The following is a 57671-nucleotide window of genomic DNA, read 5'->3' on the forward strand; positions in this document are numbered from 1 at the left end:
GATCGCCCTGTCCCCCGCAACAGTCGAAAGCGGTTGCATGGATTTTGTGAAAGCCAGCCACAAGAATCCGATCCTGCCGCATAATGATACGTTTTCCGACAACAACCTGCTGTCGCGTGGGCAGGAAGTTGCAGTGGACGTTGCAGATGAGGACAAGACGCATATCGAGCTACAGCCCGGTCAGATGTCACTGCATCACGGGCTGACGATCCACGGATCAGGTCCAAACGCGTCGGATGATCGTCGGATCGGTCTGGCCATCCGCTATCTCAACCCCAACGCGCAGCAAAAGGTCGCCGACCGTGACTACGCCATTCTGGCGCGCGGCGAAGACCGGGTGGGGAATTTCATTCACATCCCGGCGCCGAAGGAATTGTTTGCACAAGACGCTCTGGACCTTCACGCGCGCATTCGCGCCGATCAGGCCAAAGCGATGGCCCAGGGGGCCAGCGAGAAACTGCAGCTTTACGATCAGGCCCCATCGAATCCGGGCTGAGACGGGCCCGACTGCCGCGCAGGGCCTTCCCCTTCCCGCGTCCATTCGCTATTGCAGGCGCTGACCCGAATTTGTTGACGCAGGACGCATCCCATGGCGATGGAAAAGACATTCAACGCGGCCGAGGCCGAGGCCCGCATCTATCAGGCCTGGGAACAGGCCGGAGCCTTCAAGGCAGGCGCGAACAAATCGCGCGACGAGAGCTTTACCATCATGATCCCGCCGCCCAACGTGACGGGGGCCTTGCATGTGGGCCATGCGTTCAACAACACGTTGCAGGATATTCTGACCCGTTGGCACCGGATGCGCGGCTTCGACACTCTGTGGCAGCCCGGTCAGGACCACGCTGGTATCGCCACGCAGATGCAGGTCGAAAAGATGCTGGCGGCCACTCAGCAACCTGGTCGGCGCGAACTAGGGCGTGAGGCATTTCTGGACAAGGTCTGGGAATGGAAAGGCGAATACGGCGGCACGATCATCGAACAGTTGAAACGACTGGGGTCGTCCTGTGATTGGTCGCGCAATGCTTTCACCATGGCTGGCGCGCCGCGCGATCCGCGTACCGGACACGAAAATTCTGCGAATTTTCACGACGCGGTCATCAAGGTCTTCGTCGAGATGTACGAAAAAGGCCTGATCTATCGCGGTAAGCGGCTGGTCAACTGGGATCCGCATTTCGAAACTGCCATTTCGGACTTGGAAGTCGAGAATATCGAAGTCGCCGGCCACATGTGGCACTTCAAATACCCGCTGGCCGGGGGCGAGACATACACTTACGTCGAGAAGGACGAGGACGGGAACGTAGTGCTTGAGGAAGAGCGCGATTACATCTCGATCGCCACAACGCGCCCCGAAACCATGCTGGGTGATGGCGCGGTTGCGGTTCATCCCTCGGACGAACGGTACGCCCCCATCGTCGGCAAGCTTTGCGAAATCCCGGTTGGTCCGAAAGAACACCGCCGTCAGATTCCGATCATCACCGATGAATACCCCGACCCCGAATTTGGCTCGGGCGCGGTAAAGATCACTGGCGCGCATGATTTCAACGACTATCAGGTCGCCAAACGTGGTGGCATACCGCTGTATCGCCTGATGGATACAAGCGGGCACATGCGGGCCGATGGCGCACCTTACGCGAACGAGGCGTACAAAGCCGGTCAATACGCACGCGGTCAGTCCTTTACCGAAGGTGAGATCGACGCGATCAACCTTGTTCCCGACCACCTGCGCGGATTGGACCGGTTCGAGGCGCGCGCCAAAGTGATCGACGAGATCACCAGCGAAGGTCTGGCTGTCATGACCCGTGCTGATGACCCGCGTCTGGGATCGACCGCGCTGAAGCCGGACCACGAAGGCGCGGACAAAACCGTTCCGCTGGTCGAATCCAAACCAATCATGCAGCCATTCGGCGACCGCTCAAAAGTCGTGATCGAGCCGATGCTGACCGATCAGTGGTTCGTCGATGCTGAAAAGGTCGTTGGCCCTGCACTGGATGCGGTCAAGGACGGCACCGTCAAGATCATCCCCGAGTCCGGTGAAAAGACGTATTACCATTGGTTGGAAAATATCGAACCGTGGTGCATCTCTCGCCAGCTATGGTGGGGACATCAGATTCCGGTTTGGTATGGCCTTGATCTATCGGCTGAGAACTTCAAGGACGACGAAAACGACGGCGACCTTGATCTAGTCGAATTGGGACGTCTGCTAAACGAAGGCGGCATGCTCCACCGTGGCAACGTCATGGAATGTGCGCCCAACTTTGATGCTGTTGTCGATAAATTCCTGGACGACAATGCCAATATCCCCAGCCCGCTGAGCCATGCGACCGTTATTGAGGTCGCCGACAAGCATGCGGCCATCCATCAATTCGCTGAAAGCCTTGCTCAGTACGCAGTCGAACAGGACCCGACCAAGCTGGTGTATCCGGTCTGGCGCGATCCCGATGTCCTCGACACCTGGTTCTCCTCCGGCCTCTGGCCCATCGGCACTCTGGGCTGGCCCGAGAAGACCGAAGAGCTGGAGCGTTACTTCCCTACGGACGTTCTGATCACCGGCTTCGACATCCTGTTCTTCTGGGTCGCCCGAATGATGATGATGCAACTGGCCGTGGTCGATCAAATCCCATTCCACACCGTTTACCTGCACCAACTCGTCCGCGACGAGAAGGGCAAGAAGATGTCGAAAACCACCGGCAACGTCATCGACCCGCTGGAGATCGTGGACGAATTCGGTGCAGACGCGCTGCGCTTTACCAACGCCTCGATGGCGGCAATCGGCGGCGTGTTGAAACTGTCGCGCGAGCGCATCACCGGTTATCGCAATTTCGGCACCAAACTGTGGAACGCCGTCCGCTTTGCCGAGATGAACGAGGTCTTCACCGACGCCGCGCCGCAACTGGACGTGGCCGACCTGAAACCCAAAGCCGCCGTAAACCGCTGGATCATTGGCGAAACCGCACGCGTACGGGAAGAGGTCGACGCGGCGCTGGAAAGCTATCGCTTCAACGACGCGGCGAACGGGCTTTATGCCTTTGTCTGGGGCAAGGTCTGCGACTGGTATGTGGAACTGTCGAAACCTCTGCTGCAAGGCGACGACGCCGAAGCACAGGCCGAGACCCGCGCCACCATGCGCTGGGTTCTGGATCAGTGCATGGTCCTGCTGCACCCGATCATGCCCTTCATCACCGAAGAGCTCTGGGGGCTGACCGGCAGCCGCGCCAAGATGGTCGTCCACGCCGACTGGCCAACTTACGGCACCGAACTGGTCGACGCGGAAGCGGATCGTGAGATGAACTGGGTAATCTCGGTGATCGAAAACACCCGTTCAGCCCGCGCGCAGATGCGGGTTCCAGCCGGCCTCTACGTGCCGATGCTGGTGACCGAAATCGACGCCCACGGGCAGGCTGCATGGGACCGCAATGAGGCGCTGATCAAGCGTCTTGCGCGGATCGACAGCCTGACCAAGGCCGATGAATTGCCCAAGGGGACCATCTCGATTGCCGCCCCAGGTGCGAGTTTTGGCCTGCCGCTCGCGGACATCATTGATATCGGCGCGGAAAAGGAACGGCTGGAGAAAGCCATGGGCAAGCTCGCAAAAGAGCTTGGTGGTCTGCGCGGGCGACTGAACAACCCCAAATTCGTGGCTTCGGCCCCGGAAGAGGTTGTTGCTGAAGCCAAAGCGAATCTTGCAGCTCGTGAGGAAGAAGAAGCCAAGCTGAACGAGGCGCTTGCACGTTTGGCCGAGATCGCCTGATCCTCTACTTTTCATAAGCACTCAAAGTTCAAAAGCCCGCCGTTCTCCCGGCGGGTTTTTACTGTGCAATGACGTATTTCACCTTGTTCGCGGCAGCTTGAGATTGTTAGCAAGTGCGAGTGGTTAAAGCCGAGGACAGGATGACACGCGCATTTCCCCCAATGCAGACCGTTTCGACCGGGCTGGTCGTGGCCATCGTCGGGTTCTTCAGCTCATTCCCAATTGTGTTGCAGGGGCTGAACGCGATGGGAGCCTCATCGCAGGAAGCCGCCTCGGGCCTGATGAGTGCAGCCATCGCTATGGGGCTGGCCGCCATAGTGTTGAGCCTGTTTCACAAGCTACCAATCAGCGTTGCCTGGTCCACGCCAGGTGTCGCGCTGCTGGCTGTGTCTGCTACACCGGCCGAAGGGTTTTCAGGCGCAATCGGCGCATTCCTTTGCGCCGGAGTCCTGACCGTTTTGGCAGGACTGTGGAAACCGCTTGGTCGGTTGGCTGCAGCAATCCCAATTACTCTCGCGCAAGCGATGCTGGCAGGCGTGCTCTTGCCGCTTTGCCTTGTACCATTCAAAGCGGCGATCGAGATCCCATGGCAGGCGTTGCCGGTGATCCTAACATGGTTTATTGCGGGCCGCTTCAATCGGTTGATCGCGGTTCCGGCAGCTGTGGTCGCAGCGGCTATCATTGTGTCGCTGAACGCCGGAGATGCACAATTGATGCCAGATCGTCTGATCGCTGCTCCGGTCTGGACCATGCCATCCTTCTCGGTCGCGTCTGCCATCGGAATCGGCGTACCGCTGTTTATCGTCACGATGGCGACACAGAACATTCCCGGCGTCGCTGTGATGCGCAGCTTTGGCTTCGATCCAGTTCCCGGCCGGTTGTTTTCATCCGTCGGTGGCGCAAGCATGCTCTCGGCCCCCTTTGGAGCGCCCGCAACCTGTCTGGCTGCGATCACCGCGGCGATGTGTTCCAATGAGGACAGCCATCCTGACCCGGCGCAGCGCTATTGGTCCGCCGTAATGGGGGGTGTGTTTTACTGCCTGTTCGGCGTCTTTGCGGTGGCAATCACAAGCTTTGCTGCCCATGCCAACCCATTGCTGATGGGTGCTCTGGCAGGGGTTGCTCTGATCGGGGTCATGGCCAACGCCATGCATGCCGCGTTGGATATCCCTGCCGAGCGCGAGGCGGCCATTCTGACCTTGGTCATCACCGCCTCTGGTATCACGGTCTTTGGATTGGGTGCGGCGGTCTGGGGGCTTTTGGCCGGCGGAATAGCGTATTTCGTGACAAACAGAGTGCGGTAATCCCTTTCGCCCGACTGTCACAGGCAGTAGAATACAAACATGTTCGGATCGCTTGGAAAACTGGTGGAACGCCAGATTAAGAAGGCACAGGCCGAGGGCCAGTTACAGGGGCTTGAAGGCGAAGGTGCGCCGCTTCCTGACCGTTCAAGTGAGGCGCAAGGTGATCCTGCCATTGCCGCTGGTCACCGGATCATGGCGCAGGCCGGGGTTCTGCCAGAAGAGTTCAACATCAAGAAACAGCTCGACGCGGCACGCAAGGATTACGCTGTTCTGACGGATCCCGAAGAGCGCAAGTCGGCGATGTCCCGCGTCGCCGATCTGGAGATGCGATATAATATGGCCCGCGATGCGCGGCGCAGTTTTATGCGGTGACTACTTGAACTCGGGCTTGCGGCCCTGCATCTGCGCCATGACAACCTCCATCTGATCTGGCTTTCCAATCAGGTCGACCTGCTCAGAGGATTCGGCCATCAACACATCTGCGCGGTCTCGGGTTTCGGCTACATCGATCAGACGCTTGGCGGCGCGGATCGCCGAGGGGCTTTTGCCCGCGATGTCCTCGGCCAGCGCAAGTGCCTCGATCAGCGGGTCATCCGAGAGTTTCGTCACCAGCCCCCAATCTGCGGCCTGCGGTGCACCAATCGGACGGGCTGTATAGGTCAGAAGGCGCAGAACGTCCGAGCGAACAAGTTCAGGCAGCAGCACCATCCCGCCCATGTCGGGAATGAGACCCCATTTCATCTCCATCACCGACAGCTTGGCTTCGGGGTGCGCGATGCGGATATCCGCACCCAGCGCGATCTGCAGGCCGCCGCCATAGGCCACGCCCTGAATGGCACAGATTACCGGGACCGGGACACGCCGCCAGATCAGGGCAATCTCCTGCAACTCATTGGCATCTTCGTGGCTGCGGGTCATCAGCCATTCGGTCGGGTCTGTTTGGGCCATGCTGGCAAAGCTGGCCATATCGAGCCCAGCGCAGAAACTTTTGCCCTCTCCCGACAGCACCACCGCCCGGATGTCGGCCGCGGCGACCTCTTGCCCCGCCGAGAGGATCGCCTTGATCATCGCATCGTCCAGCGCGTTCATCTTGTCGCCGCGTGTCAGCGTGACATGGGCGATGTGATCTTTGTATTCGACGGATACGCGAGACATGGGACCTCCGGTGCGTTCTTTGTTGCGTCAAGCATGACAGTAAGAGGCAAACAGCGCTACAACGACGTCAGGGCAAATCGGCGATCGGCATCCGACCAAACCAAGGAGAGTCCAGTGTCATTACATAGAACTGGTCGCCAGCCGCCTGGCCCGCAGTGGTGATGCCCAGCCGCCCTTGGGGGTCTTGCAGCGTACGCAGGATGGTTCCGTCACCATCAAACTGCACCAGCATACCGCGGTGGAGCGGCGCGGGGCGCACCTTGGGTCCCAACCGCCAGATTACCTTGCGTAGGAAGGGATAGGGCATCAGCTTTTCTGCAGGAACGCGCGGGCTGGCGAATGCCATCCAATAGGTGCCGTCACCTTGCGCTTTGATGTTGTCCGGATAACCCGGCAGGTTATCCAAAAGAACCACTTGTGCTCCGGCTTTGGGTCCGGCCAGCCACAGCTTGTGCACCCTTGCCCGACCCGTCTCGGCAATCAGCAGGAAATCTTCATCCGGTGAAAGAGCAATGCCGTTGGCGTAGACGAACCCTTCGGCGATCTTTTCGACACTGCCGTCAGACGAATAACGTGCCACATAGCCGGTTGGCGATTGCTCCCAGATCGTCATGACCGAGGTGGGTTTGGTGCCGCCCATGGTTTCAGGGTCGAACCGGTCTGAGGAGTTCGAGAAATAGACCGTGCCGTCCTGTGCCACGTCGAGGTTGTTGGCATAGACGACAGGCGCGCCATCGATCTCGGAAACCAGTGTTTCCAGCGTTCCGGGCCCGGCCCAGCGCATCAGCCCTCGAAAGCTGTCGGCGATATAAAGCGCGCCATCTGGTCCCGCCCGCAAGCCGAGGGGGCGGCCGCCAAGTTGATCGACCTCGGCCGGCTGGTCACCGTCGATGCGATAGAGGGTGCCGGATTGGCCGGTGGAATAAACCGCGCCGTCTGGCATCACTGCGATGTCTTCTGGGCCAATCTCCCCCGCCGGTAGCGAGAACAACTGCGCAGTGTCGAGATAGTTGTTTTCGGCGAAATCGCCCGTGAATCCGGGCGGTTCGGGTGGCTCGTAGGCCACTGGGTCAACCGGGACCGGCCAGAACACGAGATAGGCAAGACCGATAAGGACAAGTGCCAGTATATAACGCATAACGCCTCCGAACTGCGGTTGCGAGCACACTGACCGTGATTGCATCTGCGTGCAAGGCTTGCCCCGCTGCGGAGGTTGCGCTTATCTGCCGCCATGATCGGTCCTCGTTACACCCCGCTTGCCCAATCCCTGCCCGCAACCGTGCCATTTGTCGGCCCCGAAACGCAGGAGCGTCAGCGTGGCGCGCCCTTTATCGCCCGGATCGGTGCAAATGAGAGCGTATTTGGCCCCTCGCCGCGCGCCATAGAGGCGATGCAGCGGGCGGCGGGTGAGATATGGATGTATGGCGATCCTGAGAATTACAAATTGCGCCACGCGCTGGCCGCGTATCATGGGGTAGCGCCCGAGAATATCGTTGTCGGCGAAGGCATTGATGGCTTGCTGGGCTATCTGGTTCGGCTGTTGGTCGGGCATGGAGATCCGGTTGTGACGTCGGACGGGGCGTATCCCACCTTTAACTACCATGTGGCGGGGTTCGGAGGGGATTTGCACAAGATTCCCTATCGCGACGATCACGAGGACCCGGAGGCGTTGTTTGCCAAAGCGGCAGAAGTGAATGCAAAGCTGGTCTATCTTGCCAACCCTGACAACCCGATGGGCACTTGGCATTCCGGCGCGGATATCGTGGCCGTGATGGATGCTTTGCCAGAAGGCTGCGTGCTGGTTCTGGACGAGGCGTATGTGGAATGCGCCCCAGAGGGCACCGCCGCGCCTGTTACGACTGATGATCCTCGGGTCATCCGAATGCGGACGTTTTCCAAAGTCTATGGGATGGCCGGGGCTCGGGTTGGTTATGCCATCGGTGCGCCCGGGTTGATTTCCGCCTTCAACAAAGTGCGCAACCATTTCGGTATGAACCGGGCTGCCCAAGCCGGGGCTTTGGCCGCGCTTGAGGACAGCGATTGGCTGGCGCAGGTTCAAGATCAAATTGCCGAGGCTCGAGACAGGATCGCGCAGATTGCACGGTCCAATGGGTTGGAACCTTTGCCCTCAGCCACAAATTTCGTGGCGATTGACTGCGGGCACGATGGGGTGTTTGCCAAAGCCGTTCTGGACTCGCTGGTCGAACAGGGGGTATTTGTGCGCATGCCATTCGCTGCGCCTCAGAACCGGTGTATTCGCGTGAGTTGTGGGGGAGAGGCAGAGATGGTCGCTTTCGAGGCTGCTTTGCCCAAGGCCTTGGCAAATACCCGAGCCGTTTAGGGGGGCTGTCTGCCCCCCATCGCGCTGAAGCGCGATCCCCCCAGGATATTTTTGGCCAGATGAAGACGCGGATCGTGTATTAGGTTGCCAATGCGGCAGCGGCGGCTTCAAGCGCGCCTTTGCCGCGGGGAATGTCGAGCGCGGCCATCGCCGTTTCGACGCCACCTAGCATGGCCATGACCATTTGGGCGTTTACGTGTCCCATGTGGCCAAGGCGGAAACAGCCGTCCCAGTCTTCCATTCCCAGACCGATGCCCAGCGTCAGACCCAGTTGGGTTTCGGTATAGCTGCGCAGCGGCGTGCCACGCCCTTTAGTCAGGCGGAGGGCAGTGACGGCGTGGCTTCGATGGGCCGGATCGGCGACATTGAATTGCAACGCGCCACCTTGCGCCCAGATTTCACAGGCGGCCCAGATGGCCTTTGCCAGGTGTTCGTGGCGGGCCCAGACCTGTTTGATCCCTTCGCTGTGGATCAGGTCGAGCGCGGCGCGCAGGCCGTAGAGGTGGTGTGTTGGCGCGGTGCCGTTGAAATACTGGTAGAACAGATCGGGATGCGCGCGCGGCTGCCAGTCCCAATATTGCGAGACGCGGGGCATTGAAGCGCGTTTGGCTTGCGCTTTGTCGTTGAAGAAGACGAAGCCGGTGCCTGCCGGGGTCATCAGCCCCTTTTGGCAGGCAGTCACCGTGACGTCGACACCCCAGGCATCCATCTCGAACCGATCGCAGCCCATGGATGCAATGCAGTCGGCCATCAGCAAAGCGGGGTGGTCGAGGTCGTCGAGCAAGGCGCGCAGCACCGGGATATCGTTGCGGATCGATGTGGAGGTATCGACGTGAACCGCAAGCACGGCCTTGATTTTGTGGCTGGAGTCGGCGCGCAATGCTTCGGCGATGCGCTCCAGATCCCAGGGAGAGGACATGCCGAAATCAATCAATTCGACCTTGGCGCCGATCCCCTCGGCCATCTCGGCCCAACCGTGGGTGAAGCGGCCCGAGGCCGGGGCCAGCACGGTTTCGCCGGGGGCGATCACGTTTGAGAGCGCGGCCTCCCACGTGCCGTGGCCGTTGGCGATATAGATGGCGACGTTGTGCTGGGTTCCGGCAACGCGTTTAAGGTCATGCGTCAGCGCGGGCATCATCTCAATCAATTCGCCGTCATAGATATTGGGCGACGGACGGTGCATCGCCTGTAGCACCGCGTCTGGCATGACCGATGGGCCAGGGATGGCCAGATACTCGCGCCCTTGCGCGAGGGAGATTTGGTTTGTCATGAGGGCAACCTGTTTGAATTGAGGCTTACCCTAGCGTTTCGCCCTGCGACGTCAATCCACCAGACTGGCGGCCTCGCGCGCAAGTGTTTCGATTCCAGCCCAGTCGCCAGTTTGTACCATTTGTTTGGGCGCGACCCAGCTGCCGCCTGCGCAGGCAACATTCGACAGAGACAGGTAATCGAGAGCGTTTGAGGGCGACACACCGCCCGTGGGGCAGAAGGTGATTTGTGGAAGTGGCGCTCCGATTGCTTTCAAAGCGGGCGCTCCGCCTGAGGCCTCGGCAGGGAAGAATTTCAGCATATCATAGCCCTTTTCCAGCAGTGCCATAGCTTCGCTTGCGGTGGCCGCGCCGGGCAAAAGGGGCAGGTCTTCGGCTTCGCAGGCGGCGATCAACGCATCGGTTGCGCCCGGTGAGACACCGAACTGCGCCCCCGCATCTTTGGCGGCGCGGACGTCTTCGGGGGTGACGAGTGTACCCGCACCTACAACACCGCCGGGGACGTCTGCCATTGCGCGGATCGCATCCAGCGCAGCTGGAGTTCGCAGGGTGACTTCGAGCGCCGGGAGGCCACCAGCGACCAAAGCTTCTGCCAGAGGGCGCGCATGGGCCGCGTCGTCGACGACCAGGACTGGGACAATCGGGGCCAGCGCGCAGATCTCGCGGGTGCGTTGAGTTTTAGACATCTGGTTACACTCCGAAAATGCTGGCGCCGGTGTCGGCTGAGCCGACATTCTGGCGGAAGGCGCCGAAGAGGTCACGGCCAACGCCGTGTTGGTTTGCAGTGAGGTCTGCAGTAGCAGGTGCACGGTCGAGAACGCAGGGGGTCAGGATTTCCAACTCGCCCTTGATCGCATCGACGCGCAAAAGATCACCGTCCTGCAGATAGGCGATGGCTCCGCCGTCCAGCGCCTCGGGGCAAACATGGATGGCAGCGGGAACCTTGCCAGAGGCACCGGACATCCGGCCATCAGTGACCAGAGCCACTTTCTGCCCCCTGCCCTGCAGGATTGACAAGATAGGCGTCAGAGAGTGGAGCTCGGGCATGCCATTGGCCTTGGGGCCTTGGAAGCGGACGACGACGATAACGTCATCGGTGAATTCTCCGGCCTTGAACGCGGCTTTCACGGCGTTCTGGTCGTGGAACACACGCACGGGTGCTTCGACCACTTGGTGTTCGGGCGCAACGGCCGAGACCTTCATGACGCCCGTGCCCAGATTGCCGGTCAGGCGCGACAGACCACCGGTGGGCTGGAATGGATCGTTGGCGGGGCGAACGATTTTTTCGTTCAGGCTGTGGCCCGCGCCGTCTTCCCAGATCAATTCGCCGTCCCTCAGTTTCGGTTCCTTAGTGTAGTTGTGCAGGCCCTGACCGGCGACGGTGAGCGTGTCGGGGTGTAGAAGGCCGTCTTCCAACAGAGTGCCGATGGCAAAGCCCAACCCGCCAGCGGCGTGGAAATGGTTCACATCAGCCAAACCGTTGGGATAGACCCGCGCGACCAGAGGCACGACGGCGGAGATGTCAGAAAAATCCTCCCAGTCCAGCACGATACCACCGGCACGCGCCATGGCGATCAGGTGGATCAGTAGGTTGGTGGAACCGCCGGTGGCCATCAGGCCAACGATGCCATTGACGAAAGCACGCTCATCAAGGATCTGGCAGACGGGCGTGTAGTGATTGCCCAACGCACTGAGGGAAAGGGCGCGGCGCGCACCTTCTTCGGTCAGCGCATCGCGCAGGGGCGTGTTGGGGTTGATAAAGCTGGAGCCCGGCAGGTGCAGGCCCATGAACTCCATCAGCATCTGGTTGGTGTTCGCGGTGCCGTAAAACGTACAGGTTCCAGGGCCGTGATAGGCGGCCATTTCGGCCTTCATAAGTTCCTCGCGGCCCACTTCTCCGGCAGCGAATTTCTGGCGGATCTTGGCCTTTTCGTCATTTGGCAGGCCGCTGGTCATGGGACCGGCGGGCAGGAAGACGGCTGGCAAATGGCCAAACGCCTGCGCGCCGATGATCAGGCCGGGTACGATCTTGTCGCAGACACCGAGAAAAACGGCGGCGTCATAAGTATTGTGGCTCAGCGACACGCCCGTCGCCAACGCGATCACGTCACGCGAGAACAGGGACAGTTCCATCCCCGCTTCACCTTGTGTCACGCCATCGCACATTGCCGGAACCCCGCCCGCAACCTGCGCGGTGCCGCCTGCTGCGCGGATCGCATCACGGATCAGGCCGGGGTAGCGTTCGAAGGGCTGGTGAGCTGAAAGCATATCGTTATAGGCGGTGACGATGCCGAGGTTTCCCGCAGTGCCGGTTGCCATGGAATCCTGGTCCTCACCAGCACCCGCATAGGCATGGGCTTGGCCACTGCAGGACAGATGCGCGCGGGCTGGGCCTTTTGACCGGGCCTGTTCCATCCTCTCAAGATGCGGGCCGCGCAGGTCAGCGCTGCGGTCGATGATGCGTTTGGTGACGTCGGATATAACTGTGTTGACCATGATTATCCTCCGATCTGACGCCAGCGGCGCCCATCGCGATGCATCAGCATCAATGCTTCTTCTGGCCCCGAGCTGCCCTGATCGTATTTCGCGGGCTTGTCGCCACGCTCTTCCCAGCCGTGAATGATGGGATCAACCCAAGCCCAGGCGGCCTCGGCCTCGTCACCACGCATGAACAGGGTCTGGTCGCCGCGGATCACATCCATGATCAGGCGTTCGTACGCGTCGGGCGATTGTCCATCATCGCCCAGCGCGTCGGCAAAGCTCATGTCCAGCGCCACATCGGACAGGCGGAACCCACCCTGACCCGGTTCTTTGATCGTGGTGCGCAGAGTTATGCCCTCGTCCGGTTGCAGGCGGATTACCAGCACGTTGCCGTGCAAAGGTCCAACATTCGGGAAGATCGTGTGCGGTGGGTCGCGGAAAAACACCGCGATCTCGGATTCGCGCGCCCGCAGGCGCTTGCCCGTGCGCAGATAGAATGGCACTCCGGCCCAACGCCAATTGCCAATATGGGCCTTGAGCGCAATAAAGCTTTCGGTACGGCTGGCAGGATTACCAACGTGATCAAGGTACCCATCGCCCCCTTTTTCGGTGCGGTATTGGCCACGAGCGATATCCTTGGGTTCCACCGGCTCCAGCGCTTCGATCACTTTGACCTTCTCATCGCGCACAGCGTTGGGTGAGAATTTCGAAGGCGGCTCCATCGCCGTCAGGCACAGCAATTGAACCAGATGGTTCTGGATCATGTCCCGCATTGCTCCGGACTGATCGTAATAAGCACCGCGCCCTTCGACGCCTACGGTTTCGGCCACGGTGATCTGGACGTGATCGACATGGGTGGCGTTCCAGAGCGGTTCGAATAGAGAGTTGGCAAAGCGCAGGGCCATCAGGTTCTGCACGGTTTCCTTACCCAGATAATGGTCGATACGGTATATCTGATGCTCTTCGAAACAGGCGCGCAGGCCCTCATTCAATGCTTTGGCTGATGCAAGATCGTGACCAAAAGGTTTCTCGACTACGATACGACTGTCCAGCGTGGCCAGTCCGTTATCGTTCAGACGTTGTGCGATACCTGAGAAGAGACTTGGGCCGACGGACAAATAAAATGCGCGCACCACATCCGGACGCAGTGCCTTAGCCAAATCGGGCCAACCCGCATCACCCAGTGCATCAACCGGAACATAATCGACGCGAGAGAGAAAGCGATCAAGCGTGTCTTTTTTGAATCCTGGCGCAAACTCTTGCATCGAAGTAAGCAACTGTTCGCGGAACCCATCACTGTCCATGTCGGATCGGGCGGTTCCGATGATGCGCGCATCCTCCGGCATCTGGCCGACCTCGAACCGGTGATACAGGCCCGGCAGGATCTTGCGTTGCGCCAGATCGCCCGTCGCGCCGAACAAAACAAGGTCGAACGGATCAACCGGAATTACGCGTGAGACCATTGCAAGGCTCCTTTCGACTTCCCCGCCAGATTAGGCAAGGATTCAGTCCGGGACTTAACGCATGTGCGTCAAAATTCATGTTATCGCTAACATTCATCGGCTGAATAAGAAACCCGAACGCAAAAATCAAGCTCGGATTTACAATCAACATCGCAGAAGGCCGGTCAGGACTGTGTCCGCAGCCAATCCATCACCGCAGGTCGCACGGATTGTTCGCCGCGATGGCGGGCATCAGCGATAATCTTGCGCACTTCCTGAAGGTTCGATCGCAGCATCAGGCTTTTGACCGGCCCGATTGAAGCGGGGCGCATCGACAGCGTCCGAATACCCATCGCAGCGAGGCACAGCGCCTCGACCGGGCGACCGGCATCTTCACCACAGAAGCTGAGCGGAGTTTCGGAAATCGCGCATCGTTCCACAATACGTTCGATAAAACTCAGAAAGCTGACGTTCAACGTATCATAACGACGACGCACCAGCTCATTCTCGCGGTCGGCGGCGAAGAAGAATTGTTTCAAGTCGTTGCCACCGATCGAGATAAAGCCCACCTCGTCAAAGAACTTCTGTGGCGCAAAGGCGAGCGAGGGCGTTTCCAGCATCGCCCCAACCTCGAGTGTTTCGGGCAAGACGTGACCCAGCCGACGTTCACGTTCGATGGTTTTCTTGACCTCCCAGCGCGCTTCCCTGAATTCATCTGCCTGCGCGACAAACGGGAACATGACCGTCAGGGGTCGCCCATCGGCGGCACGGATCAGCGCCTGTAGCTGCATCCGCATCACGCCGCGTTTATCCAGTCCGACGCGAATCGCACGCCAGCCCAGCGCCGGATTCGGTTCTTCCACATGCTTCATGTAGGGCAGAACCTTGTCTGACCCGATATCCAGTGTCCGGAACACCACGCGTTTATCACCCGCCGCATCCAGAACCCGCTTGTATTGCGTTACAAGCTCGGATCGTTTCGGCATCTGATTGCGGATCAGGAATTGCAGCTCGGTGCGGAACAGACCCACGCCTTCGGCACCCGAGTTATTCAGTGATGGCAAATCGGCCATCAAACCCGCGTTCATCACCATGTTGATACGCGCACCATCCTGCGTCACTGTCGGCGTTTCGCGGATCGACGCGTAGCGTTCTTGCGCCTTAGCCTCCATAGCGATCTTGTCGCGGAAGGCACTGACCACGGTGTCTTCGGGTCGCAGATGCACAACGCCGCTATCCCCATCAACCAGAATGTGATCACCATTCAGTGCTTCGGTTGTGATACGGCCCACATGCACCACTAGCGGGATCGCCAGAGCGCGTGCCACGATGGTTGCATGGCTGCCAACCGAGCCTTCTTCCAACACGATGCCTTTGAGCGATCGGCCATATTCCAGCAAGTCTCCAGGGCCGATGTTGCGGGCGATCAGAATCGGATCGGGCGGTAGATCAGCCCCGTTGCCATTGCCCTGACCGGTCAGAATCCGCAGTAACCGGTTGCTGAGGTCATCCAGATCTGCCAGCCGTTCACGCAAATACGGATCGGTGACCTGCCCCATGCGGGCGCGGGCCTGGGATTGCTCTTTCTCAACCGCCGCCTCGGCGCTGAGGCCAAGGGCGATGTCTTCCTCCATCCGGCGCATCCAGCCCTTGGAGTTGGCAAACATCCGGTAAGCTTCCAGAACCTGCAACTGCTCCTTGTCGCCGCCCTGAGAAATCTCGAGCATCTTGTCTACGCCAACGCGTAGCTCTTCAACTGCCTCGGTCAGCCGCTCACGCTCGCGGTGTGGATCTTCGGCGATTGGGTTGGTGACGACGACGCGTGGCTCGTGCAGCCAAACATGACCTTCAGCAGACCCTTCCTGCGCAGGTCCCCCGTTCAATTGCACCGACTGCTGATGAAGCGGTGACAAGGCTGCGCCTTCACCCACGAATGCGCCCAACTCGGCCATTTCGGCCAGAACCATAGCGACCACTTCCAGCGCATAGACCTCATCCGCAGAAAACTCACGCGCGTCCCGTGACTGCACAACCAGTACGCCAAGCTTCTGCCCCAGACGCTGCACCGGAACACCCAGGAACGACGAATACCGTTCCTCGCCGGTTTCCGGCATGTACCGAAACCCCTTGGCTGACGGTGCATCGGCGGTGTTGACCACCTTGCCGTACTTGGCGACGCGTCCAACCAGCCCCTCCCCCATACGCATCCGGGTCTGGTGCACGGCTTCGGGTGATAAACCTTCTGTGGCGCAAAGCTCCAGCGTGTCTTCATCGCGGAACAGATAGATCGAGCACACTTCGCGTTCGGTACTGTCTGCGATCAGATGCGTGATCCGGTCAAGACGTTCCTGACCGGCGGCCTCGCTGGCCATTTCTTCGCGCAGCCGCCCCAGCAGCTTGCGAGATTCTGTTTCCGTGCCTTCCGCCATGGCCCACCCACGTTACGGTTTCAGACGGGACACGTGGCTGAAAACTCAGGCCGCCTTGTCCAGTTCAAAGGCATCATGCAGTGCCTGAACCGCAAGTTCCATGTATTTCCTGTCGATCAGGACGGAAATTTTTATCTCGGAGGTTGTAATGACCTTGATGTTGATCCCCTCATCCGAGAGAATCTTGAACATCTTGGCCGCAACACCGGATTGCGAGCGCATGCCGATCCCCACAACCGACACCTTGCAGACGTCTTCGTCCGCAACCAGTTCGGCATAGTTCAGCTCACCCTGTTCCTTGATCTCCAGCAGTGCCTTTTCGGCACGCGCAACCTGATTGGTCGGGCAGGAGAACGTCATGTCGGTACGCCCTTCGTCCGAGATATTCTGGACGATCATGTCAACGTTGATGCCTTCATCGCTGAGCGCCGTGAAGATGATCGAGGCAATTCCGGGACGGTCGGCAACCGAGACAACGGTCATCTTTGCCTCATCCCGTGAATAGGCCACGCCCGAGACTACATTGGATTCCATGATTTCCTCCTCGTCGACGACCAGCGTACCAGCCTCGTCGGATTGTTCCTCAAAGCTTGAGAGAACGCGCAGTTTCACCTTGTAGCGCATCGCCAGCTCGACCGAGCGGGTCTGCAGCACCTTGGCCCCAAGAGAGGCCAGTTCGAGCATTTCCTCAAACGAGATCCGATCCAGCTTGCGCGCTTTCTCGCAGATGCGCGGGTCGGTGGTGTAGACGCCGTCCACATCTGTGTAGATATCACAGCGCTCGGCGTCGAACGCTGCAGCGAATGCCACGGCGGTGGTATCAGACCCACCGCGGCCCAATGTGGTGATCCGTCCTTCGGGGCTGATGCCCTGAAAGCCTGCCACCACCGCAACACGCATGCCTTCGTCAAACTTCTGAGTAATGTTCTCCGGCGGGATCTCCTCGATCCGGGCAGCCGAATGGGCGCCGTTCGTGATCAGAGGCACCTGCCAGCCCTGCCAACTGCGCGCCGGGATTTCCATTTCTTGCAGCGTCAACGCCATCAGGCCTGCGGTAACATTTTCACCCGAAGAGACAACGGCATCGTATTCTCGCGCATCATAGAGGGGCGAGATTTCATCGACCCAACCTACCAGCTCGTTGGTTTTACCCGACATGGCCGAAACGATGACGATCACGTCATAGCCCTTGGCGACCTCGACACCGACCCGTTTTGCAGCGCGGCGGATCCGGTCCAGATTGGCGACCGACGTGCCGCCGAATTTCATCACGAGTACGGGCATGAGGCCAAAGTCTCCGCGCCTTGAATTTCTGATCCCGTGCGTCTTATGCGAGGGGGGGCGTAAGGGCAAGTGGGCAAAGTCTGCGCAGCAGTGCTTTACTTTGATCGCACGTGATGTAAGCGTTCCATCAACATCTTATTCCAAGAGGATTTCCATGTTCCGCTTTGCCCTTGCCCTGACTCTGATCTCAACCGCTGCCAATGCCCAAGTGGCCACCCTGTCGGGAACGGACGGTGAGAATTCACTGGGCACGGTACCTTGCGCGGCTTTGGCGGGTGACACACTGGCCAGCTGTCCTGCCGAATTGCGCAAGCGTGAAGATGGGACCGCGACGCTGGCGGTACAGTTGAACACCGGCGAGGTGCGGCGGATCTATTTTACCAAGGGCGTGCCTGATTCCAGCAGTTCGACATCGAATCTGACATATGAAACACGCGGCGACATTATGGTAATTTTCATCGAGCCCGGAGAAGTCTATGAACTCCCCAAAGCGGCCTTGAACACTCAGTAAGGGTGTGCGCGACCGTCCCATGTTTCAAAACAACCGGTGGTGTCGAGCGAAAGCGCCGCAAAGCGCTCGATCAGGCCATCCGCCGCTTGATCTACGCTGATCTCTGCGCTGGTTCCGCCCATATCGGTCTGCACCCAACCCGGATGATAGATTCCGACCGCGATTCCATCTGCCTGTAGATCCGACGCAAGGTTGCGACCCAGATTCAGAACCGCTGCTTTTGAAGCGCGATAGATATAGCTGCCACCGGGTGCGCGCGTATGTGATGCCATCTGAGAAGAGACAATCGCAATTCGTCCCCGCCCCGCACGCAGGTTCGGCAATAGTGATTGAATAGTCAGGAACACGCCGGTCACATTGGTGGCGAAGCTCTGCGCCCACATCTCAGCGGGATAACCGTTAAGGTCGTGACCTTTATCCAAATACACACCCGCATTGCAGATCAGAAGATCGATCGGGCGACCTTGTAATTGCTCGGCCATCGCCGCGTGATGGGCCGGATCTGTGACATCTAATACGATGTCGGCACTACCGTCTCGCGACGTCCCTATCACATCTTGGCCTGCGGCACGGTATTGATCCGCCAGGGTTTTTCCGATACCCCGGTTCGCGCCAGTAATAACGATATGCATTGGTCAGTTGGTCTTACGGCTGGGGACAAACGGCAGTGGCGCGACGGGCACGCCATCTTCAATCAGTGACTGCGCCTCTTCGGGCTGTGCCTCACCATAGATGGCGCGCTCGGGCGCATCACCCAAATGTATTTTGCGCGCCTCGCTGGCGAAATCCTTGCCTACATAGTCAGAGTTTTCTTCGACCTTGCGACGCAGCTCGCTCAACACTTCTTGGATCTCGGGCGAAGGTTTTGCCATATTGATCTCATCTGTTGGCGCTGGCGTCGGCGCCGGAGTTGTATTGGCAACGGTATCTCGTGCAGGCCGAACCCGCGGTGTCATGATCGCCTTTTCCACCTGATCGCAACCACAAACGGCGCAGGTGACCAACCCGGTGTTTGCCAACTTGTCAAACGCAGCGGCTGATTGGAACCAGCTATCAAAGCTGTGGCCTTGGCTACATTTCAATGCGTATTGAATCATGGTGTTTCCAGTTTACGGTTGGCGAATAGATACCGACCAACATGGCAATATCAAGTCTTGATCTTGACCCACTAGTGCGAATGGCCGCCGAATCCGTCCAAAAGTGCAGCAAGCTCAGGGGATGACACCTTCGCCGATGCTTTTTCAGGCGAATACCACTTCCTTCTGCGTTTACCGGCTTCGGGGAAACGAGTTTCCATTTGCTGTACATTCAGCGGAAAAACATCGACCAGACACAACGCAGAGGCATTGTTAGATCGCTTCTTTACGTATGCAAATCGGCCCAGACTTTCAGTTCCACATTTTCCAAGCACGCCCGCCTCTTCCCAGGCCTCCCGCGCGGCAGTTTCTGGCGCAGATAGCCCGTTGATGAGCCACCCTTTTGGAATGATCCAGCGTTGCGCCCGACGGGTCGTGATCAACAAAATTTCAGGCGCACCACATTTGATGCGATAACAAAGTGCAGCAGATTGGGTAAACACAGGCAGCGCCCCGGACAGAGAAAGCCCCTCTGCCGAAAGCCTGCCAGCCACGCCACTGCGCCCGTCAAACACGGTTCATACCTACTGCTCGCTCCGCTTATGTTGCGGTTTATAAAGTGATATTTATCATATCTGGTGGAATCTGCCAAGCATTACGGGAAAGTTTCTTGCCTAAGGTCCATCCGTCCCGACAATCGGCGCACCAACTCGTCATGAGGGATGTCGGCGTCAATTGCCAATCGACGGAGCCCGAAATGCACCTGCGCGATCTGCTGATAGTAGCGGGTATAAATAAAGTTCGTGCCACCCCCGGCAAGCGCACCAAGGAGCGGTACGGACTGCGCCGCGAGCTTCTGGCCCAGCACGACCGACAATCGCGGAGCAACCAGCGCAATCAGGCGCTGCATGGTTGGCCCCGTCAGGGTCAGACGCATCGAGAAAAAGCCCAGATCAGCCCCATCATCCTCGGCCAGCGGTCCTGCGGCTGACAGCACCCGGATCGAGTCGAATTTCACGTTTTCAGCCTTCGGATCGAACCCTTCGCGTGCTGCCGCGCCTTGGATGGCACGTAGCATCATTGCTGTGGTCGCGGGCAGTTCAACCAAAGCTGTTGACACGCCGCCCAGGCCTCCGGCTGCGCCCATGGCGGTAGTCAGCGCCGTATTGACCCAAGGTTTCTGATCCGGCACCGCCCGGCGCGTGCCTTCGGCGGCATGCATGGCCAGCCAAAGCGCCTGTTCGGTTGCTTCGGTCAGTCCTTCCCGCACTGGTTTTGGCAGCTGATCCAGCAGGGATTCTGCAGACCCGCCCAATTTGTTCAACAGGTTTACCCCCGCACCACCTGCCGATCCATAAAGTTGCGCCAGCCGGTCAAGTTCGGCCTCGGGATCGAGTTTTTCGACAAGAACAACGTCCTGCATCTGTGCCCTCCTGTTCTGAAAACATCGGCACTTTGCGGCGGGTTTTCAATGGGTCAGCGCGTCCAGCGAGTGACAACTCCTTGGATTCCAGACCAAACTCCAGGAATTAGCTCTAACCCAAGCACGCGATCTGGGTTGGTGGGTGGGGGCATCTCAACACCGGTGAGCCGATTGAAACCAAATCGCGCATAATAGGGCGCATCACCCACCAACATGACACGATCCCAGCCTTTGGCGCGCCCGGCTTCAACGCCCTGGTGGATCAGATAGCCGCCCAACCCCTCACCTTGATGGGTTGGATGCACGGCCACCGGACCTAGCAGCAATGCGTCGTGATCCTCTATGTGCACGGGCCAAAACCGGATCGCACCCGCCAGAATACCCTGCCCATCACGCGCAACCTGCGATAGCCCGGCAACCGGAGGCACGTCATCGCGCAGCCGATAGGACGACAGCGCCTCGCGCCCCGGTGCAAAGCACAGGTCATATAGTGCCTCGACCTCCCACCAGTCCTCTGGCTCTTCCGGCCTGATCCTGAATTGCTGCACGCGCACCCTCTTTTCCTTGCTGGAATTCGCCCTAGCACTTCGATACGCCTTGGGCAAACGCTTGGAGATCTTATGTTCTATCGCCCCGAAGACGGCCACGGCCTGCCGCACAATCCCTTCAACGCCATCATCACGCCGCGCCCGATTGGTTGGATTTCAACGCGCGATGCGGATGGGATTAACAATCTGGCCCCCTATTCCTTCTTTAACGGCGTCGCCTACACGCCGCCTCAGGTGATGTTTGCCACTACAGGCACAAAGCACGATCAGGACGGCGGCAAGGACAGCATCGCCAATATCGAGGCAACCGGCGTGTTCTGCGTGAACGTCGTGGCCCATGCGCATCGTGACGCGATGAATGCCAGCTCGGAAGGTCTGGCAAAGCACATTGACGAGTTCGCCCATGCCGGGCTGACCCCGATTGAATGCGAAACGATCGCCTGCTCGCGGGTCAAAGGCGCACCCGCAGCGCTGGAATGCAAACTGACGCGGATCGTGACCCTACCGGGTGAGGCAAATCGAGTGGTATTCGGAGAGGTCACCGGCATTCACCTGCAGGACGACCATATTCGCGATGGCAAGTTTGACGTGACCTCGTTCAATCCCCTCGCGCGGCTGGGATATCGGGACTATTCTGTAGTGACAGAATTGTTCAGCCTTTCACGACCGGATGACTGATGCCGCTGCCTGATCCTCTTCGCAGATATCCGATCTCTCTACCCAACGGCTCTAGCCACAAGGGAACGGTATTCTTATCTCAGGCCGTCGATCATCCCCGGTTCGAGGCCGGAGCTTACACGTATGCTTCAGATTTTGATGCGCCGCAGGACTGGGCGCAGCGGCTTGCACCGTATCTGTTTCCCTTTTCGGAAGAAAAACTGGTGCTCGGCAAGTTCTGCCAGATCGCTCATGGGGTAAGGTTTATCACCGCTTCAGCAAACCACGCGACCGATGGGTTGACCTGCTTTCCGTTTCCAATCTTCAATCCGGATCGCATGACAGGCTACCGACCTGACACACGTGACACGGTTATTGGGCACGATGTCTGGATCGGTTTCGGGGCGCTGATCCTGCCCGGCGCACGGATCGGAAATGGCGCAATCATCGGCGCAGGCTCGATCGTGCGCGGTGAGGTTCCACCCTATGCGATTGTTACCGGTAATCCAGCGGAAGTTCGACGGTTCCGTTTTGATCGCCATGTTATCGAGCGGTTGCAAGCATTGCGCTGGTGGGATTGGCCCGCTGATACCATCGCACAGGCCGAAGAAGCGCTGCTCTCGGGTGATATCAACGCATTGGAGAAGATCGCTTTGCAGAAATAAGGCGGCCAATCAGGCCGCCTTTTCCAGTATTCAGTGCCCACCTAGAATTCCGGTCCGAACCGAATAATCGACAGCCAGTTCGTAATCCGGGTCATCATCGCTATCGACCATCAGGTGGCCGGCCTTGTTCAGTAGCGTGTGACAGTCGCGGCTGAGGTGCCGCAGCATAACCCGCTTGCCCGCCGTCTCGTATTTGGAAGCAATGTTTTCGATGGCCTGCAGCGCGGATTGGTCCACCACACGGCTGGCGGCGAAATCGATAATGACGGTCTCGGGGTCGTTTTGTACCTCGAACAGTTCCACGAATCCTTCGGACGATCCAAAGAACAGCGGGCCCTGAATCTCATAGACCTTCGCGCCCTCTTCCGTTTCCGAGTCGCGCGTGACCGCATGGATGCGTTTCGCGTTATTCCAAGCGTATGCCAATGCCGAGACGATCACCCCGACCACAACAGCCACTGCAAGGTCTTCCATTACGGTCACGACTGTCACCAGTACGATCACGAACGCGTCCATCAAAGGCACCTTGCGCATGATCTTCAGCGAGTTCCAGGCGAAGGTGCCGATCACCACCATGAACATCACGCCCACCAGTGCAGCCAGCGGTATTTGTTCGATCAGCGGTGAGCCAACGAGGATAAACAGCAACAGGAACAACGCCGCGGCAATACCTGCGATACGCGTGCGCCCACCGGATTTCACGTTGATCATCGACTGGCCGATCATGGCACAGCCGCCCATACCGCCGAAGAAGCCAGTGACCACGTTGGCGGTTCCTTGCGCGATGCACTCCTGCGAAGCACCGCCGCGTTTGCCGGTGATTTCACCCACAAGGTTCAGTGTCAGCAGAGATTCGATCAGGCCGATTGCCGCAAGGATCAGCGCATAGGGCAGGATGATTTCAAAGGTTTCCCAGTTTAGTGGAACCATCGGGATATGTAATTTAGGCAAACCGCCTTCGATCGATGCCAGATCGCCGACGCGCGGGACGTCCAGCCCAATGCCGATTACTAGCGCAGCGACGACTACGATCCCGGCCAACGGTGCAGGGATGATGCGGGTGATGCGGGGCATAACCCAGATCACCGCCATGGTCAGTCCGACCAAGCCAAGCATTGTATAGAGCTGCAGGCCTGACAACCACTCACCACCACTCATTCCGTGGCCGGTGTTTTCCATGGTGCCAGGTACTTTGAACTGGCCCAGCTGCGCCAGAAAGATCACAATCGCCAAACCGTTCACAAAGCCCAGCATGACCGGATGCGGCACTAGGCGGATAAACCGGCCCCAATGCATCGCCCCCGCGATGATCTGCATGATCCCCATCAGGACAACGGTCGCGAACAGGTATTCGACCCCGTGTTCCGCGACCAGAGCGACCATGACAACCGCTAGTGCCCCGGTTGCGCCCGAAATCATGCCCGGACGGCCACCGATCAGCGCGGTGATCAGACCAACCAGAAATGCCGCGTACAATCCGACCAGAGGGTGCACCCCGGCAACGAAGGCAAAGGCCACGGCTTCGGGGACTAGCGCCAAGGCGACGGTGAGACCGGACAGCAACTCGATCCGCAGGCGGGAAAAGGTCAATCCCTCATCCGGGACCCAGCGCAGATCGGGTTTGGCTATACGATTGGCAAAGCTTGCCAGCATGGCTCGGGGCATGGATCGGTCCTGTTGGTCGGTTTTGTTCGCGCGAAAGGGGCCTTCTAGCGGTCAAACCGGCCTCGAGATACCGCGCTAGGCGGGACCCTGATATGCACCCCACGCATAGCTTGACGCAGGTGCACACAAACCGTTGAACCCACTTGTCAAAAGAGGCCGCGGCCCGCAGAACTCACCAAGAAGATAATTTCAACGGAGAGCAAACGTGACCCAAACAAAAATCGCCATCATCGGAGGATCGGGCATTTATGACATTGATGGTCTGGAAAATGCCGAGTGGGTCACTGTGGAAACGCCATGGGGTACGCCGTCGGATCAGATCCTGACCGGGTCTCTGAATGGGACCGAAATGGCCTTTCTGCCACGTCACGGGCGCGGTCATGTGCATTCACCAACCGAAGTGCCCTATCGCGCCAATATCGACGCGTTGAAGCGGCTGGGCGTAACGGATGTGATTTCGGTTTCGGCCTGCGGGTCATTCCGCGAACCTATGGCGCCGGGTGATTTCGTGATCGTGGATCAGTTCATCGACCGGACATTTGCCCGCGAAAAGAGCTTTTTCGGAACCGGCTGCGTCGCCCATGTGAGCGTTGCCCATCCAACTTGCCCACGCCTGTCGGATGCCTGCGAGACAGCTGGCAAAGCCGCAGGCATCAATATCCATCGGGGCGGCACTTATCTGGCGATGGAGGGGCCGCAGTTTTCCTCTCTGGCGGAATCAAAGATGTATCGCGAGCACTGGGGCTGTGATGTGATCGGCATGACCAACATGCCGGAAGCGAAACTCGCCCGCGAGGCCGAGCTTTGTTATGCCTCGATCGCCATGGTCACCGATTATGACAGCTGGCACCCAGACCACGGCGAGGTCGACGTAACCGCAATCATCGCCACGCTGACCGGCAACGCCGAGAAAGGCCGGGCGCTGGTCAAAGGCCTGCCCGCCTTATTGGGGGCCGAACGTGTGCCCTGCCCGCATGGCTGCGACCGGGCGCTGGAATATGCCATCCTGACTGCGCCAGAAAAGAGAGACCCGGCGCTGCTGGCCAAGCTGGATGCGGTGGCTGGGCGGGTCCTATAATCTCAGTTCTGAGACAGGTTCTTTTGCACCTCGTCCCACAGGCCATATGACCACAGATTGTTGTGGGTTCCGTCCGGGATCACGTAAAGCTGCGCGCTATCAGACATCTCGGCCAGAGCCTGTCCGTGGTGCAGCGGGATGGTTTCATCCTCGGTGCCGTGAAAGATCAACGTCGGCACCGTGATCTGTTCGATCAGGTCGCGGGTGGCAAACTGATCCTTCATCAGGACTGAGACAGGAAGAAACGGATAGCGTTCCGCAGCGACATCGACGGTTGCAGTGAATGGGGCTTCGAGCACAAGCAATTCCGCCTCGGGGCGCTCAGCAGCAACGGCGGCCGCGATGCCGGTGCCGAGGCTTTGTCCGTGCAAAACAACGGCTTCACCCTTTCCGGTCAGCCGGTCAAAAAGTTGCACGCCATCAGAGATCAGCGCCGGTTCCGAAGGCTCACCCTCGCTGCCCGGAAAGCCACGATAGCTGGGGGCCAGCAAGCCATAGCCTGAGTTGAGAATTTCGCGCAAACGATCAGCGCGATCACCCAGATTGCCGCTTTGGCCGTGGAAAAACAGGACTGTCGGTGCATCGGGAACCGCAGCCGGCGCGGCCCAGACTGTCAGCACTGTGCCATCGGTCATCGGGACCGATTGCATCTCAACATCTGCCAATCCAACGCTGGACGGGTCGGGCAATTCACCATCGGGTTTGTAAAGCAGAGATTGCTGGTTAAGAAACATGTAACCGACGATGCCTGTATAGATGATCGCACCGGTCAGCAGCAGCCCAACCAGAATGTTTTTTACACGCTCAACGCCAAAGTGGCTGGAACTTGTCTTAGTATCTGCATGTTGTGTTTGAACCATTGCCCCCTCCTTTGGTCGCACTGCGAGTGTGGGAAGTCTTAAGCGCGTTTCAAGATGCATGAGCCAAGCTTCATCCAATCTTAAATCTGTTGCCGCAATGCAAGAACCCCTGGCGTTTGAGATAGCGGCAGTTGAATTGCCCTGATGCCACGCCATGTTGAAGCCAATTATCGGCGAAAAGGCATACACTTAGCCAACCCAACCCGAGCATAGAGAGGCGTTATGAAACGTTTGGACGCGCTGGATGCTGCCCGCTTTTTAGCCTTTTGCGGTATGGTGTTGGTTAACTTCCGTATCGCAGCCGAAGTCGCTCCGGGCACTGATTGGGCCTCTGTTTTGATTGATGCGCTGGAAGGACGCGCAGCTGCTTTATTCGTAGTTCTCGCCGGGATTGGTATCGGATTGTCACGTATCTCAGCAGGATTATTGCTACGCAGAGCTGCATTTCTGTTTGTGATCGGTCTCATGAATATGACCATATTCGACGCCGATATCCTGCATTTCTATGCGCTTTACTTTGTAGTCAGTGCCGCGTTTCTGACGACTTCGAAACGCGGGCTGTGGCTGGCAGCGTTGGGAATCCTGATCCTCACAGTATTCGCCAACCTGATCTTCAACTATGATCAGGGCTGGGATTGGGAAACGCTGGTGTATACCGATCTCTGGAGCTTGTCCGGATTTATTCGCAACGCACTTTTCAACGGCTGGCATCCGGTCTTGCCATGGGCAGCATTCCTATTGATCGGAATGGCGATCGGGCGGTCTGACCTTCAGACCCTTTGCATTCAGCATCGGTTGATCATGTGGGGCTTTGGCGCAGCGGTGCTGGCTCTGTTTCCGCAGATGTTAACATCAGACCCGGAATTGGCGGCCTATTTGGGGACCGAGTCGATCCCGCCCGGCCCATTCTACATAATGGCGGGGACTGGGACCGCCTGTATGGTGATCGGGTTGTTATTGAAGCTCTGGCCAATGATCGAGCGGAGTGGGATCGCGACGTTTCTGACCGCACCGGGACGACAAAGCCTGACGCTTTATATGGCCCATATCCTGATTGGAATGGGGCTGCTGGAAGAACTCGGACTGCTAAACGGATCGCTGAGCGCGCCGCAAATCGCGATGTACGCACTGTACTTCTGTGTCTTGTCGTCACTATTTGCCCTGCTTTGGTTCAGTAAATTCAAGCACGGACTATTAGAGACGGTGATGCGCCGCCTAACCGAACACGCAAAGGCTTGACCTCGCTGTCGCGGCGAGGCTTGGTGTGGGCGACGCATCGATAGGATTTCCAATGTCACTTGAACTCTGGCTCGCCTTTGTGGCCGCATCGACCGCTCTGCTGCTGATCCCCGGGCCGACGGTTCTGCTGGTTCTCAGCTATGCGCTGTCGAAAGGGCGCAGCGTTGCGGTTGCCTCGGCAACTGGTGTGGCTTTGGGAGATCTGGTGGCGATGACTGCATCGCTGTTGGGGCTGGGCGCGCTGGTATTGGCCTCGGCTACCCTGTTCACTGTGCTGAAATGGGTGGGTGCTGTTTATCTGATTTGGCTAGGCATCAAACTTCTTCGCAGCGCGCCTTCTGGTGGTGTACAGGCTATTGAGACTGAACGAAATGTCACCGCCCGCAGCGTCTTTGGCCATGCCGCCGCCGTCACCGCGCTGAACCCGAAATCAATCGCTTTCTTCATCGCGTTTGTACCGCAGTTCCTGCGCCCGACTGATCCGCTGGGGCCGCAATTCGCAATACTGATCGCCACCTTCGTCGGTCTAGCCGGGCTAAACGCACTCGCCTATGCGCTGCTGGCGGATCGGCTGCGCCGCATGATCGGACGTACAAACGTCATCACTGCCATGACCCGGTTCGGAGGGCTGACTCTGATCGGGATGGGCGTCGCTACAGCTGTATTGCGCCGCCCTGCCTAAGGTCAGTCTTTGGCATTTTCCTTCATGAACGCCCGGATGAACCGGCGGATTGCGCGCGTGGCTGACGTAAACCGCGCAACTCGTGGCTCTCGAATGCTCAGTTTCGTTACCATGGCCTGCCAAACGCCATCGGCCGCCGCCGCAAGTAGCCGCAGGCGCCAAAGTTTTCTTGCATGACCGACTTTGATGGGTCAAACACCCCTGCGTGTTTGATGCCAAAGGGGTGGCCCATGTCCAGAAACAAAACGGTCAAGGATTACATTCGGACCATTGTCGATTTCCCGCATGAGGGGATCATGTTCCGGGATGTCACCACCCTATTTGCTGATCCACGCGGGTTTCGTATGGCAATCGACCAGATGCTGCACCCCTATGCGGGCGAGCGGATCGATAAGGTCGTGGGTCTTGAGGCACGCGGCTTCATTCTGGGCGGTGCCATAGCACATCAGTTGAGCGTTGGATTTGTGCCAATTCGCAAGAAAGGCAAGCTGCCCGGCACTACGATCAGCCAAGACTATAAGCTGGAATATGGCGAAGCTATCGTTGAGATTCATGATGATGCCATCCAGCCGGGTGAAAAAATTCTGGTCGTTGACGACCTGCTCGCTACAGGCGGCACCGCTGCCGCTGGGATCAAGTTGATCGAACGACTGGGGGGCGAGATTATCTCTTGCGCGTTTATCATCGACTTGCCCGAACTGGGTGGTCGCAAAGCGCTGGAAGATCTGGGTATGGATGTGCACGTTCTGTGCGAGTTCGAAGGGCTCTGACCATCACACAATTCACGGAATCGTGACTGGAATTCGTGCAACCCGCAAGCTTAGCCCGGGTAAGTCGAATTTCAAGAAGCTGCGACGCTTAATATCTCTGATCTCTTTGTGAACATACTGCGTACCCCGAATGATGCCACCTAAGGCATTCTCAACAAGGGAAATCACGTCATGTTTCGCAAATTCGCTGTTGCTGGAGTTGCAAGTCTTCTGTTGACCACTTCTACCCTGGCAGACGGGCATTCTAAAGATATCGTCGATACTGCAGTGGGTGCGGGCAGCTTCGCAACGCTCGTCGCTGCGGTACAGGCTGCCGAACTGGTTGAAACGTTAAAGGGTGACGGGCCGTTCACTGTGTTCGCGCCCACGGATGAGGCGTTTGCAGCGCTGCCCGAAGGCACGGTAGAAAACCTGCTAAAGCCGGAAAACAAGGACCAACTTGTCGCGATCCTTACCTATCATGTTGTGCCCGGCAAAGTGATGTCGGGTGATTTGTCCGATGACATGACCGCCGCAACCGTACAAGGCGGGGATATTACTATCGATCTGGACAATGGCGTCATGGTGAATGATGCCAACGTGGTGCAAGCCGATATTGAGGCCGAGAACGGCGTGATCCATGTGATCGACAAAGTTATTCTGCCTGCGTCATGAACTTGTGGCGCGGCCCGGTATTCGACCGGGTCGCGCTTATTTTTTCAGAACAGCTCCGGGGTTCATGATCCCCTTCGGATCAAGCGCCATCTTGATGGCACGCATGGCCTGCAATCTTACTGGATCGCCATAGTCTTCAAGATCGTCGGTCTTGAGCCTTCCAACACCATGTTCCGCACTTACCGATCCTTCAAATTCATGTACCAGATCATGCACGGCACGTTTAACGGCACTGCGTTGTGCATCAAACTCGGCCTTGTCGTGACCGGCAGGCGGAAACACGTTGTAGTGCAGGTTCCCATCACCCAAATGGCCAAAGCAATTCACCCGGAAGGGCCCCTGTTTGGCAACCACACGCGCGCCGCGCAGGATAAATTCGGGGATTCGTGAGATCGGAACCGAGATATCATGACTTGAGACAGACCCGATCAAGCGGTTGGCCTCGGGAATCTGCTCGCGCACCGCCCATAATTCGGCTCTTTGAGCCTCACTCTGAGCAATGACGGCATCCCGCACCAGACCGCGTTCTTCGGCCGCCACATAGATTGCCTCGAGCATGTCCGAAGGATCTTGCCCAGCGGACAGGCCCAACTCGATCAGGACGCTCCATTCCGGTGGCTTTGCAAAGGGTTGCCGAATGTTCGGCAGAACCTCGGTCAGAAACTGCAGCCCTTGCCTGTGGATTAGCTCAAACGTGCTGATCGCCTCGCCCACCTGATCCCGCGCCAATGATAACAGATCAATTGCTGCCTCAGGCGAGGCAACCTCTAACATCGCCGTTCCGCCCCCTTTGGGTTGCGGGAACAGCTTCAGTGCCGCCGCCGTGATGATCCCCAGCGTCCCTTCGGACCCGATCATCAGGTTGCGCAGGTCATAACCGGTGTTGTCTTTGCGCAAACGACTAAGCCCATGCCAGATATCACCGCTTGGCAATACCACCTCAAGCCCCAAACATAGATCGCGTGCATTACCATAGCGCAGCACATTCACGCCACCGGCATTGGTGGCCAGATTGCCCCCGATTCGGCAAGATCCCTGTGCCGCCAGCGACAGAGGAAACAACCGTTCGGCATCCTCGGCTGCCGCCTGTACATCCGCCAGAATGGCACCCGCTTCAGCAACGAGAATGTTTTCTGTCGGGTAGATCGCACGGATTGCTGACATCCGCTCTAGCGAGATGATCAACGGCGTAGGGCCATCCGGCGCAACCTGCCCACCCACCAGACCGGTGCCGCCGCCATATGGAACAACGGGCACGCACGCGTCAGCAGCCAACCGGACCAGGGCCGATACCTCTTCTACGGTCTTAGGCAAGGCCAGCAACCCGCCCTGCCCTACAAACCGCTGACGTGGCTCTTCAAGATAGCGTTCGGAAACGGGCCTCAGTACATCATCGCCCAGCTGGGCGCGCACTGCTTCGGCAAAGCGGTCATCGGCGGGGTACAGAGTCATACCCACTCCCTGCCAAAGGCCAACGGCAGCGGCAAGCCCTATTCCTGCTCAATCAGATACTGGGGTTCCAACACGACGACCGTCGGTCGGTCTGGCAAAGTCCGCAATGAGACGATGAGTTCCGAAACTCCATCTCGCTCAACCGGAAAATCCTCGCGTATATCCACTAGAAATCGTTCAAGCGAGAAGTCTGAAAACCAGTGCATTGGAATAATGATCGAACTTTTCAGCCGCTTCAGAACTTGGATCATTTCGGGCAGAGGCATGGTCGTCCCACCATCCACTGCGGCCATGACCACATCAAGCCGACCCAATGCCGCGAATTGTTCGTCCGAGGGAATATGATGCAGATGTCCCAGATGACCGATGCACAACCCCTCTACTTCGAACACAAAGATCGAGTTCCCGCGCTCTTCAACGCCACCATAAGCCGATCGAATATCGGTCGACACATTACGCACAAGCAGCTCTCCCAGATCGAGATGATGTTCAATGCCCTGCCCGAACTCGCCCCAACCAGGCAGGACGTACGGGATGGCCGGATCGGGATGGGCGGTCCAGTGGGTGCTGTGCGCATGGTTCATCGTGACTACGTCTGGAATCAGCGCTGCGCCGCCGATAAAGCCGGTGAAATCGGTCACCGCGTTCAATCCACCCTGTGTCTGGATCAAAAACGATGCATGCGCGACATAGCTGATCCGAACCGAAAACTCTGGCACGGGATCCTGCCAGGCCGCTTTGTGAAGATATTCAATCCCCGGCGCTGCATCTGCAATAGCGATACAGTGACTAGGCCGCCGCTCCTGCGCCACAGCCCCGCCCGAGATCATCATCAATACCGCAACAACCCGCCACATGCATCGAGTGTAGCGCAGAACGCCCGCAAGTCATGCCCCTTGTTCATCTGGCCAAAATACTCCGGGGGAGGCGTGGCCTGCCGCGACGGGGCAGCGCCCCCTAACCTACGTCGGTCTTCCCGCGCCGATCAGACCGCAAAGACGCATACAGAACATGCGTCCGCCACCGCCCGTTGATCTGCAGATAGGACTGCGCCACGCCTTCGTACTTGAAACCCGAGCTTTCTAACAACCCGCGCGAGGCCTTGTTTTCCGGCAAACAGGCGGCCTCGATCCGACTCAGATCAAGGCGGGTAAAGGCGTGATGAACCACCGCTCCAATCGCTTCGCGCATGAAGCCCTGACGGGCAAAGGATTGCCCCGTCCAGTATCCCAGTGTTCCGGCCTGCGCTGGACCACGGCGGATATTATCCAGCGTGATGGCCCCCAGCAGGACATTATCCGTACGGCGAAACAGAAATAGCGGAATCGCCGTACCGCCGGCAACCGAGCGCTGAGCCCAGTAAACCCGGTTGGTAAAAGATTTGCGACTCAGGTGATCCTTCGCCCAAACTGGTTCCCACGGGGTCAGGTATTCTTTTGACGCGCGCCGCAGCGCCGCCCAATCATTGAAATCGGAATGGACAGGCGGGCGCAGGCTCAGCCGCTCGGTTTCGAGTTTAAGCTTGCGTCTGCCCAGTAGCATCACGCCGCACGCCTCTCCTGCAGCTCAGCCAGCGATGGCGCACCCGAAACCGGCCCGTACAGCGCCAGCGCCGCCGGGGCCTGCATGGCCATCTTTTCAGCAAAGGCGCGCACATTCTCGGTACTGACCGCGTCGATCTTGGCGACCGTATCCTCGAGCGAGGGCACCCGCCCCCAAATCTGCACCAGACGCGCCAGACGTTCGGCCCGGTTCGAGGGGCTTTCCAGCCCCATCAGCATTCCGGCCTTCATCTGTGCGCGGGCACGGGCCACTTCTTCGTCATTCATGTCGTCGGCGGCGCGCTTCATCTCGTCGATGGTGATCGTGGCCAGTTCCGCAACTTGATCGGCGGAGGTGCCCGCATAGATCGTGGTCGTACCGGTGTCGGCATAGGCGCCCGTCTGTGCAAATATCGTGTAGCAGAGACCACGCGTTTCGCGCACTTCCTGAAACAGGCGCGAAGACATGCCGCCGCCTAAAGCCGTCGAATAAATCTGTGCGGTATAGATCGCATCATCGCGATAGCCTGGGCTCTCCAGAGCCAGCGCGAAATGGGCCTGTTCCAGATCTTTTTCCTGCCGTGCCTCACCACCGGTAAAGCGGGCAATTTCAGGGGTCAGACCTTTGCGCGGCTGCAGATGGCCGAACATTTCTTCCGCCATCTTCATCAGGGCGTTATGATCCACAGCGCCCGCAGCGGACAGGATCATTTGTTCCGGCCCGTAATGCTCGGATACAAATCCTGAAAGGTCCTCACGCGAGAATGCGCTGACCCGCTCGGTCGGCCCCAGAATGGTCCGGCCCAGAGGCTGGTCGTGATAGCTCTGCTCTTGCAGCCAATCAAAGATCACATCGTCGGGCGTGTCATAGGCCTGGCCAATCTCTTGCAGGATCACGCCGCGCTCGACCTCGATCTCGCGCGGATCAAAGATCGGGTTCAGAACGATGTCGCCGATCACGTCCATCGCCAGCGCCACATCGTCTTTCAGAACGCGTGCGTAATAGGCCGTCACCTCGCGTGAGGTATAGGCGTTGATATAGCCGCCCACATCTTCGACCGCCTCGGCGATTTGCAGCGCGGATCGCCGCTCGGTTCCCTTGAATGCCATATGCTCAAGGAAATGCGCGATGCCGTTTTGTTCGATCCGCTCATGCCGCCCACCGGCGGTTACCCAGATGCCAATGGCTGCAGATTGCAGCCCCGGCATATGTTCACTGACGATACGAAAGCCGTTCTTCAGTTGGTCCTGTCTGACTGTCACTCAGCAATATGCCTTCTGATATGATCCTCAAGGGCACCCAGATCGTTGGCAATCCGCGTCACCCGTTCCGGACGTTCATACAGATCAGACATGCGGGATGGAAGAGGCGGATGTTCGCCGCTTGCCTTCTCAACCGCTGCCGGGAATTTCGCGGGGTGTGCGGTGGCCAGAGTGATCATCGGAACGTCGGCAGAGCGGTGTTCTTCAGCGACCTTAATACCAACCGCAGTGTGCGGACAAACCAGTTCGGCGCTGTGGGTCAGAGTGTGTTTGATTGTGGCCAGTGTCTCATCCTCAGATACACGACCCGAGTCGAAGCTTTCCCGTAGCGCTTCCATCGCGCCTTGGCTGACGTTGAAGCCACCGTTCTTCAACTCATCCATCAATTGCGCAACGGCACCACCATCCTCACCATAGGCAAAGTACAGTGCGCGCTCAAAGTTGGAACTGACCTGAATATCCATCGACGGGCTGATCGAAGGGATCGTGTCACCCTTGAAATACCCCTCGCCCGACAGACAGCGATGCAGAATGTCGTTCTGGTTGGTTGCCACCACCAGACGATCGATGGGCAGACCCATACGCTTGGCCAGATAGCCTGCGAAGATATCGCCGAAATTCCCTGTCGGCACGGTGAAGCTGACCTCGCGATGCGGTGCGCCGAGGCTGACGGCAGCCGAGAAATAATACACGATCTGTGCCAGGACGCGCGCAAAGTTGATCGAGTTCACACCGGCCAGCTTCACCCCATCACGGAAGTCGAAATCGTTGAACATGTCCTTCAGCGCGGCCTGACAATCGTCGAAGTCGCCATCCACGGCCAAAGCGTGCACATTGCTGTCGGCTGGCGTCGTCATCTGACGGCGCTGCACTTCCGAAACACGGCCATGCGGGAACAGGATGAACACATCCACCGCGTCCAGCCCTCGAAACGCCTCGATGGCAGCGGAACCAGTATCGCCGCTTGTCGCACCGACGATAGTTACGCGATCACCGCGCCGTTTCAGCGCTACCTGAAACAGCTGGCCGATTAGCTGCATGGCGAAATCTTTGAAGGCCAGCGTGGGTCCGTGAAACAGCTCCAGCAGAAAATGGTTCTCGTTCAGCTGCTTCAACGGCGCGCGGGCGTCGTGTCCAAAACCATCGTAAGCCCGGGCGATGATAGCCTTGAACTCATCCTCGGCGAACGAGCCGCTGACATAGGGCCACATCACGCGGAATGCGATTTCTTCGTAGGGCAAGCCAGCCAACGCAGCAATTTCGTCCTGCGACATCACAGGGATCTCGACGGGAAGGTACAGGCCACCATCACGTGCCAGCCCGGTCAGCATCGCTTCTTCAAAGCTTAGTTCCGGCGCTTGGCCACGGGTCGAGATGTATCTCATTGCTCTTCTCTCTCAGAAGGGGCGCGGTTGCGCCACAGGAAGTATCCGGTCATTGCGGCCCAAACCAGAGCCAAACCAAACCATGTGATTGCATATTGAAGGTGGTCGTTCGGGATACCCGCCGTGTCCACCGGAAGAGGTGTTATGTCAGGGTCCGTTTTGGACCGGGCGATCAACAGCACAGGCTCTGTACCTAGTGCCGCAGCCAGAGTGGGCACGTCACGCGCAAACCAGATGTTGCCATCGATATCTGGCTCGGGCGTGTAGCTGTCGATTTCATCAGGCCAGTGCAGATTGCCTGAGACCTCCATCGGGCCGGTCATACGGTCGGCTTTCTTGGCGGTCGTCGGTACAAAGCCCCGATCCACAAGAATAGTCCGATCCGCGGTGCTGAAGGGCTGAATGATCCGGTACCCAGCCCCAACCTGCTTGACCGAGACCAGAACGTGGATTTCCTCTGGCTTCATTTCTCCGAAGAGTGTGACAGGAAGATACTTGTCATCTGCTTCCGTGACGGTCTCGGGGAGATCAACCGCATCAGCCGCAATGCGCGCTTCGATCTCGGCCAAAATGCCCTGTTTCCAAGCCAGACGCTGCATTTGCCACACGCCGAGCGATATCAGCACGCCCAAACCCGCGAGGCCGAAAATCAGCAGAAACAGAATGCGGCGCATGGCGGGGCCAAACCTTGTTGCAGAAATCGGCGTCTTGTTACGGCGCGTGTTGGTCTAATTGCAACCACGCAATTGTATGGGGCGCAATCTTGCGCACCTTATAGAGAAAAAGCCGCCCCTTGGGGCGGCTTTTGCAATTGGATCACCTGACCGGCGTCACATCAGCGGAGCTTGACCCCAGATGTAAACGGCGAAGAACAGGAACAGCCAGACGACGTCAACGAAGTGCCAGTACCAGGCTGCCGCTTCGAACCCGACGTGTTTCTCAGGCGTAAAATCGCCTTTCAGGGCGCGGATCAAGCAGACCGACAGGAAGATGGTTCCAATGATGACGTGGAAACCGTGGAAGCCGGTTGCCATGAAGAAGTTCGAGTAGAACTGGTCATCGCCAAACTTCCAGCCTTCGTGGGCCAGCAACTCATAGTACTCAAAGCCCTGCAATGCAGTAAACGCGATACCCAGAACGATGCCAATGGCCAGGCCATTGATCAGTGCCTTGCGGTCATTGTCATGCACCAGAGCATGGTGTGCCCAAGTGATCGCACAACCCGACAGCAGCAGCACCAGAGTGTTGATCAGCGGTAGGTGGAACGGGTCAACCGCGTGAATGTCGGGCTGGATGTACTCGGTGCCAGCATAGTCGTACATCGGGTACATGCGGTGCTTGAAGAACGACCAGAACCAGGCAAAGAAGAACATCACTTCGGACATCACGAACAGGATGAAGCCATAGCGCAGACCAATACGCACAACCGGCGTATGGTCGCCCTGACGGCTTTCGACCACCACTTCGGACCACCATGCGAACATGGTGTAAAGAACACCGATCAGTCCCATCCAGAAGATCCACGGAGTAACTCCGTGCATCCACAGAACAGCCCCGAACAACATCACAAAGCCAGATACCGCGCCGATCAGTGGCCAGATCGACGGGTTCAGAATGTGATAATCATGGTCTTTTGCGTGTGCCATCAGCGTCCCTCACCTACAGGCGTTAGTTCTTGTTTGTTTCTGCCTGCACGTCCAGGGCTGCATAGCCCTCGGGCAGGTCAATTTCATAGAATGTATACGACAGAGTAATCGTATGCACATACTTGGCTTCCAAATCTTCGACCATCTCTGGATCGACGAAGAAAGTCACCGGCATCTCAACCCGCTCTCCGGGTTGCAGAACCTGCTCTTCAAAGCAGAAACAGGCAATCTTCTGGAAATATCCACCGGCAGAATACGGGGCGACATTGTACGACGCCTGTCCCGCAATCGGGCGATCAGTTGGGTTATAGGCTTCGTAGAAGGCCAGCCCGGTCTCACCAATGCGGACTTCCATCTCGCGCTCGACCGGCTTGAATTCCCAGGCCATGTCTTTGGCTTTTGATGCGTCAAAACGCACGGTGACGGTGCGGTCCAGAATCTCGTCTGGTGCCACTTCGGCCACGCCGGTGGTCCCACCAAAGCCGGTGACCCGGCAAAACCAGTCATAAAACGGCACAGCTGCCCAAGCGAGGCTGCCCATCAGGACAACCACGCCAACCGTTTGTGCAACGGTTTTCTGAGGACCGGTCAACGCCATCAGTTCTGCACCTCTTGTGGTGCCATGTTGAAATCAGTGCCCGAGACCTTCACGATCGTCAGTCCAAAGATGATCACGATGAACGCGGCCAGTGTTAGGCCCACGCCCAGATTGCGGCTGAACCGACGCTGATGCAGCTCGTGGCTTTTGCGCAGGCTCATGACCAACCTCCCAGCCCATAGGGTTTCAGCAGCGCCTCAGCCAGAATCGCGCCAAAATGCAGGAAGAGATACAGCAACGACAGCTTGAAGAAGCTGCGCTCGACCTTGAAATTGTCGGATTCGGAATCGTCTTCGTTTCGGCGGGAAATCTGCCAGGCGCCCCGCAGGAACAAGCCGTTCAGAACCAGTGCGACCATCAGATAGATCGGGCCTCCGATATCCGAGAACGCGGTGCCCACCGCCAGCACCGCCAGCAGCGCGGTATAGACCAGAATGTGCCAGCGTGTGGCGCGGCGGCCGTGCGTAACGGTCAGCATCGGCACGCCTGCGTCGTCATAGTCCGAGCGCATAAACAGTGCCAATGCCCAGAAATGCGGCGGCGTCCACATAAAGGTCAGGGCGAACATCAACCACGGCTCAAGCGTCATAGAACCTGTGGCCGCGACCCATCCGATCACCGGCGGGAACGCCCCTGCGGCACCACCGATCACGATATTCTGCGGTGTCGAACGCTTTAGCCACATCGTGTAGACGACGACATAGAAGAAGATGGTGAAGGCCAGAAACGCGCCGGCGAACCAGTTGGTTGCCAGACCCAGCATGATGACGGACAGGCCAGAAAGAGCCAGTCCCAAGGCCAATGCCTCGCCTTCCTCGACCTTGCCGGACGGGATCGGGCGGCCTTTGGTGCGCTTCATCACGCGGTCGATATCCGCGTCCCACCACATGTTCAGCGCGCCAGACGCACCACCGCCGATCGCGATAAACAGGATGGCGCAGAATCCTACAAACGGATGTACTGGAACCGGGGCCGCAAGCAATCCAACCAAAGCCGTAAACACCACCAGCGACATCACGCGTGGCTTCAGCAGGGCAAAATAATCGCCAAAGCTGGCCTCGTCCGCGCGGGTCTGCGCGGAAACGGTGCTGGCATTGAAGCTTGCGTCGCTCATCTTTGGTCCTTTTCGGGGCAAAAGCTGCGCGAAACCCGCGCAGCCCGCACATGTTTACCTAGGCCTCAGTCGGCTTAGTTCGAGGCCACCTGATAGGAAACAGGCTTACCTGCATACTCTTCCAGAGCGCCCTGCAGCCACTGCTCATATGCCTCTTCGCTGACCACTTTGACGGTGATCGGCATATAGGCATGGTCTTTGCCGCACAGTTCCGAGCACTGGCCGAAATAGACGCCTTCCTTATCAGCCTGGAACCACAGTTCGGCCAAACGACCTGGTACGCCGTCCTGCTTTACGCCGAATGACGGGATGGTCCACGAATGGATCACGTCAGACGCAGTAACCTGCATGACAATGATCTTACCAACTGGAACAACTACCGCCGTGTCCGTCGCGAGCAGCCACTCATCCTGGCTGTAGCCCGCATCGGCCAGCTTGGCGCGCATCGCGTCATCCAGCACAAATGGCGTTACATCTGCATCCGCAGGGCGCGCGCCCTCATCCAAAGTGGCCGGGTGGCCCAGCAAGTAGCTGTCGAATGCGAAATCGTGATCGACATATTCGTAAGTCCAGTACCACTGGTTACCCACGACCTTGATGGTGATGTCGCCCTCTGGGATCTCTTGTTGCTTGAACAGAACCGGCAGCGAGAATGCGCCAATGAAAACCAGAATTAGGATTGGCCCAAGGGTCCACGCAATCTCAACCGGGGTATAGTGGGAAAACCGCGCAGGCTCAGGATTCGCACGCCGATTGTATCGCACGATGCAGTAGAGCAGCAGACCGGCGACAAACAGGCAGATGACCGTGATGATCACCAGAATCATATTGTCGAGACTCTGAATTCCTTCGGCAAGACTGGTGGTCGCAGGCTGGAAACCAACGCCGCCTGCCACCGGCTTGCCAATAATCTCAAGCTCCTGAGCCATGGCGGGAAGGCTGGAGAGGGCTGTTGCAAGCCCGGAAAGCATCAAAGCATTCTTCATTTTCTGTCCTGATCGTTTGATCTTTGCGTCTCTGGCGAAAAGGTGTGAATCGGTCGCACCTCTCCCGTTGTCTTTGGCCGCGTTAAAAACCATATTCCGTCGGGTAGATAAAGCAAAATGCTTGCGTCAAACAGACGCTATTTTTGATCTGGATCAAACCCGAAAGGTCGCAACCTATGTCTCAGGCCCCATTTCGCCCCTTTGAAAGCGCTCTTCCGAAGGACGAGGCGCTTGCTGTGCTGCAGGCCGCAACCAATGGCGCGGAGGACGGAGAGCTGTTTGTCGAGCGGCGAAAGTCTGAGTCACTGGTGTTCGATGACGGTCGTCTGCGGACGGCTTCCTACGATGCATCCGAGGGATTCGGCCTGCGTGCAGTGCAGGGTGAAGTTGCGGGATACGCACACTCGACGGATGTTTCGATTCCCTCACTTAAACGAGCCGCCGAAACCGCACGGCTGGCTGTCGGTGATGGTGGTGGGACGCTCGCCGGACCGCCAAAGGCCACCAACACACGGCTTTATACTGATGAGGACCCGATCGAATCCGCCAGTTTTCCGGTCAAGATCGAGACTCTACGCGAGATTGACGCCTTTGCCCGCGATCTGGACCCTCGGGTCGTGCAAGTTAGCGCCACGATTGCCGCCTCAGTGCAGGAGATCGAGATTCTGCGCCCCGACGGCGTGCAGGTGCGCGATGTGCGCCCAATGACCCGCCTGAACGTCTCGGTCATTGTAGAACACAACGGACGGCGCGAAAGCGGCTCAGCCGGGGGCGGTGGGCGCGTGGGTCTGGATGGGCTGATTGATCCTGCCGATTGGCAAGATAAAGCGCGCGAAGCTCTGCGGATCGCACTGGTTAATCTGGATGCCATCCCTGCCCCTGCCGGCGTGATGAAGGTTGCATTGGGACCTGGCTGGCCCGGAATTCTGTTGCACGAGGCCATTGGGCACGGTCTGGAAGGCGATTTCAACCGCAAGGGCAGCTCGGCCTTCGCCGGGCTGATGGGACAACAGATCGCCTCAAAAGGCGTGACCGTGGTTGATGACGGCACGATAGCGGACCGTCGCGGCTCGATTTCGGTGGATGACGAAGGTACCCCCAGTTCGCGCACGGTCCTGATCGAAGACGGTATACTGACCGGATATATGCAGGACCGCCAAAACGCACGTCTGATGGGGGTTTCACCCACGGGCAACGGGCGGCGACAGAGCTATGCCCACAAACCCATGCCTCGTATGACCAATACCATCATGTTGGGCGGTGATTCAGACCCAGCCTCGCTGGTATCAGACATCAAAGACGGCATCTGGGCCGTCGGTTTTGGCGGCGGTCAGGTTGATATCACCAATGGCAAGTTCGTCTTTTCCTGCACCGAGGCCTATCGCGTCGAGAATGGTAAGATCGGTGCTCCGGTCAAAGGCGCGACACTCATTGGTGACGGTCCCTCGGCGCTAAAGCGTATTCGGGGCCTGGGGAACGATATGGCGCTTGATCCGGGCATGGGCACCTGCGGCAAGGACGGGCAATGGGTGCCGGTGGGAGTGGGGCAACCAACCGTGCTGATGGACGGACTGACGGTTGGTGGCTCAGCTGCTTGAGTCGAAATTCAGTGCGACGAATGAGGCGCAGGGTTAACGCTGCGCCTCATCGGTTGAAGAAGTTGCCGATCAACGGTAACTTGCGCAAAAAAATTCATACAAATTTTTGCTTTATTTTCATATGTATAGCGTGACATCTAATTTCAAAATCCGAATAATTCAGTTCTAATTATCCAAGATTTACAGGCTGTTAACCCGCTGCACCGTAAACCAGTTTTGCAATCAGGCGGAGCATCGGATGACCGAAGAGCAGCTTTCTTCCAATCACCCCCCACTCCCACCCACCACGGAAGAGGACCGGTTTTCGTGGCTCCGTCTGTTGCGTTCGCGCAAAGTTGGACCGGCGACGTTTCGGCGCCTGTTGCGCGAACATGGCTCGGCGCAGAATGCGCTGGCCGCGCTGCCGGAAATGGCGCGCGCAGCCGGAATTGAAGGGTACGAAATCTGCCCCCCCGGCGTGATCGAGGCGGAGCTCAGGGCCGCAAAAGCAGCCAAAGCGCGGCTTTTGTGCCTTGGGGCCGCTGACTATCCCGATGCGCTGATCGACATTTCTGACGCACCTCCAATGTTATGGGCGATTGGTGATCCGACTATTCTGAATCGACAGGCGATCGCTATGGTAGGGGCACGGAACTGTTCTTCACTGGGTGCCCGCATGGCACGGGCGTTGGCCTCTGAGTTGGGTAAAGAAGACTACATCGTCGTCTCGGGACTGGCCCGCGGTATTGATACTTCGGCCCATGTTGCCACTTTGGAGACAGGAACTGTGGCGGTGATGGCTGGTGGGGTCGATGTGATTTATCCAGCCGAGAATTCTGATCTGGCGCGCGACATCGCAAAAACCGGCCTGCGCCTGTCCGAGCAACCGATGGGCACTACGCCACAGGCCCGGCATTTCCCGCGCCGCAATCGCATTATTTCAGGTCTGGCACAGGCTGTTGTCGTGGTCGAAGCTGCAGCCAAATCAGGCAGCCTGATCACCGCACGAGACGCGCTAGACCAGGGACGAGAAGTTCTGGCCGTCCCTGGGCACCCGTTCGACGCAAGGGCGGCGGGGTGCAACCTGCTGATCCGGGACGGCGCGACATTGGTACGCTCCGCTGAAGATGTGATTGACGCATTGCCGACGCAGCAGCATCAGATACTGCCCCAACAAATCCCGCCTATCGGACTGGAGACCGCACAATCCGAAAATGCCCCACGCGCACTACACGACGTGATTCTCAGTTGCCTTGGTCCATCTCCAATTGCCGAGGACCAGTTGATCCGGGATGTCGACGCATCCGCTGGCGAAATAGGCCCAGTGCTGGTCGATCTGGAACTTGATGGTAAGATTCAGCGGCAACCGGGCGGGCTTTTGGCCCTTAGCGCCTAATATCCGAAAAGCTGAGATTTTGGGACCAGCGACTGATTACACGGTGCAAACTGCCAGAATCGGCCTGAAAATCAGTGGCTTTGGGCGCGGAAAACGAACGCATTGACAATTCGATCTTGCCCCACACATTTTGCACGGTCATACAAAGCGCAAAATCCGTCGAGCGAGGATTCCCCTTAAATGCCTGTAGTTGTTGTAGAATCTCCGGCCAAAGCAAAAACGATCAACAAGTATCTTGGCCCCGACTACACTGTTTTGGCCTCATATGGCCACGTCCGTGACCTGCCGCCGAAGGATGGTTCGGTCGATCCCGAGCATGAATTTTCAATGAAATGGGAGGTGGGCAACGACAGCCGCAAGCATGTCAAAGCGATCGCCGACGCTCTCAAAGAAGACAACGCTTTGATCCTCGCAACTGACCCTGACCGCGAGGGCGAAGCGATCAGTTGGCACTTGCAAGAAGCGCTCACCAAGCGGCGTTCGATCAAGAAGGACACGCCGGTCAGCCGCGTGACGTTCAACGCGATCACCAAGGACGCCGTGACCGAAGCGATGCAGAACCCGCGCGAGGTCGATATGCCGCTGGTTGAGGCCTATCTGGCCCGCCGTGCGCTGGACTATCTGGTGGGCTTCAACCTATCGCCCGTTTTATGGCGCAAACTGCCGGGCGCAAAGTCTGCCGGACGCGTACAATCGGTCTGCCTGCGCCTGATCGTGGAACGCGAGATGGAGATCGAGGCGTTCAAGCCTGTTGAATACTGGTCCGTAAGGGCCTTGTTCGAAACACCACGCGGCCAGACCTATGAAGCCCGTCTTGTTACTCTGGCCGGCAAAAAGCTCGACAAACACGATCTGACTAATGCCACGCAGGCCGAGCTGGCTGTACAGGCGATTACCAGCCGGGCGCTGAGTGTCACCTCAGTCGAGGCCAAGCCTGCCGCACGTAACCCAAGTGCCCCGTTCATGACCTCAACCCTGCAGCAGGAAGCCAGTCGTAAATTTGGAATGGGCGCGCGCCATGCAATGCAGGTGGCGCAACGGCTGTATGAGGCGGGCTACATTACCTATATGCGGACTGACGGTATCGACATGGCGCCCGAAGCTGTCGCCGCCACCCGTGATGCCATCTCGAATCGATATGGCCCCGAATATGTGCCGGACAGCCCGCGCATGTATAAAAACAAGGCCAAGAACGCACAGGAAGCGCACGAATGTATCCGCCCGACGGATATGTCGCGTGATGCCAAAGCGCTGAAAGTGACGGATGAAGATCAGCGTAAACTGTACGACCTGATCTGGAAGCGCACCATTGCCTGTCAGATGGCTGCGGCACGACTGGAGCGCACGACAGTCGAAATCGGCAGTGATGACGGCCAAGTCGGCTTGCGCGCCACCGGTCAGGTAATCTTGTTTGATGGTTTCATGCGTGTCTATGAAGAAGGCCGAGATGACGTTGTTGATGACGATGACAAGCGCTTGCCTCAGATCATGCAAGGCGATCCAGCGCGCTTTGCCAAGACATCATTGCGGGATCAGTTCATCAAGGCCACCAGCGACTCGGACAAAGCCGCGATTCTGTCCGACAACGAGGCCGTGCTCGCGCTGCAACACCACACTCAACCGCCGCCACGCTATACCGAGGCGACGCTTGTCAAGCGGATGGAAGAACTGGGGATCGGACGACCATCGACTTATGCTTCGATCGTCACCACGATTCAGGATCGGGAATATGTACGCAAAGACAAGAACCGCCTGATCCCCGAAGAAAAGGGGCGGATCGTCACGATCTTTCTGCTGAACTTCTTCCGCCAGTATGTGGGCTATGAGTTTACGGCCAACCTCGAGGAAGAGCTCGATGACGTCAGCGCTGGGGACCGTGACTACAAGGATCTGCTCGGAAAGTTCTGGCGAGATTTCTCGGCTGCAATTGGTGAGACTTCGGAACTGCGCATATCAGAAGTGCTGGACAAGCTGGATGAGGCGTTGGCGCCCCAGCTGTATCCCCCGCGAGAAGACGGATCCGATCCGCGTATTTGTCCGAAATGCGGTGTGGGCCAGTTGCACCTCAAAACGTCGCGTACCGGCGGATTCGTGGGCTGCGGCAATTACCCGGAATGTACCTATACCCGTCCGATCGCTGGCGAAGGTGCGGAAGGTGATGAACGTTTGCTAGGCGAGGATGCGGGCGATGAGATCTGGCTGAAATCCGGTCGGTTTGGGCCCTACGTCCAACGCGGAGAGCCCACGCCCGAGAACAAGAAACCTCCGCGTGCATCCCTGCCCCGTGGCTGGAACAAAGATGACATGGATCTGGAAAAGGCGCTGACTTTGTTGTCTTTACCGCGCCAGATCGGCGAACATCCCGAGGGTGGCATGATCAGCTCGAACTTTGGACGGTTTGGCCCATATATCATGCACCAGCTGCCGGAGGAGGCCAAACCCGTCTACGTCAATGTCAAAGATCCAAATGACGTTTTTGAAATCGGAATGAACCGGGCGGTTGAAATGCTGGCCGAGAAACGGGCCAATCCGGGACGGCGCGGACAGGCTGCGAAACCGCTGAAAGAAGTAGGCGAACATCCGGATGGTGGCGTGATGCAGATTCTGGACGGGCGCTACGGGCCTTACGTGAAATGGGAAAAGGTCAACGCGACAATCCCCAAGGACATAAAGCCCGAGGATGTGACGCAGGAAATGGCCATTGAACTGGTCAACGAGCGTGCGGCCAAGAAGGGTACTAAGAAGAAGGCGGCGCCCAAGAAGAAAGCAGCTGCCAAGAAAACCACCAAAAAGGCAGGTTAGGTAGAAATACCACCTGCCCCTTGGATTCGTTGACTTCCCGGTGACGTGGCGGCACAACTCGGCCCAACACCATGTCATTGGGGGAGTTTTCCATGAAGAAAATCTATGCCAATGCCGAAGAGGCGCTCGATGGGGTGATCTCGGATGGCATGTTGATCGCGGCAGGCGGCTTTGGTCTGTGCGGTATCCCAGAGATGCTGCTTGAGGCGATCAAAGCGTCGGGCGCGAAGGACCTGACCTTTGCTTCGAACAACGCAGGCGTTGATGATTTCGGCATCGGCATCCTGCTGCAGACCAAGCAGGTCAAGAAAATGATCAGCTCATATGTCGGTGAAAACGCGGAGTTCATGCGCCAGTATCTGAGTGGAGAGCTGGAGCTGGAATTCAATCCACAAGGCACATTGGCCGAACGCATGCGCGCCGGTGGTGCTGGCATCCCCGGGTTCTACACCAAAACAGGCGTGGGAACGGTGATCGCGGACGGAAAAGAGCACAAAGACTTCAACGGCGAGACCTATATCATGGAGGAAGGCATCTTCGCCGACCTCGCGATCGTAAAGGCGTGGAAAGCAGATGACACCGGAAATCTGGTGTTCCGCAAGACCGCCCGTAACTTCAACGTGCCCGCCGCAACATGCGGTAAGATCTGCGTGGCTGAGGTTGAAGAAATCGTTCCGCGCGGCTCACTAGACCCTGACAGCATCCACCTGCCCGGCATTTATGTGCACCGTATCATTCAAGGCAGCCACGAAAAGCGCATCGAACAGCGCACCACCCGTAAGAAGGAGGAAGCATAATGCCCTGGGACCGCAATCAGATGGCCGCGCGCGCGGCTGAAGAGCTCGAAGACGGCATGTATGTGAACCTCGGCATCGGTATTCCGACGCTGGTGGCGAACTATGTGGGCGACAAGGATATCACTCTGCAATCCGAAAACGGTATGCTGGGCATGGGCCCCTTCCCGTTTGAGGGCGAGGAAGACGCTGACCTGATCAACGCAGGCAAGCAGACGATCACCGAACTGTCCCGCACCTCTTACTTCGATAGCGCGACTTCGTTCGCCATGATCCGAGGCGGTAAGATTGCCGCTGCGATCCTGGGTGCGATGGAAGTCGACGAGAAAGGCGATCTGGCCAACTGGATGATTCCCGGCAAGCTGGTCAAAGGCATGGGCGGAGCGATGGATCTGGTGGCCGGTGTGGGCCGCGTTATCGTTGTGATGGACCACACCAACAAGCATGGTGATTCGAAAGTGCTGAAGGAATGTACTTTGCCACTAACCGGACAGGGCGTTGTGGATCGGATCATCACCAATCTGGGCGTCCTCGATGTGGTCGAAGGTGGCCTGAAGATCGTTGAACTTGCCGATGGTGTCAGCGATGCGGATATGAGGGCGGCGACCCAGGCAACGATTGTCGACTGACATCGCTCCTCCAAAAAGCAAAAGGCCCGCAATGACGCGGGCCTTTTTTAATTGGCTGCCTGAAAGACGCAGGGGTCCGATACGAACTGCGGTGCTGACGTGCACAGCGCGCTTGCGACCTGAAACGCGGCAAGGACCTTGGGCACGTAATCTCTGGTTTCAGCATAAGGTGGCACACCGCTGTGTTTATGCACGGCCCCCTCGCCTGCATTATAACCCGCGAGAACGAGGATCGGGTCGTTATCGAATTCCTCCATCAGCCAATGAAGGTATTTGACCCCACCTTCTATGTTTTGCTCCGGTTTGAGGCTGTCTTCGACACCGAAGCGTTCGGCTGTGGCTGGCATGAGTTGCATCAACCCCTGAGCGCCGGCGGAACTAACGGCTTGTGTTTTCCCGGCGGATTCCACCGAGATTACCGCCAGCACAAGCGCAGGCGAGACATTTGTGCCCACAGTCGAGCGCAGGATGTCCACGCCGCGCGCGTCTGCGATATCCTGAAGCGTTTGAAGGCGCGGGGCCGCTACGTCGGTCGCAGACAATGCCTGAACAGCTTCTGCGAGCCTTCCTGCGCTTGCCTGTTGCAGTTCGGGTGAGATTCGGCTCCAGAAAGCCTCATAGGTCCCTACCGGCTCGGTCGTTCCTGCGATCTTCGGAGGATTCGACGGCGGAACGGGTGCAGGGGTCGTAACCTCGGGCACATCCAGCTTTGCCCCAGTGCTGGGTGCCGAAGGCGACGCCGCGTGTTGTTCTGGGGTAATTTGAATGGTCACACGCGGACGCGTGCCAGGTTTGGGGGCTTTGATACGCTTATAAACCCCGCGCGGCTCGATCTCAGTCGCGGATACCGAAATTGCACCCGTCAATAGGAATGCGACTGCACCTGCGCAAAACATTGCGTCCCGGAAATACATTTGCCTGCCTCGATTTCTTATCTTTTGAAGCATTTTGAACCCTATAACGGCCTGCAACGCCAGAAAAACAAAGCGAAATGGGGCAATTTCGCCTCATTTGCCGCTATTTTGCATCGCCCAATCCTCTATGCACGAAAAAAGGTGAAGTAATTTCTACTAATAATCAATATGTTACAAGAATTACGGATAAAATCTTAAGCATTTAGCCAAAAAATATTGGTTTGGCCCAATTCCTGCCACGCGCAAAGGTCAAACATAGACCCATACCGAGACGATCGGGAGCGGACTGAGAGAGAATGCTCTGGAAGACGCCGAGGTTAATTACTTATTTGATCCTTAAGGAGGGACGTAACATGATCAAGTTCATCAAGAACTTCCGCAAAGACGAAGACGGCGCCGTAACTGTAGACTGGGTCGTTCTGACCGCAGCCGTTGTTGCTCTGGCAGCCATTGCATACAATCAGGTTCAGAGCGGTGCCAGCGAACTGGCCGGCAACATCGATAGCGCGCTGTCGGGTATCACTGTTGTGACGCCGAACACCAACTAATCGCTGCCAGACTCTGGTATCTAATGTGGGGGCCATGTCTTATCAAAAGACGTGGCCCCTTTTGCAAAAGTTCCTTACCTCGGTAACGTACAATGTTTAGCACAATCAAAATTTTTTTTAGCGAAGACGACGGCGCTGTTACGGTAGATTGGGTTGTACTAACGGCCGCGATCGTAGGCATTGCCGGGATGATGTACGTGCTCCTGAACGAAGGCATCCAAAGTGTCGACGAGCAAACCGGGCAAGCCCTCTCGTCGATTCAGGTCCAGCAAATTAGTTTTGACTAAACCAATATACTGGCTTCTTTGACGGATCTTGATACTGCTCCGAAAAATGTGGGGATTGTCCCATTTTTGGACACAATTACCTCCTAGGGTAGCCGCTGAACCATCGCGACGAAGTTAGCCGCGAGACTTACTTGAACGAAACATGACGAGGGACAAATGCGAGCTGTTTTTGGACTTGTTCTTATCATCGGGATCGCCCTGGCCGGTGGTGCTGTCTATATGGCACGCGAATATATTACTGAGAATCAGGCTAAACTTGCGCAGGAGCGAAAACTGCGTGAAGAAGCTCTGGCAAATGCTAAAGCTGGCGTTGTGCCAACAGTCGGAGTTCTGGTCTCCAACCGGTCTCTTAAGTATGGCGAGCGGCTGAACCAGGACGATATCCGCGTTGTCCAGTGGCCCGAATCAGCAATTCCCGAGGGCGCTTTCGTTGATGCGGCAGTATTGTTTCCTGATATCAAGAACAACGAACGATATGTGCTTCGGGCAATGGAAAAAGACGAAGCCATCATGGAAGTCAAAGTTACCAACCCGGGCGAAACAGCGGGCTTGAGGTCGCAGTTGCCCAAGGGCATGCGTGCGTTTGCAATCAGCGTCGATGTTGCCTCCGGCGTTTCGGGCTTCTTGCGCCCTGGTGACACAGTGGACGTCTATTGGACGGGATCGCTGCGCGGTACTACTGATGCTGGACGCGGCGAGATTACCCGACTGGTTCTGACAAATATTGAACTGGTCGCAGTTGACCAGATTGCGGGTTCAGATGTCACAGGGACCACGATTGCCCGCACTGTAACCGTAGCGGCGACCTCACAACAAATTGCGGCTTTGGCACAGGCACAAAACACCGGCCGTATGTCTCTGGCGCTAGTGGGCGCGCAGGATGATGAAGTCGCCGAAGTGGTTGAAGTAGACCAGCAATCATTATTGGGAATTCAAGAACGAGCACCCGCACCGGTAGTGGTTGAAAAGAAGGTTTGTACAATCCGAACCCGTCGTGGCGGCGAAACTGTCGAGACACCAATTCCCTGTACAAACTAACGAAAATTCAAACCGTTAACGACCCACAGACCGCGCATTTTGCGCGGTCTTTTTCATGGTGTTGTTGCGAGAAACCCACATAAGGAAAATTCCGGAAACCATTGATTATTGCAATAAATCCGGAATTGGCGCAGGGTTCAGATCATAGGGCATTAGACCCATAAAAAATCGAGTGGTGATCGGAGAGGCAGGTCACATGACAATACGTTCCTGGATCAGCGCAACCCTGCTGGGGTTGTCGCTTGTTGTGAGCCCAATCGGCGATGCCGCGTGGGCCCAAAATCTTCGCGTGGTGAAAAAGGGGACAGCTGAATCGCTGGATGTTCCTGTTAACCGCGCAATTGTGGTGGAGAGTGAACAACCCTTTGCCGATATCAGCATTGCCAACGCAGGCATTGCAGACATTTCTACTCTGTCCGACCGGACAATATATGTATTGGGTCGCGCACCCGGCATAACCACGCTGACGATGTTCGATGGCGGTGGAAATCTGATCACTAACGTGCGTGTGCGCGTTTCGCCTGATGTCTCTGAGTTCAAAGAGCGGCTGCGTCAGATTCTGCCAAATGAGCCGATCGAAGTACGGACTGCAAATGACGGTATTGTCCTATCCGGTACGGTATCAAGCAGTGCAAGACTAGCACGTGCTCTTGAACTCGCCGAGCGCTACGCGCCTGAGCGTGTATCGAACTTGATGAATGTTGGTGGCGTACAGCAAGTCATGCTGAAAGTGCGATTCGCCGAAATGAACCGTTCGGTAGCGAAGAACCTGTCGGCATCTCTGGGCTTTGGCGGTGGAGACGCGACCGGCGGCTTCAACAGCTTGAACAACCAAGCTGCACTTAACAACGCTTTGGCGAATAACATCCCGTTCGTGCAAACCAATACGGGTGCTATCTTGTTTGGGTTCGGCGCAGGCTCGACGCAGGTTCGTCTGCTACTGGAAGCGCTTGAAACCAAAGGCTTAGTCCGCAGTTTGGCCGAACCGAACCTTTCGGCACTATCCGGACAAGAGGCTGAATTTTTGGCCGGTGGCGAAGTGCCGATCCCTGTTCCGCAAGGTGACGGCGTGGTTGCGATCGAGTATCGGGCCTTCGGCGTTCAGCTCTTGTTCGTTCCTCGTGTCGTGGACGGCGATCGCATCAATCTGGAAATGGGCGCATCCGTATCGTCAATCGATCAGAGTTCCGATTTCACGATCAACGGCGACAACGTCCCGAGCTTCATCTCGCGTACCACACGCACGACGATCGAGTTGAATGATGGTGAAAGCTTTGCAATTGCTGGTTTGATCCAGGATGACTTCACAGATCTGAACAGTCAGGTTCCGTGGTTGGGTGATGTGCCGGTTCTGGGCGCTCTTTTCCGCAGCGCTCAATATCAGCGCGAACAAAGCGAGCTGATCATTATTGTGACCGCACATCTGGTTTCACCTACTCGTGGTGAGGCGCTTGCCCTGCCAACTGACCGGGTCAAACCACCCAGCGAGTTCGATCTGTTCGTGAATGGCAAAGTCGCCCGGACTGAACGAGCCGGAAGCGGTGCTGCATCGGAAGTGGCCAAGCAGGACTTTGGCGCCTCCTATGGCTATGTTCTGGATTGATAGGAGGATAGGACCAATGGAAAAGTGGATCTTAACACTGGGCCTTTCGGTTGCTGTCGCTGGCTGTACTCGCGAAGCTGGGTATGAAATCGATCAGGGCACTTTCGGAAACGCGACGCTGAATAACATTCAGGTCATGAATGGCGAGTTGACGTATGGCCAGATCCTGGCTCAGAGATTCGCCGCAGAGGTTCCGACGCAGATCAACTTTGCGTTTGATAGCGCACAGCTGGATGCATCAGCGCAGAAGATTCTGCTGCAGCAAGCCGCATGGATCAAACAGTTCCCCGAAGCGCGGTTCCGTGTTTACGGTCACACCGACGCTGTAGGTTCAACTGCTTATAACAACCGTCTGGGGCAACGCCGTGCCAATGCGGCGGTGGCATTCCTAACGCGGCAAGGGATCTCGCGATCACGACTGGAAGCTGTTGTTTCGTTTGGGAAATCCCGCCCTCTTGTGGCGACTCCGAATCGGGATCGTCGTAACCGTAGGACGGTTACCGAGGTTTCAGGATTTGTTGATAGTCACAAGAATATCCTGGATGGGAAATACGCTGACGTTATCTACCGCGAGTATATCTCAAGCGCGGCCCCGGTCAGCTTCATCCAAATCGGTGAAGGCGAATCCAGTGAATAATAATACCTAAGAAATGGGCGGCATTGTCGCCCATTTCCCTACAATTGGTTCTTTTGCGCCCAATTCTCGCCCCACTTCCAAGCAACATTGTGAACAATAGGGTGACCTGCGGCCAAAATTGACCGCATCGGGCGACAGCAAGCTAGAACTGACCTTTCACGCGTTCATCAGGTTTGCTCAGCCCTCTCGACGAGGATTGTGTTTATGACGAGCGCGACGCCGCAAGATGAAAACGACGCCATTCTGGCCTGCACGATTAGCCGTGATGTCCAGAATTTCGATCTGTTGATCGAAGATATGGAAGCCGCGCTAGGAGAACGCTGGGGGGATCTGGGGTTTGCCGAGGCGCTCGCGTTCTTTAGCCAGCCCGAAGCAGAATCGCTTCAATTTGTTGCCCTGGCGCTGGATGGTGATGACGAAGACAACCTGACCATGATGGGTGAAATCATCACACGTGCCAAGGAAAAGGGCATAAAGGTTGTTTTGATCGCAGAAGATGTGACTCCGGCTTCCCTGCATCAGCTTTTGCGTAAGGGCGCTGATGAATTTGTCCCCTACCCGCTTCCCGAAAACGAACTTCAGGAAGCGATTGACCGGATGAACAAGCCCGACCCGGTCACAGCACCACAAGCCGCAGCAGTGCCGCTGGCAAATGGTGCGTCGAAAGAGGGCGCGCTGTTCGTGGTCCAGGGGCTCGCAGGCGGGGTCGGTTCTACGACGATGGCCGTAAACCTTGCGTGGGAACTGGCTACAGTTTCAGCCAAGGAAGCACCCAAAGTGTGCCTGATTGATCTGGATCTTCAATATGGAAGCGTTTCTACGTTTTTGGACCTTCCGCGCCACGAAGCTGTATTCGAAATGCTCTCGGACACTGATTCCATGGACGAGGAATCCTTCGGGCAAGCCCTGCAAACATTCGAAGACAAGCTGCAGGTCCTAACCGCTCCGTCCGATATGGTTCCACTGGATATTATCAACCCTGAGGATATCCAGCGCGTGATCGATACAGCACGCAGCCACTTCGACTACGTCGTGATCGACATGCCCAAAACACTGGTTCACTGGTCTGAAACGGTGCTGCAGGCGGCGCATGTCTATTTTGCTTTGATCGAACTTGATATGCGGTCGGCTCAGAATGCGTTGCGCCTGAAACGGGCTTTGCAAGCCGAAGAACTGCCTTTTAACAAGTTGCGGTTTGCCATGAACAGGGCACCGAAATTCACCGACCTCAACGGAAAAGGCCGGGTCAAACGTATGGGCGAAAGCCTGGGAATTTCGATCGACTTGCTTCTACCTGATGGTGGCAAGGCAGTCATGCAAAGCGGTGATCACGGCCTGCCATTGGCAAACTCGGCGGCCAAGAATCCGCTACGCCGCGAGATCGCCAAACTTGCTCAATCGCTTCATAGCCTAGGCAGCAGCGACGCTGAAGCCGCATAATTCAAAGGGGAGCTGCCGTGTTTTCAAGATATAAAAAACAGCCTTCGGCGCAGCCGGTCCAAACCCCGGCGCCTGAAAAAGCTGAGGCCGCAACGCCAGCCGCGGCGGCGGCCTCGACTAATGTTGTACGCAAGCCGGTGCAAAAAAAGGCGGCGGAGGTCACCGTCAACGACAAAGAGCGCAAGCGCAAAGAGCGTTTGGGTGAGATCAAGCTGGAACTGCACCGTGAACTGCTTGAAAACCTAAACCTTGCGGCGCTTGAGAAAGCAGCAGAGGCCGAGTTACGGGCTGAGATCAGTGCAATTTCAAGCGAAGTTCTGGAATCGCGCAATATTGTCTTGAACCGTGAGGACCGCACTCAGCTCAACAAGGAACTTTATGATGAAGTCACCGGCCTGGGGCCGCTGGAAACCTTGCTGCAGGACGATACGGTCAACGATATTCTGGTAAACGGCCCTCAGCAGATTTTCGTCGAGCGAGCGGGCAAACTGGAAATCAGCGACATCACTTTCAAGGATGAAAAGCACCTGATGCGGATCATCGACAAGATTGTGTCCGCTGTTGGCCGTCGTGTCGATGAATCCAACCCTTACGTTGACGCCCGTTTGGCAGACGGCTCGCGTTTCAACGCCATGGTGCCGCCGATTGCAGTTGATGGCTCGCTGGTTTCGATTCGTAAGTTCAAGAAGGACAAGCTGGGCATTGACGATCTTGTCAATTTCGGCGCCTTCACGGAAGAAATGGCCGCCTACTTGCAAGCTGCGGTTTCAACGCGCCTGAATATCATCGTTTCAGGTGGTACGGGTTCCGGTAAGACGACAACGCTCAACGCGCTGTCCAGCTTTATCGACGACGCCGAACGCATCCTAACCATCGAGGATACGGCGGAACTTCAGCTACAACAGACCCATGTGGGCCGGATGGAAAGCCGCCCGCCCAACGTGGAAGGTAAAGGTGAGGTCAGCCCGCGGGACTGTCTAAAAAACGCCCTACGTATGCGCCCCGACCGCATCATCGTGGGCGAGACGCGTGGTGCCGAGGTGATCGACATGTTGCAGGCCATGAACACAGGCCACGACGGATCAATGACCACGATCCACGCCAACTCTGCCCGCGACGGTATCTCACGTCTTGAGAACATGATCGCGATGGCTGGAATCGAAATGCCGATCAAAGCCGTCCGCAGCCAGATCTCATCGGCTGTGAACCTGATTGTTCAAGCCAGCCGTCTACAGGACGGTTCACGTCGCATGACTTCCATCACTGAGATTACTGGGATGGAAGGTGACGTGATTTCCTTACAGGAACTCTTTAAATTTCAACGCGTTGGCTTGACCCCCGACAACAAGATCATCGGTCATTTCACTGCGACAGGCGTCCGGAGCAACTTTTCAGAGCGGTTCCGCCTGTGGGGTTTCGATCTACCCGCTTCGATCTACGACCCGACCACGATGTAGGAGAACCAAGATATGCAACTGCCTGTCGAGGCGCTCATCTATGTCGTGATTTTCGTCGGGGTTTTCGCCCTGGTCGAAGGTATCTATCTTGTCGCCTTTGGAAAATCGATCAGTCTGAACAGCCGTGTCAATCGCAGGCTGGATATGATCGACAAGGGTGTCGGTCGCGAACAGGTGCTGGAACAACTGCGCAAGGAAATGCAGCAGCATATGAAGTCGCAGAGCATCCCGCTCTATTCGCTTCTTGCAGACAAAGCCCAAAAAGCCGCAATCGCCTTCTCGCCCAGACAGCTGATTATGATCATGGCGCTGGTTTCTGGTTTGGTCTTCATGGCCCTCAGCGTGGCCACGGCGACCGAAATGACATTGCGGATCGCGCTTTCGGGTGCCATCGGTATTGGTGCTGTCTACACTTGGGTCAGCAACAAGGCCAAGAAACGCATGGCTTTGATCGAAGAACAATTACCGGATGCGGTTGAACTGATGGTGCGATCGCTTCGGGTCGGCAACCCGTTTGTTTCATCGATCCAGATCGTTGCCAGCGAAGTTGAGGACCCACTTGCGACGGAATTTGGCATCATCTCGGATGAATCTGCTTATGGCCGGGAAGTGGGTGAAGCGCTTAAGGACATGGCAGAACGGCTGGATATGCAGGATTTGCGTTTCCTAGCAGTGGCGGTTTCCATTCAGCAGCAGTCGGGGGGTAACCTTGCTGATATTCTCGCGGGCCTTGCGAAAGTGATCCGGGCCCGGTTCCGCTTGTTCCGTCGGGTGAATGCGATTACCGCTGAGGCAAAATGGTCAGGAAAGTTCCTGTCTGGCTTCCCTCTTGCATGCCTCATGTTCATTCTGGTCAAGGATCCGCATTATTACGATTCGGTGATGGATCATCCGCTGTTTATTCCAGCCTGTTTCTTTGTTGGCATCATGCTGACATTGAACCTGATCGTCATGAAAATCCTGACTAATATTAAGGTTTAGAGGTGCCGCCATGGAAATTCTGAGCCAGATCAATGAGCTGCTAAAAACTCATTTAGGCGAATTCGGCCCGCTGATTGTCGTTGGTATTCTGGGATTGTTTATGATCCTGATCACCGTCCCTTTGATGCTGAATCAGCCTGAGGATCCACTTAAGAAGCTACAACGTTCAAACGCGGCGCCTAAGAAAAGTAAGAAAGAAAAGAAAGAACGCCTGAGAAACGCCAGCCGCAACGAGCAGCTTGAAAAATTTGCCAATTTCCTCGAACCCAAGGACGAGGAAGAATATTCGGCCGTTCAGCTCAAGCTGCGCCAAGCGGGCTATCAGTCAAAAGATGCCGTCCGATTCTATCATTTTTCGCAGTTTGCGTTGGGGATTGTCGGAATTCTGATCGGTATCTCACTGGTCACGGTTTTCGCAGGAGATCAGGAGTTTGACTCTACTCAACTCCTAATTCGCGTTTTGGGGCCTGGACTGGTCGGATACTTCATACCCAAGTACTGGATCACACGGCGCGTAGAGGAACGGAAGGAGGCCATCGTCAACGGTTTCCCGGACACGCTTGACCTGATGCTTGTTTGCGTCGAAGCCGGCCAATCGCTTGATCAGGCCATCGTTCGGGTCGCGGCAGAAATGAAAGCCTCCTATCCCGACATTGCGCTTGAATTTGAAGTCGTCGCCTATGAAATGAAGGCTGGTAAAGAAAAGGATACGGTCCTGCGCGATTTTGCCACCCGTTGCGGAGTTCAGGACGTTAGCGCATTTGTGACTGTTATGATCCAGTCAGCCACCTTTGGTACTTCGATCGCGGAAGCTCTGCGGGTTTACGCCGACGAAATGCGCGACAAGCGCGTTATGCGCGCCGAAGAAGCCGCGAACAAGTTGCCAACCAAAATGACACTCGCCACAATGATGCTGACCGTCCCCCCCCTTCTGGTCATTCTTGTTGGCCCTTCGGCAAAAGGTATCATGGAGTTTGGAAGCCAATAACGCTCACCTTCTGCGTGATAAGGTTCTCAAGCCTTTCGGTTTGCACCTGCGTCATCTCTTTAGGGCCGCCATGGTTATTGCCATGGTGGCCTCTTGCACTGAAACGCGTTCTCCGGACGATCCATTTGCGCCTGGGGTTGACCCCGATGGCCCGGTTGTGGATGAAATCGCTATCGGCAATCGCCTAATGGCGGCAGGCGAATACGAGCTTGCGATGGAATCCTTCACCCGGGCGGCGCTGACCGAGGGAATGACACCCGAGATCCTGACTTCGCTCGGCACCGCCAATCTGGGCTTACGCCGGATCGGACAAGCCGAACCCCTGCTACGCCGAGCAGTGGAGGATGATCCCGATTGGCCGGTCGCCTGGAATAATCTTGGTGTATTCCTGATGGAGACAGGCGAATACGCCGAAGCAGCACAGGTTTTCCGCCGTGCTTTTGCGTTAGACAATGGCGAAAGTGACGCAATCCGTGACAATTTGCGGTTAGCACTCGCAAAAATGGAAAATCCTGCTAATAATACCCCACAAGAACAAGAATTTGAGCTGGAGCAGCGCGGCGACGGGCAATTCGTTCTGCGCAAAAACCCAGCAATAGAGGCAGAGCAGTAAAGGACGCAAAAATGCGCCATCCCTTTTTGATTCCGACGATGCTTGCGTGCGGGCTGGTCTTGACCGCTTGCGCAAAAGAAACCGAAGAGGAAAAAGTCGAACGTACATTTCAGGAAGTAAACGTTATTGACGAGACCAACCTGAACGACGTGATGCTGAATGCAGCTGATCCAAACGAAGCCGTCACTTATTTTCAGGGTGCGGCCGCCAAGAACCCGGACCGGATCGATCTTCAGCGTGGTCTTGCGATTACCCTGACCCGCGCCAAGCGCAGCACCGAAGCGTCAGCGGCATGGAAACGTGTGCTCGGGATGAAAGGTGCAAACAACGCCGACCGGGTTGAATATGCAGATGCGCAAGTGCGTAGCGGAAATTGGGACGCTGCAAAGGCAACACTCGACAAAATCCCACCCACTTATGAGACGTTCAAGCGCTATCGGCTTGAGGCGCTGGTGGCAGACTCCAGAAAAGACTGGAAACGCTCAGACCATTATTATGAAACCGCAGTTGGCCTGACCACGCGACCGGCGGGTGTCATGAATAACTGGGGCTACTCCAAAATGGCACGCGGGCAATATGCCGAAGCTGAACGTCTGTTCACCGAAGCCATTCAACAGGACAACGCGCTATTTACTGCGAAGAACAATCTGGTTCTGGCGCGCAGTGCACAAGGCAATTACAGCGTTCCGGTTGTCCCGATGT

The 57671-nt window shown here is 57.2% G+C and carries 55 protein-coding genes (2 of these 55 only partly in view); 28 read left to right on the top strand and 27 right to left on the bottom strand.

Translation table 11 applies throughout. The features are described 5' to 3' along the window. From ACRZ91_RS13655 to ACRZ91_RS13670, 4 genes are all read left to right on the top strand, one after another. Window positions 1–496 carry the 3' portion of a phytanoyl-CoA dioxygenase family protein gene (locus ACRZ91_RS13655; RefSeq protein WP_480906237.1) on the top strand. It extends 404 nt beyond the left edge of the window, so the window shows 496 of its 900 coding nt (coding positions 405–900); its start codon lies off the left edge, out of view; the stop codon is at window positions 494–496. A 93-nt stretch (window positions 497–589) separates the two neighbouring features. Further along, on the top strand, window positions 590–3748 hold the full coding sequence (locus tag ACRZ91_RS13660; RefSeq protein ID WP_480906241.1) for a valine--tRNA ligase: 3159 nt from the start codon (window positions 590–592) through the stop codon (window positions 3746–3748). Window positions 3749–3867: 119 nt separating this feature from the next. Next, window positions 3868–5052 carry a benzoate/H(+) symporter BenE family transporter gene (locus tag ACRZ91_RS13665; RefSeq protein WP_480906244.1) on the top strand — a complete coding sequence of 395 codons (1185 nt, stop codon included), beginning with the start codon at window positions 3868–3870 and terminating at the stop codon, window positions 5050–5052. Between the two features lie 39 nt (window positions 5053–5091). Further along, on the top strand, window positions 5092–5424 hold the full coding sequence (locus ACRZ91_RS13670; RefSeq protein ID WP_170779394.1) for a DnaJ family domain-containing protein: 333 nt from the start codon (window positions 5092–5094) through the stop codon (window positions 5422–5424). On the opposite strand, the gene ACRZ91_RS13675 is transcribed toward ACRZ91_RS13670, so the two are convergent. Further along, window positions 5425–6207 carry a crotonase/enoyl-CoA hydratase family protein gene (locus ACRZ91_RS13675; RefSeq protein WP_480457852.1) on the bottom strand — a complete coding sequence of 261 codons (783 nt, stop codon included), beginning with the start codon at window positions 6205–6207 and terminating at the stop codon, window positions 5425–5427. Window positions 6208–6274: 67 nt separating this feature from the next. Beyond that, window positions 6275–7345: an SMP-30/gluconolactonase/LRE family protein gene (locus ACRZ91_RS13680; protein WP_480906247.1), complete on the bottom strand. Its 1071-nt coding sequence runs from the start codon at window positions 7343–7345 to the stop codon at window positions 6275–6277. A gap of 93 nt (window positions 7346–7438) precedes the next feature. Here ACRZ91_RS13680 and ACRZ91_RS13685 point away from each other — a divergent pair, with 93 nt between their 5' ends. Beyond that, window positions 7439–8548, top strand: coding sequence for a pyridoxal phosphate-dependent aminotransferase (locus tag ACRZ91_RS13685; RefSeq protein ID WP_480906350.1), 1110 nt, complete (start codon window positions 7439–7441; stop codon window positions 8546–8548). A 79-nt stretch (window positions 8549–8627) separates the two neighbouring features. On the opposite strand, the gene ACRZ91_RS13690 is transcribed toward ACRZ91_RS13685, so the two are convergent. The 6 genes from ACRZ91_RS13690 to ACRZ91_RS13715 form a co-directional block, all read right to left on the bottom strand. Continuing rightward, on the bottom strand, window positions 8628–9818 hold the full coding sequence (locus tag ACRZ91_RS13690; protein ID WP_480716728.1) for a pyridoxal-phosphate-dependent aminotransferase family protein: 1191 nt from the start codon (window positions 9816–9818) through the stop codon (window positions 8628–8630). 51 nt (window positions 9819–9869) lie between these two features. Beyond that, on the bottom strand, window positions 9870–10502 hold the full coding sequence (locus ACRZ91_RS13695) for a bifunctional 4-hydroxy-2-oxoglutarate aldolase/2-dehydro-3-deoxy-phosphogluconate aldolase (protein WP_480906250.1): 633 nt from the start codon (window positions 10500–10502) through the stop codon (window positions 9870–9872). Between the two features lie 4 nt (window positions 10503–10506). Continuing rightward, the gene (gene edd / locus ACRZ91_RS13700) at window positions 10507–12312 is read right to left on the bottom strand and encodes a phosphogluconate dehydratase (RefSeq protein ID WP_480906253.1); all 1806 of its coding nucleotides are present in this window, start codon (window positions 12310–12312) and stop codon (window positions 10507–10509) included. A 2-nt stretch (window positions 12313–12314) separates the two neighbouring features. Further along, window positions 12315–13760, bottom strand: a complete 1446-nt coding sequence (gene zwf / locus ACRZ91_RS13705) for a glucose-6-phosphate dehydrogenase (protein ID WP_480906256.1) — start codon at window positions 13758–13760, stop codon at window positions 12315–12317. A gap of 164 nt (window positions 13761–13924) precedes the next feature. Continuing rightward, window positions 13925–16168 (bottom strand): phosphoenolpyruvate--protein phosphotransferase, encoded by a 2244-nt coding sequence (ptsP, locus tag ACRZ91_RS13710; protein ID WP_170541536.1) that lies wholly within the window; start codon window positions 16166–16168, stop codon window positions 13925–13927. A 45-nt stretch (window positions 16169–16213) separates the two neighbouring features. After that, window positions 16214–17452, bottom strand: coding sequence for an aspartate kinase (locus ACRZ91_RS13715; RefSeq protein ID WP_480906259.1), 1239 nt, complete (start codon window positions 17450–17452; stop codon window positions 16214–16216). A 154-nt stretch (window positions 17453–17606) separates the two neighbouring features. On the opposite strand from ACRZ91_RS13715, the gene ACRZ91_RS13720 reads away from it, so the two are divergent. Then, window positions 17607–17963: a hypothetical protein gene (locus ACRZ91_RS13720; protein ID WP_010441693.1), complete on the top strand. Its 357-nt coding sequence runs from the start codon at window positions 17607–17609 to the stop codon at window positions 17961–17963. Here ACRZ91_RS13720 and ACRZ91_RS13725 read toward each other — a convergent pair. The 5 genes from ACRZ91_RS13725 to ACRZ91_RS13745 form a co-directional block, all read right to left on the bottom strand. Next, window positions 17957–18595, bottom strand: a complete 639-nt coding sequence (locus ACRZ91_RS13725) for an SDR family NAD(P)-dependent oxidoreductase (RefSeq protein ID WP_480656258.1) — start codon at window positions 18593–18595, stop codon at window positions 17957–17959. The two genes, ACRZ91_RS13720 and ACRZ91_RS13725, sit on opposite strands and share 7 nt — an antisense overlap. A gap of 3 nt (window positions 18596–18598) precedes the next feature. Continuing rightward, complete coding sequence (locus ACRZ91_RS13730; protein ID WP_170779378.1) at window positions 18599–19060, bottom strand: DUF1178 family protein; 462 nt, start codon at window positions 19058–19060, stop codon at window positions 18599–18601. A 71-nt stretch (window positions 19061–19131) separates the two neighbouring features. Further along, on the bottom strand, window positions 19132–19593 hold the full coding sequence (locus tag ACRZ91_RS13735) for an NUDIX hydrolase (protein ID WP_480906264.1): 462 nt from the start codon (window positions 19591–19593) through the stop codon (window positions 19132–19134). Window positions 19594–19694: 101 nt separating this feature from the next. Beyond that, window positions 19695–20462: an EcsC family protein gene (locus ACRZ91_RS13740; RefSeq protein WP_480906267.1), complete on the bottom strand. Its 768-nt coding sequence runs from the start codon at window positions 20460–20462 to the stop codon at window positions 19695–19697. Window positions 20463–20515: 53 nt separating this feature from the next. Continuing rightward, window positions 20516–21010, bottom strand: a complete 495-nt coding sequence (locus tag ACRZ91_RS13745) for a GNAT family N-acetyltransferase (protein ID WP_010441688.1) — start codon at window positions 21008–21010, stop codon at window positions 20516–20518. 72 nt (window positions 21011–21082) lie between these two features. Here ACRZ91_RS13745 and ACRZ91_RS13750 point away from each other — a divergent pair, with 72 nt between their 5' ends. Further along, window positions 21083–21688, top strand: coding sequence for a flavin reductase family protein (locus ACRZ91_RS13750; protein ID WP_480906270.1), 606 nt, complete (start codon window positions 21083–21085; stop codon window positions 21686–21688). Continuing rightward, window positions 21688–22332, top strand: coding sequence for a CatB-related O-acetyltransferase (locus ACRZ91_RS13755; protein WP_480906273.1), 645 nt, complete (start codon window positions 21688–21690; stop codon window positions 22330–22332). Before ACRZ91_RS13750 ends, ACRZ91_RS13755 begins: the two co-directional genes overlap by 1 nt. A 30-nt stretch (window positions 22333–22362) precedes the next feature. Here the strand turns inward: ACRZ91_RS13755 and ACRZ91_RS13760 are convergent, their stop codons facing one another. Then, entirely contained in the window at window positions 22363–23997 is a 1635-nt protein-coding gene (locus ACRZ91_RS13760) for a SulP family inorganic anion transporter (RefSeq protein ID WP_480906275.1), read from the bottom strand. Window positions 23998–24202: 205 nt separating this feature from the next. Here ACRZ91_RS13760 and ACRZ91_RS13765 point away from each other — a divergent pair, with 205 nt between their 5' ends. After that, complete coding sequence (locus tag ACRZ91_RS13765; RefSeq protein ID WP_480906278.1) at window positions 24203–25075, top strand: S-methyl-5'-thioadenosine phosphorylase; 873 nt, start codon at window positions 24203–24205, stop codon at window positions 25073–25075. A 2-nt stretch (window positions 25076–25077) separates the two neighbouring features. On the opposite strand, the gene ACRZ91_RS13770 is transcribed toward ACRZ91_RS13765, so the two are convergent. Next, the gene (locus ACRZ91_RS13770; protein WP_480906281.1) at window positions 25078–25935 is read right to left on the bottom strand and encodes an alpha/beta hydrolase; all 858 of its coding nucleotides are present in this window, start codon (window positions 25933–25935) and stop codon (window positions 25078–25080) included. A gap of 222 nt (window positions 25936–26157) precedes the next feature. Between ACRZ91_RS13770 and ACRZ91_RS13775 the strand changes: the two genes are divergently transcribed. The 4 genes from ACRZ91_RS13775 to ACRZ91_RS13790 all read left to right on the top strand — a co-directional run bounded on the left by ACRZ91_RS13775 (window position 26158) and on the right by ACRZ91_RS13790 (window position 29280). Further along, window positions 26158–27174, top strand: a complete 1017-nt coding sequence (locus tag ACRZ91_RS13775) for a DUF418 domain-containing protein (protein WP_480906284.1) — start codon at window positions 26158–26160, stop codon at window positions 27172–27174. 52 nt (window positions 27175–27226) lie between these two features. After that, a complete protein-coding gene (locus ACRZ91_RS13780) occupies window positions 27227–27856 on the top strand; it encodes a LysE family translocator (RefSeq protein WP_170473237.1) in 630 nt (209 codons plus the stop codon). A 230-nt stretch (window positions 27857–28086) separates the two neighbouring features. Continuing rightward, window positions 28087–28626 (top strand): adenine phosphoribosyltransferase, encoded by a 540-nt coding sequence (locus ACRZ91_RS13785; RefSeq protein ID WP_010441681.1) that lies wholly within the window; start codon window positions 28087–28089, stop codon window positions 28624–28626. Between the two features lie 171 nt (window positions 28627–28797). Beyond that, window positions 28798–29280, top strand: coding sequence for a fasciclin domain-containing protein (locus ACRZ91_RS13790; protein WP_480906288.1), 483 nt, complete (start codon window positions 28798–28800; stop codon window positions 29278–29280). 36 nt (window positions 29281–29316) lie between these two features. Here ACRZ91_RS13790 and ACRZ91_RS13795 read toward each other — a convergent pair whose 3' ends face one another. From ACRZ91_RS13795 to coxB, 11 genes are all read right to left on the bottom strand, one after another. Further along, complete coding sequence (locus ACRZ91_RS13795; RefSeq protein ID WP_480906291.1) at window positions 29317–30732, bottom strand: FAD-binding oxidoreductase; 1416 nt, start codon at window positions 30730–30732, stop codon at window positions 29317–29319. Window positions 30733–30770: 38 nt separating this feature from the next. Beyond that, window positions 30771–31562 (bottom strand): MBL fold metallo-hydrolase, encoded by a 792-nt coding sequence (locus tag ACRZ91_RS13800; protein ID WP_480906353.1) that lies wholly within the window; start codon window positions 31560–31562, stop codon window positions 30771–30773. 127 nt (window positions 31563–31689) lie between these two features. Further along, window positions 31690–32274, bottom strand: a complete 585-nt coding sequence (locus tag ACRZ91_RS13805) for a GNAT family N-acetyltransferase (protein ID WP_010441677.1) — start codon at window positions 32272–32274, stop codon at window positions 31690–31692. Then, the gene (locus ACRZ91_RS13810; protein ID WP_480906295.1) at window positions 32274–33536 is read right to left on the bottom strand and encodes a M16 family metallopeptidase; all 1263 of its coding nucleotides are present in this window, start codon (window positions 33534–33536) and stop codon (window positions 32274–32276) included. Before ACRZ91_RS13810 ends, ACRZ91_RS13805 begins: the two co-directional genes overlap by 1 nt. Beyond that, entirely contained in the window at window positions 33533–34921 is a 1389-nt protein-coding gene (gene thrC, locus ACRZ91_RS13815) for a threonine synthase (protein ID WP_480906298.1), read from the bottom strand. Before thrC ends, ACRZ91_RS13810 begins: the two co-directional genes overlap by 4 nt. Continuing rightward, window positions 34918–35595 (bottom strand): SURF1 family protein, encoded by a 678-nt coding sequence (locus ACRZ91_RS13820; RefSeq protein ID WP_480906302.1) that lies wholly within the window; start codon window positions 35593–35595, stop codon window positions 34918–34920. The genes thrC and ACRZ91_RS13820 overlap by 4 nt, the downstream gene beginning before the upstream one ends. Before the next feature lie 156 nt (window positions 35596–35751). After that, window positions 35752–36567 (bottom strand): cytochrome c oxidase subunit 3, encoded by an 816-nt coding sequence (locus ACRZ91_RS13825; protein WP_170541585.1) that lies wholly within the window; start codon window positions 36565–36567, stop codon window positions 35752–35754. Between the two features lie 22 nt (window positions 36568–36589). Beyond that, window positions 36590–37165: a cytochrome c oxidase assembly protein gene (locus ACRZ91_RS13830; RefSeq protein ID WP_170541589.1), complete on the bottom strand. Its 576-nt coding sequence runs from the start codon at window positions 37163–37165 to the stop codon at window positions 36590–36592. Continuing rightward, on the bottom strand, window positions 37165–37326 hold the full coding sequence (locus tag ACRZ91_RS13835; RefSeq protein ID WP_010441671.1) for a hypothetical protein: 162 nt from the start codon (window positions 37324–37326) through the stop codon (window positions 37165–37167). The genes ACRZ91_RS13830 and ACRZ91_RS13835 overlap by 1 nt, the downstream gene beginning before the upstream one ends. Continuing rightward, complete coding sequence (cyoE, locus tag ACRZ91_RS13840) at window positions 37323–38279, bottom strand: heme o synthase (protein ID WP_480906306.1); 957 nt, start codon at window positions 38277–38279, stop codon at window positions 37323–37325. The genes ACRZ91_RS13835 and cyoE overlap by 4 nt, the downstream gene beginning before the upstream one ends. 74 nt (window positions 38280–38353) lie before the next feature. Further along, window positions 38354–39265, bottom strand: a complete 912-nt coding sequence (coxB, locus tag ACRZ91_RS13845) for a cytochrome c oxidase subunit II (RefSeq protein WP_170772762.1) — start codon at window positions 39263–39265, stop codon at window positions 38354–38356. A gap of 176 nt (window positions 39266–39441) precedes the next feature. Here coxB and tldD point away from each other — a divergent pair, with 176 nt between their 5' ends. From tldD to ACRZ91_RS13870, 5 genes are all read left to right on the top strand, one after another. Beyond that, complete coding sequence (tldD, locus tag ACRZ91_RS13850; RefSeq protein ID WP_480906310.1) at window positions 39442–40863, top strand: metalloprotease TldD; 1422 nt, start codon at window positions 39442–39444, stop codon at window positions 40861–40863. A 238-nt stretch (window positions 40864–41101) separates the two neighbouring features. Beyond that, window positions 41102–42238: a DNA-processing protein DprA gene (dprA, locus tag ACRZ91_RS13855; protein ID WP_480906313.1), complete on the top strand. Its 1137-nt coding sequence runs from the start codon at window positions 41102–41104 to the stop codon at window positions 42236–42238. A 180-nt stretch (window positions 42239–42418) separates the two neighbouring features. Next, window positions 42419–45040, top strand: a complete 2622-nt coding sequence (gene topA / locus ACRZ91_RS13860; protein WP_480906317.1) for a type I DNA topoisomerase — start codon at window positions 42419–42421, stop codon at window positions 45038–45040. A gap of 92 nt (window positions 45041–45132) precedes the next feature. Then, window positions 45133–45837 carry a CoA transferase subunit A gene (locus tag ACRZ91_RS13865; RefSeq protein WP_319545161.1) on the top strand — a complete coding sequence of 235 codons (705 nt, stop codon included), beginning with the start codon at window positions 45133–45135 and terminating at the stop codon, window positions 45835–45837. Then, complete coding sequence (locus tag ACRZ91_RS13870) at window positions 45837–46463, top strand: 3-oxoacid CoA-transferase subunit B (RefSeq protein ID WP_010441664.1); 627 nt, start codon at window positions 45837–45839, stop codon at window positions 46461–46463. The genes ACRZ91_RS13865 and ACRZ91_RS13870 overlap by 1 nt, the downstream gene beginning before the upstream one ends. Window positions 46464–46510: 47 nt before the next feature. Here the strand turns inward: ACRZ91_RS13870 and ACRZ91_RS13875 are convergent, their stop codons facing one another. Beyond that, a complete protein-coding gene (locus ACRZ91_RS13875; protein ID WP_010441663.1) occupies window positions 46511–47377 on the bottom strand; it encodes a lytic transglycosylase domain-containing protein in 867 nt (288 codons plus the stop codon). A gap of 353 nt (window positions 47378–47730) precedes the next feature. Between ACRZ91_RS13875 and ACRZ91_RS13880 the strand changes: the two genes are divergently transcribed. From ACRZ91_RS13880 to ACRZ91_RS13925, 10 genes are all read left to right on the top strand, one after another. After that, a complete protein-coding gene (locus tag ACRZ91_RS13880; protein WP_170779339.1) occupies window positions 47731–47925 on the top strand; it encodes a hypothetical protein in 195 nt (64 codons plus the stop codon). 443 nt (window positions 47926–48368) lie between these two features. Next, on the top strand, window positions 48369–49250 hold the full coding sequence (gene cpaB, locus ACRZ91_RS13885; protein ID WP_170779333.1) for a Flp pilus assembly protein CpaB: 882 nt from the start codon (window positions 48369–48371) through the stop codon (window positions 49248–49250). A gap of 196 nt (window positions 49251–49446) precedes the next feature. Further along, complete coding sequence (locus tag ACRZ91_RS13890; RefSeq protein WP_170473290.1) at window positions 49447–50853, top strand: type II and III secretion system protein family protein; 1407 nt, start codon at window positions 49447–49449, stop codon at window positions 50851–50853. 16 nt (window positions 50854–50869) lie between these two features. Beyond that, the gene (locus ACRZ91_RS13895; RefSeq protein ID WP_480906323.1) at window positions 50870–51490 is read left to right on the top strand and encodes an OmpA family protein; all 621 of its coding nucleotides are present in this window, start codon (window positions 50870–50872) and stop codon (window positions 51488–51490) included. Between the two features lie 204 nt (window positions 51491–51694). Further along, window positions 51695–52930 carry an AAA family ATPase gene (locus tag ACRZ91_RS13900; RefSeq protein WP_170541618.1) on the top strand — a complete coding sequence of 412 codons (1236 nt, stop codon included), beginning with the start codon at window positions 51695–51697 and terminating at the stop codon, window positions 52928–52930. Window positions 52931–52947: 17 nt separating this feature from the next. Then, the gene (locus ACRZ91_RS13905; protein ID WP_010441655.1) at window positions 52948–54387 is read left to right on the top strand and encodes a TadA family conjugal transfer-associated ATPase; all 1440 of its coding nucleotides are present in this window, start codon (window positions 52948–52950) and stop codon (window positions 54385–54387) included. 12 nt (window positions 54388–54399) lie between these two features. Continuing rightward, window positions 54400–55368, top strand: a complete 969-nt coding sequence (locus ACRZ91_RS13910; RefSeq protein WP_319545167.1) for a type II secretion system F family protein — start codon at window positions 54400–54402, stop codon at window positions 55366–55368. 10 nt (window positions 55369–55378) lie between these two features. Beyond that, complete coding sequence (locus tag ACRZ91_RS13915; protein ID WP_010441653.1) at window positions 55379–56356, top strand: type II secretion system F family protein; 978 nt, start codon at window positions 55379–55381, stop codon at window positions 56354–56356. A 70-nt stretch (window positions 56357–56426) separates the two neighbouring features. After that, window positions 56427–56969: a tetratricopeptide repeat protein gene (locus ACRZ91_RS13920; protein WP_480906328.1), complete on the top strand. Its 543-nt coding sequence runs from the start codon at window positions 56427–56429 to the stop codon at window positions 56967–56969. A gap of 11 nt (window positions 56970–56980) precedes the next feature. Beyond that, window positions 56981–57671 carry the 5' portion of a tetratricopeptide repeat protein gene (locus tag ACRZ91_RS13925; RefSeq protein WP_480906331.1) on the top strand. It continues 161 nt past the right edge of the window, so the window shows 691 of its 852 coding nt (coding positions 1–691); its start codon is at window positions 56981–56983; the stop codon falls past the right edge of the window.

This window comes from Ruegeria sp. O11, from assembly GCF_056535285.1.

Bases quoted from the DNA above. Each gene is read 5' to 3' on its own strand.
- ACRZ91_RS13660 (WP_480906241.1), top strand. From the start codon at position 590: ATGGCGATGGAAAAGACATTCAACGCGGCCGAGGCCGAGGCCCGCATC.
- ACRZ91_RS13670 (WP_170779394.1), top strand. From the start codon at position 5,092: ATGTTCGGATCGCTTGGAAAACTGGTGGAACGCCAGATTAAGAAGGCA.
- ACRZ91_RS13675 (WP_480457852.1), bottom strand. From the start codon at position 6,207: ATGTCTCGCGTATCCGTCGAATACAAAGATCACATCGCCCATGTCACG.
- ACRZ91_RS13680 (WP_480906247.1), bottom strand. From the start codon at position 7,345: ATGCGTTATATACTGGCACTTGTCCTTATCGGTCTTGCCTATCTCGTG.
- ACRZ91_RS13685 (WP_480906350.1), top strand. From the start codon at position 7,439: ATGATCGGTCCTCGTTACACCCCGCTTGCCCAATCCCTGCCCGCAACC.
- ACRZ91_RS13690 (WP_480716728.1), bottom strand. From the start codon at position 9,818: ATGACAAACCAAATCTCCCTCGCGCAAGGGCGCGAGTATCTGGCCATC.
- ACRZ91_RS13695 (WP_480906250.1), bottom strand. From the start codon at position 10,502: ATGTCTAAAACTCAACGCACCCGCGAGATCTGCGCGCTGGCCCCGATT.
- edd (WP_480906253.1), bottom strand. From the start codon at position 12,312: ATGGTCAACACAGTTATATCCGACGTCACCAAACGCATCATCGACCGC.
- zwf (WP_480906256.1), bottom strand. From the start codon at position 13,760: ATGGTCTCACGCGTAATTCCGGTTGATCCGTTCGACCTTGTTTTGTTC.
- ptsP (WP_170541536.1), bottom strand. From the start codon at position 16,168: ATGGCGGAAGGCACGGAAACAGAATCTCGCAAGCTGCTGGGGCGGCTG.
- ACRZ91_RS13715 (WP_480906259.1), bottom strand. From the start codon at position 17,452: ATGCCCGTACTCGTGATGAAATTCGGCGGCACGTCGGTCGCCAATCTG.
- ACRZ91_RS13720 (WP_010441693.1), top strand. From the start codon at position 17,607: ATGTTCCGCTTTGCCCTTGCCCTGACTCTGATCTCAACCGCTGCCAAT.
- ACRZ91_RS13725 (WP_480656258.1), bottom strand. From the start codon at position 18,595: ATGCATATCGTTATTACTGGCGCGAACCGGGGTATCGGAAAAACCCTG.
- ACRZ91_RS13730 (WP_170779378.1), bottom strand. From the start codon at position 19,060: ATGATTCAATACGCATTGAAATGTAGCCAAGGCCACAGCTTTGATAGC.
- ACRZ91_RS13740 (WP_480906267.1), bottom strand. From the start codon at position 20,462: ATGCAGGACGTTGTTCTTGTCGAAAAACTCGATCCCGAGGCCGAACTT.
- ACRZ91_RS13750 (WP_480906270.1), top strand. From the start codon at position 21,083: ATGTTCTATCGCCCCGAAGACGGCCACGGCCTGCCGCACAATCCCTTC.
- ACRZ91_RS13755 (WP_480906273.1), top strand. From the start codon at position 21,688: ATGCCGCTGCCTGATCCTCTTCGCAGATATCCGATCTCTCTACCCAAC.
- ACRZ91_RS13760 (WP_480906275.1), bottom strand. From the start codon at position 23,997: ATGCCCCGAGCCATGCTGGCAAGCTTTGCCAATCGTATAGCCAAACCC.
- ACRZ91_RS13770 (WP_480906281.1), bottom strand. From the start codon at position 25,935: ATGGTTCAAACACAACATGCAGATACTAAGACAAGTTCCAGCCACTTT.
- ACRZ91_RS13775 (WP_480906284.1), top strand. From the start codon at position 26,158: ATGAAACGTTTGGACGCGCTGGATGCTGCCCGCTTTTTAGCCTTTTGC.
- ACRZ91_RS13780 (WP_170473237.1), top strand. From the start codon at position 27,227: ATGTCACTTGAACTCTGGCTCGCCTTTGTGGCCGCATCGACCGCTCTG.
- ACRZ91_RS13785 (WP_010441681.1), top strand. From the start codon at position 28,087: ATGTCCAGAAACAAAACGGTCAAGGATTACATTCGGACCATTGTCGAT.
- ACRZ91_RS13790 (WP_480906288.1), top strand. From the start codon at position 28,798: ATGTTTCGCAAATTCGCTGTTGCTGGAGTTGCAAGTCTTCTGTTGACC.
- ACRZ91_RS13795 (WP_480906291.1), bottom strand. From the start codon at position 30,732: ATGACTCTGTACCCCGCCGATGACCGCTTTGCCGAAGCAGTGCGCGCC.
- ACRZ91_RS13800 (WP_480906353.1), bottom strand. From the start codon at position 31,562: ATGATCTCGGGCGGGGCTGTGGCGCAGGAGCGGCGGCCTAGTCACTGT.
- ACRZ91_RS13805 (WP_010441677.1), bottom strand. From the start codon at position 32,274: ATGCTACTGGGCAGACGCAAGCTTAAACTCGAAACCGAGCGGCTGAGC.
- thrC (WP_480906298.1), bottom strand. From the start codon at position 34,921: ATGAGATACATCTCGACCCGTGGCCAAGCGCCGGAACTAAGCTTTGAA.
- ACRZ91_RS13820 (WP_480906302.1), bottom strand. From the start codon at position 35,595: ATGCGCCGCATTCTGTTTCTGCTGATTTTCGGCCTCGCGGGTTTGGGC.
- ACRZ91_RS13825 (WP_170541585.1), bottom strand. From the start codon at position 36,567: ATGGCACACGCAAAAGACCATGATTATCACATTCTGAACCCGTCGATC.
- ACRZ91_RS13830 (WP_170541589.1), bottom strand. From the start codon at position 37,165: ATGGCGTTGACCGGTCCTCAGAAAACCGTTGCACAAACGGTTGGCGTG.
- ACRZ91_RS13835 (WP_010441671.1), bottom strand. From the start codon at position 37,326: ATGAGCCTGCGCAAAAGCCACGAGCTGCATCAGCGTCGGTTCAGCCGC.
- cyoE (WP_480906306.1), bottom strand. From the start codon at position 38,279: ATGAGCGACGCAAGCTTCAATGCCAGCACCGTTTCCGCGCAGACCCGC.
- coxB (WP_170772762.1), bottom strand. From the start codon at position 39,265: ATGAAGAATGCTTTGATGCTTTCCGGGCTTGCAACAGCCCTCTCCAGC.
- tldD (WP_480906310.1), top strand. From the start codon at position 39,442: ATGTCTCAGGCCCCATTTCGCCCCTTTGAAAGCGCTCTTCCGAAGGAC.
- dprA (WP_480906313.1), top strand. From the start codon at position 41,102: ATGACCGAAGAGCAGCTTTCTTCCAATCACCCCCCACTCCCACCCACC.
- topA (WP_480906317.1), top strand. From the start codon at position 42,419: ATGCCTGTAGTTGTTGTAGAATCTCCGGCCAAAGCAAAAACGATCAAC.
- ACRZ91_RS13865 (WP_319545161.1), top strand. From the start codon at position 45,133: ATGAAGAAAATCTATGCCAATGCCGAAGAGGCGCTCGATGGGGTGATC.
- ACRZ91_RS13870 (WP_010441664.1), top strand. From the start codon at position 45,837: ATGCCCTGGGACCGCAATCAGATGGCCGCGCGCGCGGCTGAAGAGCTC.
- ACRZ91_RS13875 (WP_010441663.1), bottom strand. From the start codon at position 47,377: ATGTATTTCCGGGACGCAATGTTTTGCGCAGGTGCAGTCGCATTCCTA.
- ACRZ91_RS13880 (WP_170779339.1), top strand. From the start codon at position 47,731: ATGATCAAGTTCATCAAGAACTTCCGCAAAGACGAAGACGGCGCCGTA.
- cpaB (WP_170779333.1), top strand. From the start codon at position 48,369: ATGCGAGCTGTTTTTGGACTTGTTCTTATCATCGGGATCGCCCTGGCC.
- ACRZ91_RS13890 (WP_170473290.1), top strand. From the start codon at position 49,447: ATGACAATACGTTCCTGGATCAGCGCAACCCTGCTGGGGTTGTCGCTT.
- ACRZ91_RS13895 (WP_480906323.1), top strand. From the start codon at position 50,870: ATGGAAAAGTGGATCTTAACACTGGGCCTTTCGGTTGCTGTCGCTGGC.
- ACRZ91_RS13900 (WP_170541618.1), top strand. From the start codon at position 51,695: ATGACGAGCGCGACGCCGCAAGATGAAAACGACGCCATTCTGGCCTGC.
- ACRZ91_RS13910 (WP_319545167.1), top strand. From the start codon at position 54,400: ATGCAACTGCCTGTCGAGGCGCTCATCTATGTCGTGATTTTCGTCGGG.
- ACRZ91_RS13915 (WP_010441653.1), top strand. From the start codon at position 55,379: ATGGAAATTCTGAGCCAGATCAATGAGCTGCTAAAAACTCATTTAGGC.
- ACRZ91_RS13920 (WP_480906328.1), top strand. From the start codon at position 56,427: ATGGTTATTGCCATGGTGGCCTCTTGCACTGAAACGCGTTCTCCGGAC.